This is a genomic window from Empedobacter sp. UBA5036 (genome assembly GCF_002415215.1).
Classification (GTDB): domain Bacteria; phylum Bacteroidota; class Bacteroidia; order Flavobacteriales; family Weeksellaceae; genus Empedobacter; species Empedobacter falsenii_B.
In genome coordinates this window covers 1-57,671 of record NZ_DICC01000073.1, presented here as the reverse complement: position 1 = coordinate 57,671, position 57,671 = coordinate 1, and the positions used below count along the sequence as shown (strand labels likewise).

At 31.6% G+C, this 57,671-nt stretch carries 48 protein-coding genes and 5 tRNA genes (1 of these 53 running past the window's edge); 27 read left to right on the top strand and 26 right to left on the bottom strand.

All coding sequences use genetic code 11. The features are described from left to right. Nucleotides 1-237, top strand: the 3' end of a protein-coding gene (locus tag B4J88_RS13915) for a polyprenol monophosphomannose synthase (protein ID WP_291067869.1). Its footprint begins 486 nt before the window's first position; only the last 237 of its 723 coding nucleotides appear in the window; its start codon lies off the left edge, out of view; it ends in the stop codon at nucleotides 235-237. Then, nucleotides 234-632, top strand: a complete 399-nt coding sequence (locus B4J88_RS13910; protein WP_286495291.1) for a DUF4296 domain-containing protein — start codon at nucleotides 234-236, stop codon at nucleotides 630-632. The genes B4J88_RS13915 and B4J88_RS13910 overlap by 4 nt, the downstream gene beginning before the upstream one ends. 154 nt (nucleotides 633-786) lie before the next feature. Here the strand turns inward: B4J88_RS13910 and B4J88_RS13905 are convergent, their stop codons facing one another. The 5 genes from B4J88_RS13905 to B4J88_RS13885 form a co-directional block, all read right to left on the bottom strand. After that, a complete protein-coding gene (locus tag B4J88_RS13905; RefSeq protein ID WP_286494932.1) occupies nucleotides 787-2,271 on the bottom strand; it encodes a RagB/SusD family nutrient uptake outer membrane protein in 1,485 nt (494 codons plus the stop codon). Nucleotides 2,272-2,286: 15 nt separating this feature from the next. Then, nucleotides 2,287-5,415: a SusC/RagA family TonB-linked outer membrane protein gene (locus B4J88_RS13900; protein ID WP_291047984.1), complete on the bottom strand. Its 3,129-nt coding sequence runs from the start codon at nucleotides 5,413-5,415 to the stop codon at nucleotides 2,287-2,289. Nucleotides 5,416-5,891: 476 nt separating this feature from the next. Continuing rightward, a tRNA-Cys gene (locus tag B4J88_RS13895) sits at nucleotides 5,892-5,962 on the bottom strand. Between the two features lie 52 nt (nucleotides 5,963-6,014). Further along, a complete protein-coding gene (folB, locus tag B4J88_RS13890; RefSeq protein WP_038334989.1) occupies nucleotides 6,015-6,371 on the bottom strand; it encodes a dihydroneopterin aldolase in 357 nt (118 codons plus the stop codon). 70 nt (nucleotides 6,372-6,441) lie between these two features. Next, nucleotides 6,442-7,044: a superoxide dismutase gene (locus tag B4J88_RS13885; protein WP_038334988.1), complete on the bottom strand. Its 603-nt coding sequence runs from the start codon at nucleotides 7,042-7,044 to the stop codon at nucleotides 6,442-6,444. 135 nt (nucleotides 7,045-7,179) lie between these two features. Here B4J88_RS13885 and B4J88_RS13880 point away from each other — a divergent pair, with 135 nt between their 5' ends. Both B4J88_RS13880 and B4J88_RS13875 read left to right on the top strand, forming a co-directional pair. Continuing rightward, a complete protein-coding gene (locus tag B4J88_RS13880; protein ID WP_291067868.1) occupies nucleotides 7,180-8,385 on the top strand; it encodes a serine hydrolase domain-containing protein in 1,206 nt (401 codons plus the stop codon). After that, nucleotides 8,360-9,067 (top strand): 3'-5' exonuclease, encoded by a 708-nt coding sequence (locus tag B4J88_RS13875; RefSeq protein WP_125348998.1) that lies wholly within the window; start codon nucleotides 8,360-8,362, stop codon nucleotides 9,065-9,067. Before B4J88_RS13880 ends, B4J88_RS13875 begins: the two co-directional genes overlap by 26 nt. A gap of 52 nt (nucleotides 9,068-9,119) precedes the next feature. Here B4J88_RS13875 and B4J88_RS13870 read toward each other — a convergent pair whose 3' ends face one another. Then, nucleotides 9,120-10,541 carry a hemolysin family protein gene (locus B4J88_RS13870; protein WP_280045420.1) on the bottom strand — a complete coding sequence of 474 codons (1,422 nt, stop codon included), beginning with the start codon at nucleotides 10,539-10,541 and terminating at the stop codon, nucleotides 9,120-9,122. A gap of 178 nt (nucleotides 10,542-10,719) precedes the next feature. On the opposite strand from B4J88_RS13870, the gene B4J88_RS13865 reads away from it, so the two are divergent. Next, nucleotides 10,720-12,456: an ABC transporter ATP-binding protein gene (locus B4J88_RS13865; RefSeq protein ID WP_291067931.1), complete on the top strand. Its 1,737-nt coding sequence runs from the start codon at nucleotides 10,720-10,722 to the stop codon at nucleotides 12,454-12,456. Between the two features lie 131 nt (nucleotides 12,457-12,587). Here B4J88_RS13865 and B4J88_RS13860 read toward each other — a convergent pair. From B4J88_RS13860 to B4J88_RS13840, 5 genes are all read right to left on the bottom strand, one after another. Beyond that, nucleotides 12,588-12,659, bottom strand: a tRNA-Glu gene (locus B4J88_RS13860). A 98-nt stretch (nucleotides 12,660-12,757) separates the two neighbouring features. After that, nucleotides 12,758-12,829, bottom strand: a tRNA-Glu gene (locus tag B4J88_RS13855). Between the two features lie 286 nt (nucleotides 12,830-13,115). After that, a tRNA-Glu gene (locus tag B4J88_RS13850) sits at nucleotides 13,116-13,187 on the bottom strand. Nucleotides 13,188-13,199: 12 nt separating this feature from the next. Continuing rightward, nucleotides 13,200-13,454, bottom strand: a complete 255-nt coding sequence (gene rpsT / locus B4J88_RS13845; protein ID WP_038334974.1) for a 30S ribosomal protein S20 — start codon at nucleotides 13,452-13,454, stop codon at nucleotides 13,200-13,202. Between the two features lie 94 nt (nucleotides 13,455-13,548). After that, nucleotides 13,549-13,620, bottom strand: a tRNA-Glu gene (locus B4J88_RS13840). Between the two features lie 218 nt (nucleotides 13,621-13,838). Between B4J88_RS13840 and B4J88_RS13835 the strand changes: the two genes are divergently transcribed. Further along, entirely contained in the window at nucleotides 13,839-14,471 is a 633-nt protein-coding gene (locus B4J88_RS13835) for a C40 family peptidase (protein WP_038334971.1), read from the top strand. A gap of 56 nt (nucleotides 14,472-14,527) precedes the next feature. Here the strand turns inward: B4J88_RS13835 and B4J88_RS13830 are convergent, their stop codons facing one another. The 4 genes from B4J88_RS13830 to B4J88_RS13815 all read right to left on the bottom strand — a co-directional run bounded on the left by B4J88_RS13830 (nucleotide 14,528) and on the right by B4J88_RS13815 (nucleotide 20,218). Beyond that, nucleotides 14,528-15,235 carry a rhomboid family intramembrane serine protease gene (locus B4J88_RS13830; protein WP_286494940.1) on the bottom strand — a complete coding sequence of 236 codons (708 nt, stop codon included), beginning with the start codon at nucleotides 15,233-15,235 and terminating at the stop codon, nucleotides 14,528-14,530. Then, the gene (locus B4J88_RS13825) at nucleotides 15,235-17,802 is read right to left on the bottom strand and encodes a DNA gyrase/topoisomerase IV subunit A (RefSeq protein WP_219034066.1); all 2,568 of its coding nucleotides are present in this window, start codon (nucleotides 17,800-17,802) and stop codon (nucleotides 15,235-15,237) included. Before B4J88_RS13825 ends, B4J88_RS13830 begins: the two co-directional genes overlap by 1 nt. Nucleotides 17,803-17,806: 4 nt before the next feature. Further along, the gene (locus B4J88_RS13820) at nucleotides 17,807-18,274 is read right to left on the bottom strand and encodes a hypothetical protein (RefSeq protein WP_221854409.1); all 468 of its coding nucleotides are present in this window, start codon (nucleotides 18,272-18,274) and stop codon (nucleotides 17,807-17,809) included. 93 nt (nucleotides 18,275-18,367) lie between these two features. Next, nucleotides 18,368-20,218, bottom strand: a complete 1,851-nt coding sequence (locus tag B4J88_RS13815; RefSeq protein ID WP_125348938.1) for a DNA topoisomerase IV subunit B — start codon at nucleotides 20,216-20,218, stop codon at nucleotides 18,368-18,370. Nucleotides 20,219-20,325: 107 nt separating this feature from the next. Here B4J88_RS13815 and B4J88_RS13810 point away from each other — a divergent pair, with 107 nt between their 5' ends. Further along, nucleotides 20,326-21,465, top strand: coding sequence for a methionine aminotransferase (locus B4J88_RS13810; protein ID WP_114998290.1), 1,140 nt, complete (start codon nucleotides 20,326-20,328; stop codon nucleotides 21,463-21,465). Between the two features lie 55 nt (nucleotides 21,466-21,520). Here B4J88_RS13810 and ychF read toward each other — a convergent pair whose 3' ends face one another. Both ychF and B4J88_RS13800 read right to left on the bottom strand, forming a co-directional pair. Then, nucleotides 21,521-22,612: a redox-regulated ATPase YchF gene (gene ychF / locus B4J88_RS13805; protein WP_125348936.1), complete on the bottom strand. Its 1,092-nt coding sequence runs from the start codon at nucleotides 22,610-22,612 to the stop codon at nucleotides 21,521-21,523. Between the two features lie 82 nt (nucleotides 22,613-22,694). Then, on the bottom strand, nucleotides 22,695-23,096 hold the full coding sequence (locus tag B4J88_RS13800; protein WP_219034023.1) for a hypothetical protein: 402 nt from the start codon (nucleotides 23,094-23,096) through the stop codon (nucleotides 22,695-22,697). Nucleotides 23,097-23,158: 62 nt separating this feature from the next. Here B4J88_RS13800 and B4J88_RS13795 point away from each other — a divergent pair, with 62 nt between their 5' ends. Next, nucleotides 23,159-23,671 carry a thioredoxin family protein gene (locus tag B4J88_RS13795; protein WP_219034022.1) on the top strand — a complete coding sequence of 171 codons (513 nt, stop codon included), beginning with the start codon at nucleotides 23,159-23,161 and terminating at the stop codon, nucleotides 23,669-23,671. Nucleotides 23,672-23,704: 33 nt separating this feature from the next. Here B4J88_RS13795 and B4J88_RS13790 read toward each other — a convergent pair whose 3' ends face one another. Then, nucleotides 23,705-24,400 carry an ABC transporter ATP-binding protein gene (locus B4J88_RS13790; protein ID WP_291067867.1) on the bottom strand — a complete coding sequence of 232 codons (696 nt, stop codon included), beginning with the start codon at nucleotides 24,398-24,400 and terminating at the stop codon, nucleotides 23,705-23,707. 243 nt (nucleotides 24,401-24,643) lie between these two features. On the opposite strand from B4J88_RS13790, the gene B4J88_RS13785 reads away from it, so the two are divergent. The 11 genes from B4J88_RS13785 to B4J88_RS13735 all read left to right on the top strand — a co-directional run bounded on the left by B4J88_RS13785 (nucleotide 24,644) and on the right by B4J88_RS13735 (nucleotide 36,035). After that, a complete protein-coding gene (locus tag B4J88_RS13785) occupies nucleotides 24,644-25,465 on the top strand; it encodes a prephenate dehydratase (protein ID WP_291067866.1) in 822 nt (273 codons plus the stop codon). After that, nucleotides 25,462-26,604, top strand: a complete 1,143-nt coding sequence (locus B4J88_RS13780; protein ID WP_291067865.1) for a pyridoxal phosphate-dependent aminotransferase — start codon at nucleotides 25,462-25,464, stop codon at nucleotides 26,602-26,604. The genes B4J88_RS13785 and B4J88_RS13780 overlap by 4 nt, the downstream gene beginning before the upstream one ends. After that, nucleotides 26,601-27,449 carry a prephenate dehydrogenase gene (locus B4J88_RS13775; RefSeq protein WP_291067864.1) on the top strand — a complete coding sequence of 283 codons (849 nt, stop codon included), beginning with the start codon at nucleotides 26,601-26,603 and terminating at the stop codon, nucleotides 27,447-27,449. Before B4J88_RS13780 ends, B4J88_RS13775 begins: the two co-directional genes overlap by 4 nt. 46 nt (nucleotides 27,450-27,495) lie before the next feature. Continuing rightward, entirely contained in the window at nucleotides 27,496-28,575 is a 1,080-nt protein-coding gene (locus B4J88_RS13770) for a bifunctional 3-deoxy-7-phosphoheptulonate synthase/chorismate mutase type II (RefSeq protein WP_291067863.1), read from the top strand. 6 nt (nucleotides 28,576-28,581) lie between these two features. Continuing rightward, nucleotides 28,582-29,502, top strand: a complete 921-nt coding sequence (rsgA, locus tag B4J88_RS13765; protein ID WP_291048011.1) for a ribosome small subunit-dependent GTPase A — start codon at nucleotides 28,582-28,584, stop codon at nucleotides 29,500-29,502. 103 nt (nucleotides 29,503-29,605) lie between these two features. After that, nucleotides 29,606-29,878, top strand: coding sequence for a hypothetical protein (locus B4J88_RS13760; protein ID WP_221854400.1), 273 nt, complete (start codon nucleotides 29,606-29,608; stop codon nucleotides 29,876-29,878). 134 nt (nucleotides 29,879-30,012) lie between these two features. Continuing rightward, nucleotides 30,013-30,462 carry a D-aminoacyl-tRNA deacylase gene (gene dtd / locus B4J88_RS13755; protein ID WP_115002146.1) on the top strand — a complete coding sequence of 150 codons (450 nt, stop codon included), beginning with the start codon at nucleotides 30,013-30,015 and terminating at the stop codon, nucleotides 30,460-30,462. A gap of 19 nt (nucleotides 30,463-30,481) precedes the next feature. After that, complete coding sequence (locus tag B4J88_RS13750; RefSeq protein ID WP_291048016.1) at nucleotides 30,482-32,374, top strand: DUF3857 domain-containing protein; 1,893 nt, start codon at nucleotides 30,482-30,484, stop codon at nucleotides 32,372-32,374. 7 nt (nucleotides 32,375-32,381) lie between these two features. Beyond that, nucleotides 32,382-34,388: a DUF3857 domain-containing protein gene (locus B4J88_RS13745; protein WP_291067862.1), complete on the top strand. Its 2,007-nt coding sequence runs from the start codon at nucleotides 32,382-32,384 to the stop codon at nucleotides 34,386-34,388. Between the two features lie 88 nt (nucleotides 34,389-34,476). Continuing rightward, nucleotides 34,477-34,803, top strand: coding sequence for a nucleotide pyrophosphohydrolase (locus B4J88_RS13740; protein WP_038333238.1), 327 nt, complete (start codon nucleotides 34,477-34,479; stop codon nucleotides 34,801-34,803). 2 nt (nucleotides 34,804-34,805) lie between these two features. Next, nucleotides 34,806-36,035, top strand: a complete 1,230-nt coding sequence (locus B4J88_RS13735) for a 3-phosphoshikimate 1-carboxyvinyltransferase (protein ID WP_038333240.1) — start codon at nucleotides 34,806-34,808, stop codon at nucleotides 36,033-36,035. 57 nt (nucleotides 36,036-36,092) lie between these two features. Here the strand turns inward: B4J88_RS13735 and B4J88_RS13730 are convergent, their stop codons facing one another. Both B4J88_RS13730 and B4J88_RS13725 read right to left on the bottom strand, forming a co-directional pair. Continuing rightward, nucleotides 36,093-37,925, bottom strand: a complete 1,833-nt coding sequence (locus B4J88_RS13730; protein WP_180905440.1) for an ABC transporter ATP-binding protein — start codon at nucleotides 37,923-37,925, stop codon at nucleotides 36,093-36,095. Nucleotides 37,926-38,074: 149 nt separating this feature from the next. After that, nucleotides 38,075-38,500 carry a DUF2147 domain-containing protein gene (locus tag B4J88_RS13725; RefSeq protein ID WP_038333244.1) on the bottom strand — a complete coding sequence of 142 codons (426 nt, stop codon included), beginning with the start codon at nucleotides 38,498-38,500 and terminating at the stop codon, nucleotides 38,075-38,077. Nucleotides 38,501-38,832: 332 nt separating this feature from the next. Between B4J88_RS13725 and epsC the strand changes: the two genes are divergently transcribed. The 3 genes from epsC (at nucleotide 38,833) to clpB (ending at nucleotide 43,297) form a co-directional block, all read left to right on the top strand. Next, entirely contained in the window at nucleotides 38,833-39,606 is a 774-nt protein-coding gene (gene epsC, locus B4J88_RS13720) for a serine O-acetyltransferase EpsC (protein WP_291067861.1), read from the top strand. 12 nt (nucleotides 39,607-39,618) lie between these two features. Next, nucleotides 39,619-40,527: a cysteine synthase A gene (gene cysK, locus B4J88_RS13715; RefSeq protein WP_291067860.1), complete on the top strand. Its 909-nt coding sequence runs from the start codon at nucleotides 39,619-39,621 to the stop codon at nucleotides 40,525-40,527. 157 nt (nucleotides 40,528-40,684) lie between these two features. Next, nucleotides 40,685-43,297 carry an ATP-dependent chaperone ClpB gene (gene clpB, locus B4J88_RS13710; RefSeq protein ID WP_291067859.1) on the top strand — a complete coding sequence of 871 codons (2,613 nt, stop codon included), beginning with the start codon at nucleotides 40,685-40,687 and terminating at the stop codon, nucleotides 43,295-43,297. A 55-nt stretch (nucleotides 43,298-43,352) separates the two neighbouring features. Here the strand turns inward: clpB and B4J88_RS13705 are convergent, their stop codons facing one another. Then, a complete protein-coding gene (locus tag B4J88_RS13705; RefSeq protein WP_038333255.1) occupies nucleotides 43,353-43,862 on the bottom strand; it encodes a DUF2480 family protein in 510 nt (169 codons plus the stop codon). Between the two features lie 100 nt (nucleotides 43,863-43,962). Here B4J88_RS13705 and lpxB point away from each other — a divergent pair, with 100 nt between their 5' ends. From lpxB to B4J88_RS13685, 4 genes are all read left to right on the top strand, one after another. After that, complete coding sequence (gene lpxB / locus B4J88_RS13700; protein ID WP_180905442.1) at nucleotides 43,963-45,075, top strand: lipid-A-disaccharide synthase; 1,113 nt, start codon at nucleotides 43,963-43,965, stop codon at nucleotides 45,073-45,075. A gap of 246 nt (nucleotides 45,076-45,321) precedes the next feature. Beyond that, the gene (locus B4J88_RS13695; protein ID WP_180905443.1) at nucleotides 45,322-45,762 is read left to right on the top strand and encodes a hypothetical protein; all 441 of its coding nucleotides are present in this window, start codon (nucleotides 45,322-45,324) and stop codon (nucleotides 45,760-45,762) included. Between the two features lie 13 nt (nucleotides 45,763-45,775). Next, nucleotides 45,776-46,333, top strand: a complete 558-nt coding sequence (locus B4J88_RS13690) for an RNA polymerase sigma factor (protein ID WP_038333274.1) — start codon at nucleotides 45,776-45,778, stop codon at nucleotides 46,331-46,333. After that, the gene (locus B4J88_RS13685; RefSeq protein ID WP_038333276.1) at nucleotides 46,320-47,669 is read left to right on the top strand and encodes an outer membrane beta-barrel protein; all 1,350 of its coding nucleotides are present in this window, start codon (nucleotides 46,320-46,322) and stop codon (nucleotides 47,667-47,669) included. The genes B4J88_RS13690 and B4J88_RS13685 overlap by 14 nt, the downstream gene beginning before the upstream one ends. Before the next feature lie 16 nt (nucleotides 47,670-47,685). Here B4J88_RS13685 and B4J88_RS13680 read toward each other — a convergent pair whose 3' ends face one another. Continuing rightward, on the bottom strand, nucleotides 47,686-48,123 hold the full coding sequence (locus B4J88_RS13680; protein WP_260391932.1) for a DUF2141 domain-containing protein: 438 nt from the start codon (nucleotides 48,121-48,123) through the stop codon (nucleotides 47,686-47,688). 76 nt (nucleotides 48,124-48,199) lie between these two features. Between B4J88_RS13680 and B4J88_RS13675 the strand changes: the two genes are divergently transcribed. Next, the gene (locus tag B4J88_RS13675; protein ID WP_286494961.1) at nucleotides 48,200-50,164 is read left to right on the top strand and encodes a ComEC/Rec2 family competence protein; all 1,965 of its coding nucleotides are present in this window, start codon (nucleotides 48,200-48,202) and stop codon (nucleotides 50,162-50,164) included. Here the strand turns inward: B4J88_RS13675 and B4J88_RS13670 are convergent. The 4 genes from B4J88_RS13670 to B4J88_RS13655 all read right to left on the bottom strand — a co-directional run bounded on the left by B4J88_RS13670 (nucleotide 50,154) and on the right by B4J88_RS13655 (nucleotide 56,542). Then, nucleotides 50,154-50,597, bottom strand: coding sequence for a thioredoxin family protein (locus B4J88_RS13670; protein ID WP_125348917.1), 444 nt, complete (start codon nucleotides 50,595-50,597; stop codon nucleotides 50,154-50,156). The two genes, B4J88_RS13675 and B4J88_RS13670, sit on opposite strands and share 11 nt — an antisense overlap. A gap of 15 nt (nucleotides 50,598-50,612) precedes the next feature. Beyond that, on the bottom strand, nucleotides 50,613-52,697 hold the full coding sequence (locus B4J88_RS13665) for a peptide MFS transporter (RefSeq protein WP_219034010.1): 2,085 nt from the start codon (nucleotides 52,695-52,697) through the stop codon (nucleotides 50,613-50,615). A gap of 29 nt (nucleotides 52,698-52,726) precedes the next feature. Continuing rightward, entirely contained in the window at nucleotides 52,727-54,211 is a 1,485-nt protein-coding gene (locus B4J88_RS13660) for a peptide MFS transporter (protein WP_219034009.1), read from the bottom strand. A 171-nt stretch (nucleotides 54,212-54,382) separates the two neighbouring features. Beyond that, complete coding sequence (locus tag B4J88_RS13655; protein WP_291067858.1) at nucleotides 54,383-56,542, bottom strand: S9 family peptidase; 2,160 nt, start codon at nucleotides 56,540-56,542, stop codon at nucleotides 54,383-54,385. Between the last annotated feature and the right edge of the window lie 1,129 nt (nucleotides 56,543-57,671).

Genomic DNA, 57,671 nt, shown 5'->3' with positions numbered 1-57,671 from the left:
GGTTATAGAGCAAACGTGTTGAAATCTTTGGATTTGGATAAAATACAATTCAAAGGTTATGGTTTTCAGATTGAAATGAAGTATAAAACGTGGATTAAGAAGTTTAAGCTAAAAGAAGTTCCGATTATTTTTACGGACAGAACTTTAGGCGAATCAAAAATTAGTTCTGATATTATTGGAGAAGCCGTTTTTGGTGTAATTTCGTTACGATTAAGAAAAATATTTGGCAAATTATGAAAAACTTGATCTTTTTATCACTGATTTTTTTGAGTATTTTTAGTTGCGCACCAAAAAATTACGACAAACCAAAAGATCTCATCGGTAAATCTGAAATGATTGATATTCTTACTGATTTATATATTAGTCAACAAGGATTGCAGATGTTTCCTATTCAAAATCAAGATCAAAGTATCGATTTAGCAAAAGATGCGGTAGATATTATGAAAAATTATGATATCACATTTCATCAATTTTCTGAGAGTTACAAATATTATATGATGCAACCTGAAAAATTCAAAGAAATGCTGAATGATGTGAAAATAAATCTTGAAGATAAATTATCTGACGAAGAAAAAGAGCGTCAAAAAAATCAAAAGAATAGCTTAAATAATACCATAAAAGCAGAAAAATAACAAAAACCCTCAAGTGAATCACTTGAGTTTTTTTTTGTTTACTATATTTTAGTATACATAATTTTTTTTTAAATAAAATCGAGGCTTTCCAAATGGAAAACCTCTAAAAATGTTATATTTCTCTATGAGGAGAAGATATATATAAAAAATGTTATCACGATGGATTCTGTTCACACAACGGATTCGAATTGATTTCAGCGACAGGAATTATCCATTGCCATTTTAAATCTGTTGGCTCTATTGTATAAACGTTGTTAATAACAGTTGCATTGTGATTTGCTCCTGTACGATCTAATTTTTGACCTAATCGTTTTAAATCGAAGAATCTAAATCCTTCTCCCCATAATTCGATTCGTCTATTCAGTAAAATCTGTTGATAATATGCATCCCCAGAAGTTGTAAATCCTGTGAAAGATGTATCCCTTGCTTTTTCTAAAGTTGTTAATACTGCTTTAGATTCTGTTTCTTTTCCTAATTTATATAACGCTTCTGCTTCTATCAAATACATTTCTGCCACACGCATAAACGGTACATCTCCTAAAGAACTTGATGTACTTTGTGCTAAAAATTTTTGAGATGTATATGCAAATAGTGAATAGTTAGACGGTAAATCTAAACTTGTATGCTTTCCTGTCGGATCCACAACTTGCGTACGAACATCTGTTGTTGGAAAAGCATTGTACAAATTGGTATTCATCACTTTTGGAGCAGTACGAATTTGAGATGAATTGTAATTTCGAGACATATAAGCATGGAAATTTCCGAAATAGTCGGATTGATCTTCTTGAATTGTTACGCCCCACATCCATTCTGGATTTGAATAATCATTAAACCCAGCTTTGTATTGCGTTTGTGACATTAACGAAAATTGTGATTTTACCTCGTTAGCATATTCAGCAGCTTTTGCATAATCTTGCTGAACCAAAGCAACTCTTGCCATAATACCTTTTACATTTTCGATCGAAAAATGTGAAGCATTAGACGCTTTTTTTCCTGTTAAATAAGTTTCTGCTTTGGCTAAATCATTCCAAATTTCAGTATAAACTTCTTGTACAGTTGCACGCGTTTTTGGATCAACATCTTTTGGATCATCTCTTAAAACAACTCCTAAATCAGAATTTGCGGCACCTGCTACATATCTTTTACCATACAACTGAACTAATTGAAAATATCCAAATGCACGGTAAGCATAGGCTTCTCCAATAGCTTGATCTTTTATATCCTGATCTCCCGATGCATCATCTCCGTATGTAATAATGTTATTAGCATTTTTGATCATTTCGTACCAAAATGTCCAAGGATAAGATGAAGTTGTAGAAGAATTGTTGCTTTGAGAAATCCATCTTAATTCACTTACAAACCAGCCATTTCCAGTAGAAGGAAATACAACATCTTCTCCCATTACATCTGTAATAATCAGTTGTGCTGTATAACCATTATTACCTTGAGATTCATTTTGTCTAACATACATATTTCTATGCATTCCATTTATTGCAGCCATTAAGTTATCTGCTGTAGAATAAATTGTTTGATCACTTACTGAGGATGTCGGAACAACATCTAAATAATCATCATTACATGATGATAACGAAAATGATGATAATCCAATAACTACTAGTAATAATTTTATCTTTTTCATTGTAAATTCATTTTTTTAGAAAGAAACATTTAGTCCTAAACTTACTGTTCGAGACGGAGTGTAACGATAAGTTGTTGTACCGTTGAATGACTGCGCTGGTTCTAAACCTTGTCTTGCGGTCCAAGAATATAAATTCTCACCAGAAACATAAACTCTCAAATTGCTTAAACCAATTCCTTCAATTGCTCGTTTATCGAAATTGTAACCTAATTGTACTGTTTTGATTGTTAAATAATCTGAACTAACCAACCATCTTGACGAAGCAGCAGAAGCATTTGTTGTATTCGCAGTACTCATAATTGGCACATTTGTAACATCTCCTGGACTTTTCCAAGCTGATAACATATCTGTACTAATTGCTTGTCCTTGTGGATAAGAACTCATTAATAACGCATAATTACTATCATATGTTTTTCCTCCTAATTGATAATTCAACATAATTGAAGCATCAAAATTTCCAACTCTGAAATTATTTGTAATACTACCATAAACATCTGGTAATGATGATCCTGAATAATCATACAATGCATTCGCATAATTAGTAGTTACTTTAGTTCCGTTAACTGTACGTGTATTAGAATCGTCTGCTTTTGTTGGATCTTGAACATACAAAGCTGCTCCATCCGAAGAGTCTACACCATACCATTGACGCAACCAGAAATCATACAAAGAATGACCTTCTGCAATACGTTTTGTTCCATTGATAATTGCATCATCTTTTCCATTAGCCATTTTCAACATTTCGTTTTCGTTATGAGCAGCAATCAGACCTAAATCCCATGAGAATTTATCATTTCTAACAATCCCAAAGTTTAATGAAAGCTCGATTCCTTGATTTCTCATTTTACCAATATTTTGATAAATAGAATTTCCTGGAACTCCAGCAGAATTTGGCACAGGAACAGCGAAAATCATATCTTTTACATCTTGTAAATAATATTCTAATGATCCTGAAATTCTATTTCTGAACAATGCAAAATCTAATCCTACATCAAACGAATTTTTAGATTCCCATGTTAAGTTAGAATTACCAACTTGACCAAGTAAGACTCCCGATTCTGTCCCATTGTTATATCCCAAAGAATATAAATCTAAATCGACCTCATAACCTGGTTCTTCGCCAATTCCGCCATCATTCCCAACTTGTCCATAAGAAGCACGTAATTTTAATTCATTAATAACTGATGAATCTTTTAAGAAATCTTCTTTGTGGATATTCCATCCACCACCTACAGACCAGAAAATACCTTGATTATTTTCATCCGAAAAACGAGATGACTTATCTAAACGAGCAGAAGCAGACAACAAATATTTGCTTGCATAATCATAGTTAACGCGTGCAAAATATCCTTCTTTTCTAATGATGTAATTGTACCCCGTTGCACTTGTTGTATTCAAGAAATTGACTAGTTCATAAATACCAGAAACAGTTTCTCCAGTTTTACGAATATTAGAATAATCAGTTTTTCTCTCAAAACTTTCGTGACCTAAGATTGCATCGAAGTTGTGTAAACCGAATGATTTTCTATAATTTAAGATTTGATTGAATGTTGTACCTGTATACTTATATTCCGTAATTTCTAAAGCAGCAGTACCAGACGCATCTCCAATTTCTTTATTACCATATTCTTTGTATTTGTAATTTCTTACATCATATGATAAGTTTGAAGTAAATGTTAAACCTTTTGCAAGTTTAATCTCTGCATTAAATCTTGAATTAATAGAATTAGAATCTTGATATTGATTATTCAACAAAGTTTCTTGCAACACATTTCGTCCAGAACTTGCACTAGAACCTCTACCACGAGATTCGTTTCCATCATAAACAGGATTTCCTTCTGTATCATAAACACGTTGTCCATTTGCATCATACAAATAAGGCGAATAAATTGGCCCCATTGCTCGTGTAAAATAAAATGGATTGATATAAGAAGAACCTCCACTAGAATCAGCTTGATTCGATTTAATTAAACTTCCTGATAAATTAGTTCCTAATTTTAACCAATCTGTAACTTGAGAATCTACATTTACACGTGCATTATAACGTTCGAAATCAGATTTTATCACATAACCAGATTCTTTATTATAACCAAAACCTGCAAAATATGTTGTCTTCTCATCACCACCCGAATAATCTATATCATACTTTTGAAAAGACCCTACACGAGAGATATAATCTTGCCAATCAAAATCATTGTATAAAGCATCAGATGAAGTTAAAACTCCATCTACAACAACTTGATTATCGGCAACTCCGTAAATATTATTTTTAAGATTATTTGTAATTAAATTCGTTGAAGCATAAGCATTCGCTTGTGCTAATGTTGCAGAAGAATTTGAAGCTAAATAGCCATTTCGCATAGATTCCCAAGTAGCAACATAATAATCTCCTGCTCCAACTCTCGAATATTCTGGTATAGCTCTCGTTACAACTCCTGTATTTGAAGATAATCTAAAAGATCCTTTACCTTTTTTACCTTTTTTTGTTGTCACCATAACAACTCCATTTGCAGCTGATGCTCCATATAAAGAAGTTGAAGCAGCATCTTTTAAAACGGTCAATGATTCGATATCATTTGGATTCAAATCTTGTAAACTTCCTGTGTAGATAACCCCGTCTACAACATACAATGGCGAACTAGATAAGTTATAAGAACCTACTCCTCGAACTTGCACTTCCAATCCAGAACCAGGCTGACCAGAACCAGTTGAAACTTGTACGCCAGCTACAGCACCATCTAAAGCTTTTGCCACATTAGATAAAGGTCTGTTTTCTATATCTTCAGCTTTTATAGTTCCCACAGAACCAACTACAGTTTCCTTTTTCTGTACACCAAAAGCGGTTACAACCGTTTCTGCAAGATCTACAGTAGTATTAGACTGTAATTTAATAACACCTAAATGATTGCTCGAAACAACATAATCTTTTCCATTAATGATTAAAATATCACCAATTTTAGCATCAATATCAAATTCTCCATTTTCATCTGTGTAAGCTACTTTGTCTGAACCTTTGATTCTAATTTGCACATCTGCTTCTGGAAAACCATTGCCATCATTTATAATTCCTTTCGTTTGCCCATACGAAAATGCAGCAAAACCAAGAAAAGCGAATAAGCTTAATGAAGTTAATTTTTTTCTCATGTTTAATATAAATTGATGCTACAATGATATTTGACATCTTTAACTTCGAGATTATTTTAACTTTCATTCAATTTTAATTAGAATTTACTTAACATAAATAATGAATGATTTTGTTTATTATTTAATGGAATAATTAAGTAAAATTTTAAACATGACGTTTTAACTATTTTTAACATAATAATTGTACTAAAACGCACAACCTGATTTTCAGAAGATGAAAAAAATTGTAAAAAATAAATTTTTATGCTTCTTACAAAATGACTTAATATAAAAATCAAACAGACTTCAAAACAACTAAAATCATCCTTATATATAATATTGTTGTTTTCACAATATTGCATAAGATAATAACTATCAAAAGCAGTTAATAGTTGATAGATTTAAAAGCTTTTCGATACCTATTGTGAGGTTTTTTTGTGGAAAAATAAATGGACGAAAATAAAAAAAGCACTAATCAAATTGATTAGTGCTTTTTGAGGTTCCTAGCGGATTCGAACCGCTGTGGACGGTTTTGCAGACCGCTACCTAGCCTCTCGGTCAAGGAACCATTCCCGTTGTTTTGGATTGCAAATATAGCAATAATTTCAGAAAAAAAAAGTTTAATACGATTTTTCTAAAATAACACTCACTTTTTCTACATGCCCACCAATAGGAGGATTCAGCTTAGATAATTTTACTTTTGCATATGTGACATTCGTAAGTTCTTGACCTATACGATCTAACACTCTTTTGCAAACATGTTCCAAAAGTTTTGAACGAATACCTACTTCTTCCTTCACAATTTTATTTAACGAAACATAATCCAAAGCATCAACCAATTCATCCGATTCTGTTGCTTTCGTAAAGTCTGCATGCGCTTCCAAATCAACCAAATAATCAGAACCAATACGTGCTTCTTCGTCTAAACATCCGTGATTCGAATATATTTTTATATTTTCTAAAATTATTACACCCATAGTCCAAAGATAAAAAAAGACTTGCGTATTTCTACACAAGTCTTGTATTGTTTAATTTTTTTAAACCTTATTATTTAGCAGATGCAAATCTTTCAGCAACTTTATCCCAGTTAATTACAGAGAAGAAAGCCTCGATATAATCAGGACGACGGTTTTGGTAATTTAAGTAATAAGCATGTTCCCAGACATCTAATCCTAAAACTGGAAATCCCTGAACATCAGCAACTGGCATCAAAGTAGAATCTTGATTTGGAGTTGATGTTACAACTAATTTTCCATCTTTTACGATTAACCAAGCCCATCCAGAACCAAAGCGTGTTGCAGCAGCTTTAGAAAACTCATCTTTGAAAGCTTCAAAAGATCCAAAAGCAGCGTTAATTGCATCAGCAACTTCTGCAGTTGGTTGATTAGCACCACCTGGAGTTAAAATTTCCCAGAATAAATTGTGATTATAAAAACCTCCACCATTGTTACGAACAGCTGGTTTGTCAGTTCCTTTTGCTAAAATTTCTTCGATTGTAGCGTTTGCTAAATCAGTTCCTTCAATAGCAGCATTCAAATTATTTGTGTACGCAGCATGGTGTTTATCATGGTGAATTTCCATTGTTTTTGCGTCAATATGAGGTTCTAATGCATCAAATGCATAAGGTAATTTTGCTAATTCAAAAGCCATAATATTTATTTTTTAGATTTAATTTTCTTGTATAAAGATACATAATAACTCAACAAATATGATTCCGAAATGATAGAATTTTAACATTATTTAATAGTAAAAGCTTATTTTAGTAAAAGATTCTAAATTTTTGAAATGAAAATACTTTGGAAAATAATAAAATGGTTCATCATAATCATTTGTGTATTAATCCTAATTCTTTATGCAACAGGGAATGACTACATTTTTCGTGGCGTAAAATTAACCTATATGAAAGGTGAAAGCACTGCGAATATCAACGATCACAAAGATTTTGATAACAATGTAATTTTGGCAGATGCACCGCGAGTTTGGCATCAACATTTAGATTATAATCAATTTTCGCTGTCAGCTAATTTCGAAAAGGAGATGAACGATTTCGGAACTGCTGGATTGGTTATTATAAAAGATAATCAAATTTTGAGCGAATATTATTTTAATGGATATGCGCAAAATGATATTACCAATTCTTTTTCGATGGCGAAAACATTCACAACAATGATGTTGGGAAAAGCGATTGAACAAGGTTATATCAAAGGTTTAGATCAAAAAATAACAGATTTCATTCCTGAATTTAAAGATGATAAATTTGGAGCTGAATGTACCGTTGGCGATTTATCTGCGATGACATCTGGTTATGATTGGGACGAAGATTATTATTTCCCACTCAATCCTACTGCTAAAGCGTATTATGGTGATGATATCGTTAAACAAATGTTAGATCGAAAATTTGTTTCTCAACCTGGCGGACATTTCAAATATCAATCGAGTGACACGCAATTATTAGGAATTGTGATTGAACGCGCAGTGAAAAATAAATCGTTATCGCAATATTTTCAAGAAGAATTTTGGCAACCAATGGGTATGGAATTAGATGCGCAATGGTCGAAAGATAATCCGAAAGGAATGGAGAAAACCTATTGTTGCTTCAATGCGACAGCGCGAGATTTTGCCAAACTTGGGCAATTATTATTGAATGATGGAAATTGGTACGGAAAACAAATTTTGGATTCAGCATTTGTTCAGAAAATGGTTTTACCAAACAAAAAAGCGTTTGGACCAAATGAACCACAAATTTATGGTTATTCAGTTTGGATGGATTACAATTACAAAACGCCTTTTTATGCAATGTTAGGACATTTGGGACAACGTATCATTGTAATTCCTTCAGAAAAATTAGTTGTTGTTCGAACTGGAAAAACGCATAATGATCAGCCAAATAATCGTCCAATTGCAGATGGCGATGTTTATCGATTGGTAGACGAAGCGATGCGAATTAATCAAAAAGTGAAAGAAAATGATCCAACGAATTCAATACAGTAAAATATTATTTTTAGACATCGAAACGGTTCCACAAACCGATGATTGGAATCTTTTGTCTGAAAGAACACAAGCTCTTTGGGAAAAGAAAACAGCTTATCAACGCAATAATAACGAGATTTCTCCTGAAGAATTCTACCACGAACGCGCTGGAATTATGGCTGAATTTGGGAAAATAGTTTGTATTTCGGTCGGAATTGTGGTCAAAGATTCTTTTATTCACATCAAAAGTTTTTATGAACATGATGAGAAAAAATTGTTAGAAGATTTCAATTCAATGTTGATTGAAAACTTTTTCAAGCCTGATCATATTTTATGTGCGCACAACGGAAAAGAATTTGATTTTCCGTACATCGCTCGCCGAATGATGATTAATCAAATTGAAATTCCAGCTATTTTGCAATTATTTGGTAAAAAACCATGGGAAGTTCAGCATTTGGATACAATGGAATTATGGAAATTTGGTGATTACAAGAACTTTACATCCTTAGATTTATTGGCAAATGTTTTCGAAATTCCAACTCCAAAAGATGATATCGATGGTTCACAAGTTGCGCGTGTATATTACGATGAAAACAATGTTGAACGCATCAAAGATTATTGTGAAAAAGATGTTGTAACCTTGATTAATGTTTTCAGGAAAATGCGCTACGATCAACCTTTACAACGAAAAGAAGATATATAAAAACAAAAAAATCCGCTCAATGAGCGGATTTTTTTGTTTTTATATTTAATGATTAATTTTCATCATCTTCTGCTGAATCTGGTTCATCGCGGAAGTTTTCAATCAATTCATCTTTCACTTTCAATTGTACTTGCTCAACAGAATTTCGGTACATTTTGATAATTGTTCCTGTATATTCTTCCAAATCAATCAAATCTCCTTCCGTTAATTCCTTATCAGGATAACATTCAGAAATCAATCCAGCCAGCGTATCATAATGTTCGCTTTCTTCGAATCTAAACGGTACTAAACGATTAATATCGCTTATCGCATTGTGTGCATTTATATTATAAACACCTTCAGAAACACGAGAAACAATTGGATCTTCGTTATCATATTCGTCTTGAATTTCTCCAACCAATTCCTCCAAAATATCTTCCATCGAAACAATCCCTGCAACTTCACCAACTTCATTTGTTACAATTGCAATTTGCATATGTTTTTTCTGAAATTGTTTCATTACATTTTTAATCAACGCATTTTCTGAAATAAAAATTGGCTCACGTAACAATCCTTCAATTTCAGTTTGATTTGGATTTTCTAACAATTGCTTGATTAAATCTTTTGCGTAAATGACACCTTTTATATTATCAAATTCTTCTTCGTAAACAGGATAACGCGAATAACCTTCATTAATCGCATAATCTAATGCATCTTTTACAGAAGTATTAATATTAATTGCTGAAACATTTTTACGCAACGTTTGAATATTCATCACACGACGATCATCAAACTCAAACACATTTTGAATTAAATTACGCTCAGATTCTTCAATTGCTCCACCTTCAGAACTTTCTGTAATAATCATTTTCAACTCTTCTTCTGTGTGAATTTCTCCACCATGAATAGGATGAATTCCAACCGCACGCAAAATAACAGTTGCCAAACCATTCATTAATACAATAAGTGGTTTGAAAACAAAATAAAATGCACGAAGTGGCCAAGCTACTGTAAATGTAGTTTTTGTTGGATACTGAATTGCGATAGATTTTGGTGCTAATTCACCAAAAACAATGTGCAAAATAGTAATGATAACGAAAGCTGCTGGGAACGCAACATTATGCGCAATCGCTGTCCAAGAAGGAGAAGTTAAACCAACTACTTCAAAAAGTTTTACGATTACAGGAGTTAAAGAGCTTTCTCCAACCCAACCAAGACCAAGCGAAGCTAATGTAATACCTAACTGTGTTGCGGCAAGATAAGAATCTAAATGATTAACGATTCGTTTTGCAGCATTTGAAGTTCTTTCGTTAATATCTTGATTAACTTCAATTTGTGACGAACGTACTTTTACAATTGCAAACTCGGCTGCAACGAAAAAACCATTTAATAAAACAAGGAAAATTGTAAGCAAAAGTTTTGCTACAGAAATTTCATCGGCGACATTGTGATTAGCGACTAAAAACAATGTCGAAATCTGGGAGTATGTATCCATTCTTCGAATTTAAAAAACTGACTTGTTATAAGTTTTTATAAGTCAGTAAATCAATACATCTAAATTAATAAAAAAAATTAAAAATCACAACGTTTTGATTCGTAGCAAAATTACAAAATTTATAAATACAAAATCTTAGAAATTATTGATTCGAGAAAATGATTAAAAAAATCACTAAATTTCCACTTCATTTACCAAGCAACAATTTGCCATGCAAAAGCAAGATTTACATTATATTATCGAAGTCAAAAATTTATCGATTTCTTTTGGAGATAAACAAGTTCTGAATAACATCAATTTCAAAGTAGAACAAGGCGATACATTAGGAATTGTTGGAGAATCTGGCTCTGGAAAGTCGTTAACTTCATTAGCTATTATGGGTTTATTGTCTCCTAATGCGACAATTCATCCCGAAAGTGAAATTCTTTTTCGTCAAGATGATAAAATGATAGATTTACTTAAGCTTTCGCCTAAAGAACTGGAAGAAATAAGAGGAAATGAAATTGGAATGATTTTTCAAGAACCGATGACTTCTCTAAATCCAAGTTTGCGTTGCGGAGAACAAGTGGAGGAAGCGATTCGTTTGCATCAAAATTTATCGAAAGAAGAAGCTAAAAAGAAAGTTCTTCATCTTTTTGAACAAGTTAAATTACCAAATCCCGAACGTATTTATAAAGCTTATCCACACGAATTATCTGGTGGACAAAAGCAACGTGTAATGATAGCAATGGCGATTTCTTGTGAACCCAAATTATTGATTGCCGATGAACCAACAACTGCTTTGGACGTTACAGTACAAAAAGCGACATTAGATTTGTTGAAAGAATTACAAGAAAAAAATAACATGAGCATGTTGTTTATTTCTCACGATTTGGGCGTGATTGCGAATGTTTGTGAAGAAGTTTTGGTGATGTTTCGTGGTGATGTTGTGGAACAAGGAAATGTAGAAACAATTTTTAATCATCCGAAAGAAAATTATACAAAAGGATTAATTGCTTGTCGACCTCGATTGGATGAACGCGCAAAACGTTTACCTACGGTGAAAGATTTCTTAGAAAATCCAAATTTCGAAACTGAAATCTATACAGAAGAAGAACGCGAAGCTTTTCACGAAAAAATTTATGCAAATCCTCCAATTTTAGAGGTTAAGAATTTGAAGAAATACTTCTATCCTTCGACTTTATTTGGAAATGCAACCATCCCGAATGTAAAAGCTGTCGATGATATTTCGTTCAAAGTTTATCCAGGTGAAACAATGGGCTTGGTTGGCGAATCGGGTTCTGGAAAAACAACATTGAGTAGAACTGTTTTGTTATTAGAAAAACCAACTGCTGGCGAAATTTATTATAATGGTATAGATATTACGAAACTGAAAAAAGAGGAGATTCGTAAATTAAGAAGAGAGATTCAGATTATTTTCCAAGATCCATATTCAAGTTTGAATCCCCGACAAACCGTTGCGCAAATTATTACGGAGCCAATGCAAGTGCATAAAATTGGTCAGAATAAATCGGAACGATTACAAACGGCTTCATCTCTTTTGCAAAAAGTAGGTTTATCAGATCAAGATTTGAACAAATATCCGCACGAATTTTCTGGTGGGCAACGTCAACGAATTGGGATTGCTCGTGCTTTGGCTTTAAATCCTAAATTTATCATTTGTGATGAATCTGTTTCTGCGTTGGATGTTTCTGTTCAGGCACAAGTTTTGAATTTATTAAATGATTTGAAAACAGAATTTGGATTTACCTATATATTTATCTCGCACGATTTGGCGGTTGTAAAATATATGAGCGATCAATTATTGGTGATGCAACACGGAGAAATGAAAGAATTGAACGATGCAGACAAGGTTTATGCGCATCCGACAACAAACTATACCAAAGAATTGATAGAAGCTATTCCAAAGCTATAAAAGGATCTTTTATAAAAGCAAAAAGCGTTTGAAGTTTATTTCCTCAAACGCTTTTTTATTGATCGCAATAAATCAATATAAACTAAACTATTTCAAAATAAAAAAAGCATCCAAATCTGAATGCTTTTTAGTAGTCCCTAGGGGAATCGAACCCCTCTTTCTAGAATGAAAATCTAGTGTCCTAACCGATAGACGAAGGGACCTCCTTTCGTATTATTGTGGTGCAAAAATAAACGTTTATTTTTTATTACCAAACAATTTTCGAAAAATTTATACTATTTTTTTTAATCAAGTCAAATTGTAGTCCCTAGGGGAATCGAACCCCTCTTTCTAGAATGAAAATCTAGTGTCCTAACCGATAGACGAAGGGACCACTTAATATGAATTAATTAATTCGAATATTATTTATTTTGAATGAACGTCATTTTGTGTTGGGAGTTGTAGAAAAGTCGATGTATAATTCTAATAATTTGAACCAAGTTGAATTATACAGCGACATTTTCATTCCCGATTAATCATCTAAACATTATGATTAACCTTTACAAACAAAACACAAAAAACAATTTCCTTTACACAGTATTCTACTGGTTGTTTAAAAAATCAACAACTATGAACAAGGAAAAAAAAGATTGCAATAATGCAATCCATCTATTAATTTGTAGTCCCTAGGGGAATCGAACCCCTCTTTCTAGAATGAAAATCTAGTGTCCTAACCGATAGACGAAGGGACCACTTTTATTTTATTAAGCTAATCCCGCAATATGTTTCGCTAACTTTGATTTTAAGTTTGAAGCTTTATTCTTGTGAATAATGTTTCTTTTTGCTAACTTATCAATCATTGAAGAAACTTTCGGAAAAACTGTTTCTGCTTCATTTTTATCAGACTCAGATCTTAAAGCTTTAATAGCTGTACGAGCTGATTTGTGATAATATTTATTACGATCGCGTCTTACCGCTGACTGTCTAATTCTTTTTAATGCTGACTTATGATTTGCCATAACTTAAATCTCTTTCTATTTTAGTTCGGCAAAGATATAAACAAATATTTTATCTCGCCAAATTAATTTAATAATTTTCTAAAACACTTTTATGTAGCCCATAGGAGAATCGAACTCCTGTTTCCAGGATGAAAACCTGATGTCCTAACCACTAGACGAATGGGCCGCATGACGGCTTAACCACTTGTTGTGAAAAGCGAGTGCAAATGTAGAACAATTTTTTGGACTTCCAAATATATTTAAAAGTTTTTTTGAATATGTTTTTGTTAAAAAATGTTAAGGAAGTTAATATTTTGTCAAAACAACTCTTATATATAATGAGTTATAATTTTAACAATTACTTTAGCGGTGCTATTAAAATTTATACAAACGAATACTCAATATATGAAAGCATCGATATTAGGTGTAGCTGCAGTGGTTTGCACGATGTTTATTACATCATGTTCATCTTTAACCCCAGTTAGTGAAGCTACAGAATATTCTTCGAGAAGTTTCGTACCGAAACCAAGAGCTATTGAAGCTCAAGCTAAAATAATCAATAAACATGCCAATTTAGATGTTACACCAATAGAAATTAACGATGAAGCGAAATCTATGGTTGTGTTAAACAGCGTTTTAGAAGAAACGAATGAATTGTTTGCAGGGTTTTTATTAAAAGAAGCAGAAACGTATATTGGTACACCTTACCGATACGGAGGCACAACAAGAAGTGGTATTGATTGTTCTGCCTTTGTTAGAAACGTTTTCGAAACTTTCAATAAAAATTTACCTCGTGTATCTGCAGATCAGGCAAGAGAAGGTTTTACAGTTAGTACAGACGAAGCAAAGGAAGGAGATTTAGTTTTCTTTGCAACAAGAGGTCGTGGTAGAGTTTCGCATGTAGGAATTGTTCATGGAAGAAATAAAGATGGAGTTTTAGAATTTATTCATTCATCTACTTCTCAAGGTGTTATGGTATCTTCTTTAAATGATAGATATTGGGGACCAAAATTCTTATACGTAAAAAGAATATTATAACATTATCATAAAAAAAGCATCAAGTAATTTTGATGCTTTTTTTTTGTCTTATTTTTTTATTTTCGATGTTCTCTCAAAATCATCACAAGCAATACAATTAATGGAACAATCATTCCTAAAATATAATATGTATTGATTTGTAAAATTGTTGGATAAAATAATATTGCAGATAATAATCCCACAATTGCTCCACCTAAATGCGCTGAATGCCCGATGTTCCCTAAATTAGTTTTCATTCCATAAACTGAATATCCTAAATATAAAATTCCGAAAATCCAGGCTGGAATTGGTAAAGCAAAAAATAATCTTAATTCCATTTCAGGAAAAGCTGCAATTGCAGCGAATAAAATCCCTGTGACTCCTCCAGAAGCTCCTACTGCCGAATAAAAAGTTTCTTTCTTGTGAATCAACAAAGACAAAAGATTTCCGCCAATAACCGCTGCAAAAAAAACTAAAAGAAACATTCCGTAACCTACATTTAGTTTAGCATTCGAAAAGTCTCCTAATAAAAATCCTTCTGGACTTGCAAAAAAACCGATAACAGGATTCGCAAAAAAGTAAAGAGTTAACATATTGAATAACAAATGAGTAAAATCAACATGTAAAAATCCTGAACTTAAAATTCTATAGTATTCCTTATTATATAATATCGACCCTACTTGGAATTTATATTTTTCAAAAAAAGCTAAATCGTTAAAACCTTTCCAACTTACCAAAACATTCAATCCAATAACGACTAATGCCACAATAGAGATGTCTCCCATTATTCTTCTATATTTTCTTCTTCATTATTATCCTCCTCAATCGCATCAAATAGCGTCGGCTGCGGCTCTTCTTCTGACTCCTCCTCTTCTTCTGGTTCTTCGAATGGAAGCGGTTCTAACACATTAATCTGTTTTAATTTATATGTCGTCAATTGATTTCCTTGCGCTTTAATTCCTTTAACTGTAATAAATTCTTCTAAATTTATCACTTCTGGTTCTTTTTCTAAACCTTTTACTTTCGGGAAAATCAACTCAATAACTGGTAAATAATCTGTCGAAACAACTTTTATTGATGATTTACCATCTTCTAACGTATAAAAAGTTTGTGGAGAAAATGTATCTTCTAAAAGGAAACGTTTCACAAAATAACGATCTTTTTCTGCATCATAATACACGCAAGAAATCGGTTTTGAAGGTTTCCATTTCTCGATAATTTCTAAATCTTCGTCAAAACGATTACTCAAATCAAACGAAACCAATTTTGCTTCACCTTTTTTATTAATCGTTAAAATTTTATCATCACCCTTAAAAGAACCTAATAAAATCCCCAATCCATCTGCATTTAGGCGTTTTGTATCCGTATCAAACCAAATTTGACGAGGTGCTAAAGTCGAAACTCCTTCCTCTTTCAATTCTACTTTTTTGATTGGATATTTTGTTACTAAATTTCCTTTTGATGCACGACCTTTAATCGCTAAATCAGCAAAATTAATATCAAATTTTAATTTTTTGATTCGTTGATGAGTTTTTAAAATAATTGATACAACTTCGGCTTCTCCATTTGGATTTGCTGAAAAATACAACACTTCCGAACCTTTATTACCAGCCGTTAAATCATATTCTTTATCGCGAGTAATTCCCGTTACAGCAAAACGTTTTTGATAAGCCGGACCATTTTTACCATCGCGATAAATCAAGTTATAAATGGTACGTTTATCATTTTTATGCCAAATTCCAACATGAATAATTCCTTTTCCAACAAAAGTTTTTGCATCAACTTTTGTCACAATCATCGAACCATCATGTTTGAAAACCACAATATCATCAATATCAGAACACTCGAATAAATACTCGTCTTTTTTCAATGAAGTTCCGATAAAACCTTCGTTTCTATCCACATAAAAACGTGTATTTGCAACGGCAACTTTTGTCGCATCAATCGTATCAAATGTTCTAATTTCTGTTTTACGTTCTTTTCCTTTTCCGTATTTTGTCTTTAGGTTTTTGAAATAATCGATCGCATAATCAATCAAATTTGCTAAATGATGTTTTACATTCTCGATTTTATCTTCTAATGATTCAATAAATTGTTGTGCTTTATCTAAATCAAATTTTGAAATACGTTTGATTCGAATTTCTGTTAAACGCGTAATATCTTCTTCCGTAACTGGACGAATTAAATGCGCAATATGTGGCTTCAGCCCTTTATCAATCGCAGAAATTACACCTTCCCATGTTTCTTCTTCTTCGATATCGTGATAAATTCTATTCTCGATAAAAATTCGTTCCAACGAAGAAAAATGCCATTGTTCTTGCAGTTCATCTAACTCAATTTCTAACTCTTTTTTCAACAATTCAACTGTATTGTTTGTATTGTGAATTAAAATTTCAGAAACTGTTAAAAATTCTGGTGTTTGTTCATTAATCACACACGCATTTGGCGAAATAGAAATCTCGCAATCCGTGAATGCATACAATGCATCAATTGTTTTGTCTGGACTACTTCCTGGAACAAGATGAATTAAAATCTCAACTTCAGCCGCTGTATTATCTTCAATCTTTTTGATCTTGATTTTACCTTTATCATTGGCTTTTAAAACTGAATCAATCAAAGATCCTGTCGTTGTGCCGTAAGGAATTTCCGTAATTTTTAACGTTGTTTTATCTTCTTGCAAAATCTTTGCACGAATACGCACTTTACCACCACGCAATCCATCATTATAATCGGAAACATCAACCAATCCAGAAGTTAAAAAATCTGGGAAAATTTGAAATTTCTTTCCTTTCAGATGTAAAATTGACGCATCAATTAACTCATTGAAATTGTGTGGCAAAATCTTTGTTGACAAACCAACTGCAATTCCTTCTACTCCTTGTGCCAAAAGCAAAGGAAATTTGATTGGAAGATCAATTGGTTCTTTATTTCGACCATCATAAGATGGTTGCCATTTTGTAGTTTTTGGATTATAGACAACTTCTAACGCAAATTTAGTTAATCGAGCTTCGATATAACGCGACGCAGCTGCTCGGTCACCAGTGTAAATATTTCCCCAGTTTCCTTGCATATCGATCAACAATTCTTTTTGACCAATTTGAACCATTGCATCAGAAATCGCCATATCACCATGCGGGTGATATTTCATCGTATTTCCTACAATGTTCGCAACTTTGTTATATCGTCCGTCTTCCAACTCGCGCATTGAATGTAAAATTCTACGCTGAACTGGTTTCAACCCATCATAAATAGATGGAATTGCTCGTTCTAAAATTACATAAGAGGCATAGTCAAGAAACCATTCTTGGTACATACCAGAAACCTTCTTGATGCTCTCTTGATTGTCTTGCATCATGTTAAATAGCTACTTCTACATTGTTTTTGACCATACAATTAGACTCCACAATTTTGTCTAATTCAGTCAAAATAATATTAATATTTCGGTTAGAAATGAATGCTAAACGAAATTTGACTTTTGTTAAATTGGTAGGATTCTTTTTACTGTTAATATAAAAGACAACGTTTTTTGAAAGAATTCCTTTCTGAAAATCGTATTTGATCAATTTATACTTCGGTAAATCGATTTTGTTCGTTTTTGAATCTAAGAAGGATAAAAATCCAACATTCTTCGTTTCAAAAGTTATGGTTTCACCTTTTGTGTCTATCGCAAAAAATTGATTTCCACTTTTATAGCTTACATAAATAAACAACGCTATAAAAATTGCAACAACATAAGGTGGTATTATGTGATACTTGTAAGGTAAAATACCAGCATACATAATAAGGTTTAGAATGATTAAAATAACGATGGTGAAATTTAGCATTTTAAAGAGCTGTATCACATTTTTATTATTCTTCTTCATATTTATAAAATAGGTGTTTAGGTTAGATAGAAAGTAAGTTTTTTATATAATATTCTAATTTTTAATAGCTTCTACAGCCAAATTGTTAATAATAAATTCTTGTCTTGTTGGTGTATTTTTTCCCATGTAAAATTCTAAAAGACTTTCGATGGTTTGATCTTTTCCAATCATTACTGGTTCTAAACGAATATCTTTTCCGATAAAATGTTTGAACTCATCTGGCGAAATTTCACCTAATCCTTTGAATCGTGTAATCTCTGGATTTTTAACTTCTTCCAACGCTTTTATACGTTCTGGTTCAGAATAACAATAACGTGTTTCCTTCTTGTTTCTCACACGAAAAAGTGGTGTTTGCAAAATATACAAATGTCCCTCTTTGATCAATTCTGGGAAAAATTGTAAGAAAAATGTAATAATCAACAAACGAATGTGCATTCCATCGACGTCAGCATCAGTTGCAATTACAACATTATTGTAACGTAAATCTTCTAATCCTTCTTCGATGTTTAATGCCGCTTGTAAAAGATTAAATTCTTCGTTTTCATAAACAATTTTCTTTGTCAAACCGTATGAATTCAACGGTTTTCCTCTCAAACTAAAAACCGCTTGCGTTTCTACACTTCTACTTTTGGTAATCGATCCACTTGCCGAATCTCCCTCGGTAATAAAAATAGTTGTATCTAAACGTAATTCAGCTTTCGGATCATTATAATGTTGACGACAATCGCGCAATTTCTTGTTATGTAAACTAACTTTTTTGGCGCGATCACGCGCTAATTTTCGAATTCCAGAAAGCTCTTTTCGTTCCGTTTCTGATTGTTTAATCTTGCGTTCTAATGCTTGCGCAACTTCTGTATTTTTATGTAAAAAGTTGTCAAGATTCGTTTTGATAAAATCATTTACAAACGTGCGAACCGTTGTCATTCCTGGTCCAATTTCATTCGAACCAAGTTTAGTTTTTGTTTGCGATTCAAAAACTGGCTCAATTACTTTGATCGAAATTGCTCCAATAATTGATTTTCTAATATCCGCAGGATCATAATTTTTATTATAAAATTCGCGAACAGTTTTCACAACAGCCTCTTTAAAAGCTGTTAAATGTGTTCCTCCTTGCGTTGTATTTTGACCATTCACAAAAGAATAATACGTTTCCGAATATGATTTCGAGCTGTGCGTCATCGCAATTTCGATATCTTCTCCTTTCAAATGGATGATATCATAAATTGTTTCTTCCTCGATATTATCATTCAATAAATCTTTCAATCCGTCTTTCGAAAAGAATTCTTCTCCATTGAAAATAATTTTCAATCCTGGATTTAAGTAAACATAGTTTTTCAACATTTTGTCTACATATTCTTTTCTGAATTTAAAATTCAAGAAAATCGATTTATCTGGGATAAATGTAATTTTAGTTCCTTTTCGTAAAGATGTTTCTTTTTCATCTTCTTGATTTGCTAAAATCCCTTGCTCAAACTCTGCAATACGTGTTTTTCCATCTCGAATAGATTGCACTCGAAACGATGTTGACAACGCATTTACAGCTTTTGTACCAACACCATTTAAACCAACCGATTTTTTGAAAGCTTGTGAATCATATTTACCACCTGTATTCATCTTAGAAACGGCGTCAACCATTTTTCCAAGCGGAATTCCACGTCCATAATCACGAACCGTTACCTCATCTTCGCGCAGATTAATTTCGATTGTTTTTCCTGCACCCATCACAAATTCATCGATACAGTTATCTACAATCTCCTTCAACAAAATATAAATTCCATCATCTTGAGACGAACCATCTCCCAGCTTCCCAATATACATCCCAGGTCGCATGCGAATATGTTCGCGCCAATCAAGGGTTTTGATATTGTCTTCCGTATAATTTACTTGTTGATCTAATTCTGACATTTGAGTTGTTGAGTGTTAAACGAGTTTTACAAAAATAAGAAAAAATTTCCTAAAAATATTAAGGTTCATTGTTTTGATTTTGAGCAAAAACGACCTAATTTACCAATATGATAAAATCTAAACTACCCAATGTTTCGACAACCATTTTTTCGGTAATGAGTCAATTGGCAAATGAACATCAAGCGATTAATTTAGCGCAAGGTTTTCCTGACTTTAATGCAGATTCTGAATTAATTAGTCGTTTAAATTATTATTCAACACAAAATTACAATCAGTACGCGCCAATGACTGGCGTCGAAAAATTGCGTGTATTACTTTCAGAAAAATATTCTAATCTTTATCAATCTGATTACGATTTTCAGAATGAAATTAACATTACGAGTGGTGCAAGTCAAGCGATTTTTAATGTTGTTTCTACATTAATTCATCCAAATGATGAAGTAATTATTTTTGAACCTGCTTACGATTTATATCAACCAACGGTTGAATTATTTGGAGGAAAAATTGTTCCAATTCAGCTAAAATATCCTGAATATTCTATCGATTTTGAAGAATTGAAGAAAAAAATTAATGATAAAACGAAATTGATTATCGTTAATAATCCGAATAATCCAACTGGAAAAATTTTATCCGAAAATGATTTAAAACAATTTGAACAAATCCTAAAAGATTCAAATTGTTATTTGCTTGCAGATGAAGTTTATGAGCACATTACATTTGATGGAAAATCGCATCAAAGTTTTGCAAAATTAAAATCAGTAAAAGACAAGATTTTCATCGTAGGTTCTTTCGGAAAATTATTTCACATAACTGGTTGGAAAATCGGTTATATTTTAGCCGAAAAAGAATTGATGAAAGAGTTTAGAAAATGTCACCAATTCAATACTTTTTCTACGCATACACCATCACAATATGCAATTGCAGATTATTTAGAAAAACCTGATCATTACTTGCATTTGAATGATTTTTTTCAACAAAAAAGAGATTTATTTGTTAAAGGTTTAGCTTCAACAAATTTTGAAGTTTTGCCTTGCGAAGGAACTTATTTTGTAAGTGCAAATTATGCTAAAATAAGTGATTTATCTGATGATGAGTTTGCAAAACAGTTAACCATCAAAAATAAAGTTGCGACAATACCAATTTCAGCATTTTACCATGATAAAACAGATAACAAAGTAATCCGATTTTGTTTTGCTAAAAAGGATGAAACACTTTTAATGGCTTTAGAAAATTTGAAAAGTTTGTAGAAAAATAAAAGCTCAATCTTTCGATTGAGCTTTTTATATAGATATAATTTAAATCTTAAACATTAAACAAGAAATGCATAATATCACCATCTTGTACGATGTACGCTTTTCCTTCTACGTTTAATTTTCCTGCTTCACGACATTTAGATTCTGATCCGTATGTAATAAAATCCTCAAATTTGATTACCTCTGCACGAATAAATCCTTTCTCGAAATCGGTATGAATAACTCCAGCCGCTTGTGGTCCTGTAGAACCTTTTTTGATTGTCCAAGCACGAACTTCTTTTACACCTGCTGTGAAATATGTCTCTAAATCTAACAATGTATAAGCAGAACGAATCAAACGATTAACTCCTGGCTCTTCTAATCCTAATTCTTCCAAGAAAATTTGACGCTCATCAAACGTTTCTAACTCGTTGATATCAGCTTCTATTTGTGCCGCTAAAATTAACACTTCTGCGTGTTCATCTTTTACAGCTTCTTTCACTTTTTCTACCCATTCGTTTCCGTCTTTTGCAGCAGACTCGTCTACATTACATAAGTACAAAACTGGTTTAGAAGTAATCAATTGTAACGAATCTACAATTTCTTGCTCTTTTTCGTCCAAATCCATTTCACGAACATTTTTCAACTCTTCTAAATGAGCGATTACAGCTGTTAAAACTTCTACAACTTTTTGTTCGTCTTTATTTCCTGCTTTTGCTGCTTTTTTAGATTTATCGATACGTTTTGTAACTGTATCCAAATCTTTCAATTGCAACTCAATATCAATTGTTTCTTTATCACGCAATGGATTAATAGAACCATCAACATGTGTAATATTTTCGTTTTCGAAACAACGTAAAACGTGAATAATTGCATTACACTCGCGGATATTTCCTAAAAATTGATTTCCTAAACCTTCTCCCTTACTTGCTCCTTTTACTAAACCAGCAATATCTACAATTTCTACAACCGCAGGCACAACGCGCTCTGGATTTACAATTGCTTCTAACTGATTTAGACGAGTATCTGGTACAGAAACTGTTCCTACATTTGGTTCAATTGTACAGAAAGGATAATTCGCCGATTGCGCTTTTGCATTCGACAAACAGTTAAATAAAGTAGATTTACCAACATTAGGCAATCCAACAATTCCACATTTCATATATGTTGTCTCTTTTTTTAATGATTGAATATTAGAACGATGTTCTAATAATTTTGTGCAAAGATAATGATTTCCATTAAATTTATTTAACCGAAGAAACTCTGTTCAATTTTATATTTAATACATTTCCAGAATATGATTTCATTTCACCATAAAAACAATCGCAAGTCGCATTATAAGTTAAATCATAATAATTAGAAGTTTTATCAAGATTTATTTTTCTGAATTTGAGTTGAGGAAAATTAAACACAACAGAATCTGTCACATCTTTTTCATAACCATCTTGAAAATCAAATTCTATTTTTAATTTTGATTTATTTCTTGAAACATCCATAACCGCATCACTCTTTGTCAAAGGAACTTCTACCACTTTCGATTTATAATCCAAAAAATCTTGTTTCCATTTTCCTTCAATTGTTTTTATATTATTGGATGCGCAACTCACAAGAAATAGCAAAAAGATAAATCCTAAAAAATGTTTCATAAGTGTTAATTTTTTATTGAAAATACAATTATTTATTTACATTTACTTAAATACTTATTACAATGAAATTAAAAGCCTTAATCGTAAGTTTTATGATTGCTTTCGCAGGAATCGTAAACGCGCAAACAGCAACAGAAATATTAACAAAAGCTCAAAACCAAGCGAAGGTTGAAAATAAAAATGTCTTTTTAATTTTTCATGCTTCTTGGTGCGGATGGTGTAAAAAGATGGAAAAAAATATGGACGATCCAGCTGTGAAACCATATTTTGATGCGAATTATGTCAAAACATTTATTACTGTACAAGAACGTGCAGAGAAGAAAAATTTAGAAACTCCTGATGGAGATGCTGTCAATGAGAAATTAGGTGGTAAAAATCAAGGTTTACCTTTTTGGGTAATTTTAGATTCGACTGGAAAAGTTTTAGAGGATTCTCGCGTAAATGGAGAAAATCTTGGTGGTCCTGCTTCTGAAGAAGAAGTAAATCACTTGATTGCAAAACTTGAAAAAACAACGAAAAACGATAAAGTTGATCCAGAAAAAATCAAAGAAGTTTTTATATTGAAAAAGAAATAATTCACAAAAAAATCCGCTAATGAGCGGATTTTTTTATTGTGTTAAAACATGAAAAGCTTCTTCCAAGTTTTTATATTGTCCTTTAAATTCTTCTATCGGTTGATCGGCTACAATTTTTCCTTTATTCAAGAGGATTACACGCGAACAAAGCGCTTCTACTTCTTGCATAATATGTGTCGAAAGTATCACCGTTTTTTCTTTTCCAATTTCTTTAATTACCTCTCTAATTTCAATAATTTGATTTGGATCCAAACCATTTGTAGGCTCATCCAAAATCAAAATTTCTGGGCGAGAAATAATCGCTTGCGCCAATCCAACACGCTGTTTATATCCTTTAGATAATTGATGAATTTTCTTATGTTTTTCTGGTGATAAACCTACTTTTTCAATGACTTCATCAATTTTTGATTTAGGCACATTTCGAATATTTGTTACAAATTCCAAATACTCTCTTACATACATATCCATGTACAATGGATTATTTTCTTGCAAAAATCCAATCAACTTTTTCGATTCAATTGGTTGCGTCGAAACATTAAAATCATTCACAGAAATTTCACCAGAATCTGCATTTATTGCATTGGTAATACTTTTCATCAATGTCGATTTTCCTGCTCCATTTGGTCCAAGTAAACCAACAACTTCGCCATTATTTATAGAAAACGAAACTTTGTCTAAAGCCATCTGTTCACCGTATTTTTTTACTAAATCTGTAATGATTATTCCCATTTGATGAAAAATTTTCGATAAAATTAGCAAAAAAGATTTGGATAACTGAAAAATTATTTTTTAGATTTGTAGAACAATTAGAAAAACGAAATGGCAACATTCAATTATTTTAACGCATTCTTTTTTTACTTTTTTGGATATTATCCAGGAGAGCAGGGACTGCGTTGTCAAAATTGATTGTTAACATTCATAATAAGATAATATAAAGTCCCGCAATTTGTGGGACTTTTTTTGTGGAAAAAAATGAAAGAAAGAGTTGCAATACAAGGTTACATTGGTTCATATCATCACGAAGCTGCCAATAATTATTTAGGAAATGACATCGAAATTGTAGAATGCGACACATTCAAAACTTTAGCAAAGTCACTTGCAAAGGGAAAAGTTGACAAAGCAATCATGGCAATTGAAAACACAATTGCTGGAGCAATTTTACCAAACTATGCGTTGCTAACGAAATACAATCTGAAAGTTGTTGGAGAAATTTATTTATCAATCCAACATCAATTGATGGTCAAAAAAGGAAAAACTTTAGACGATGTAAAAGAAGTTCGTTCGCACCAAATGGCATTGTTACAATGTGATAAGTTCCTTGAAAAACATCCAACATGGCGAGTTGTAAATGATATCGACACCGCATTAACAGCCAAAGATATTGTAGAACAAGATTTGAATGATGTTGCAGCAATTGCGTCGAGAAAAGCGGCAGAAGTATATGAATTAGACATTTTAGCTTCGAGTATTCAGACGTTTCAAGATAATTTTACTCGCTTTTTTGTATTGCAACGCGAGCATAACGATTACGAAGATTTCAACAAAGTTTCGATGCGTTTTTCTGTTCCACACCAGTCTGGTGCTTTGGTTGACGTGTTAAATCAAATTGCAGAATGTGGAATAAATATGGACAAAATACAATCTGTTCCGATTATTGAAAAACCTTGGGAATACTCTTTCCACATTGATATTACGTTCGAGCAAAAAGAACAATATTATGAATTGCATGGAAAAATTGCACGAAAATTAACTGATTTAGAAATATTAGGCGAATATAAACTGGGGAAAAAATGATAGCAGAAGCCCAACGATTACAAAGTGTTCAGGAATATTATTTCTCGAAAAAATTACAAGAAATAACGAACATGAAAACCGACATTCCAATTATTTCATTAGGAATTGGAAGTCCAGATTTACAACCTCATCTAGATGTGATCGAGGAATTAATCAAAAGCTCACAAAGCGGAATCAATGGCTATCAGAGTTATCGTGGAGTTCCAGAAATGCGCGAAGCTATGGCAAGTTTTTACAAAAACAAATTTGATGTAGACGCCAATCCTTCAACAGAAATTTTGCCACTTATGGGCTCTAAAGAAGGAATTATGCACATTTCGATGGCATTTTTGAATGAAGGTGATAAAGTTTTAATTCCAAATCCTGGATATCCAACTTATTCATCTGTTACAGAATTAGTGCAAGCAGAACCTTTATTCTACGATTTGAAAAATGAAAATGATTGGCTTCCAGATTTTGATCAGTTAGAAAAATTAGCCGAGCAAAAACCAAAAATTATGTGGCTCAATTATCCACATATGCCAACCGGAGCCAAAGCCCCAAAAGACGTTCTTAGAAAATTAGTAGAGTTTGCAACTCGTCACAATATCTTAATCGTAAATGATAATCCGTATAGTTTTATTTTGAACGATGAACCGACAAGCATCTTAGGAATTGAAGGTGCAAAAGATGTTTGTATCGAACTGAATTCATTAAGCAAAACCTTTAACATTGCAGGTTGGCGAGTAGGAATGGTGATTGGAAAAGAAAGTTTTATTAATTCTATTCTAAAAGTAAAGTCAAATATGGATTCGGGAATGAATTTTGCGATACAAAAAGCCGCGACAAAAGCTCTTTTAGTTGATGATTCTTGGTACGATGAATTAACAAAAATTTACGCAGAAAGACGAAGAATCATTTGGGAAATCGCTGATATTTTAAATGTAAAATATAATCCCAATGCAGCAGGAATGTTTATTTGGGCGAAGCTTCCAGAAGGAAAAGATGATAAAAAATTTATTGATGAAATTTTATACAATAAAAAAGTATTTATTACACCAGGAAGTATTTTCGGAAGCAATGGTGAAGGATTTATAAGATTTTCACTTTGCGCACCTGTCGAGAAGTTGATTGAAGTAAAGAGAAGATTAGAAGCATGAAAATAATTTCAGTAATCGGTTTAGGATTAATCGGAGGTTCTTTTGCTTTAGCGTTAAAAAAAGTTGGTGTTGCCGAAAAAATAATCGGTGTTGATCAAAATATTGAACATCAAATACAAGCTTTAGAATTAGGAATTGTAGATGAAATTGCTCCTTTGAATGAAGCGCTTTCTCAATCAGATTTAGTGGTAATTGCAGTTCCAATTAATTCAATTCAAAATGTTTTACCAGAAATTTTAGATCAAATTAATGATAAAACAATTGTAATGGACATGGGATCGACAAAAGCTGGAATTTGTAAAAAAGTAGCAAATCACCTCAAAAGAAAACAATTTGTTGCTACACATCCAATCGCAGGAACGGAAAATTCTGGGCCAAAAGCAGCTTTTCCTGAATTGTTTTTAAACAAAGTTGCGATTTTGTGTGATGTTGAACAAAGCGAAAAAGAAGCAGTAAAAAAAGTGAGAAAAATTTATCAATCGCTTTGGATGAATGTCAAAACAATGACTTCGGATGCGCATGATGCGCACATTGCGTACGTTTCTCATCTTTCACATATTACATCTTTCGCTTTAGGACAAACAGTTTTGGAAGAAGAAAAGAATGAAGATGCAATTTTTGATATGGCTGGATCTGGTTTCGAATCTACAGTTCGTTTGGCAAAAAGTTCACCAGATATGTGGACGCCAATTTTGATTCAGAATCGAGAAAATTTACTCAATGCTATTGATGCTTATCAAACACAAATTTCTAAAATCAGAAAAATGATCGAAGAAAAAGATGCAGAAGATATTCATCAATATTTAAAAAACACAAACGACATACGTCGAATATTAAATAAATAATTACTCTCAAATAAAATAAATATTAAACCTTAAATTTGTAAATGTTATGGAAAACAATAACTGGATAAAAGAATACGACAAACCAATGATCATCGCTGGACCTTGTAGTGCAGAAAGTGAAAAACAAATGATGACAATCGCCGAAGATTTGGACAAAGATTATGTGCAAGTTTTCCGTGCGGGAATTTGGAAACCTCGTACTAAACCAAACTGTTTTGAAGGAGTTGGAGCAATCGGGTTAAACTGGTTGAAAAAAGTAAAAGACGAATTCGGAATGAAAATCGCAACTGAAATCGCCAATGCAAATCACGCAAAATTAGCGTTAGAATATGATGTTGACGTTTTATGGATTGGAGCTCGTTCTACAGTAAACCCTTTTACTGTACAAGAAATTGCAGAAGCTTTACGTGATACAGATAAAACTGTTTTGGTTAAAAATCCTGTAAATCCAGATTTAGATTTATGGATTGGTGCTTTGGAGCGTTTAGAAGGTCAAGGAATCAAAAACTTAGGTGCTATTCACCGTGGTTTCTCAACGTACAAAAAGACGAAATACCGTAACGACCCACAATGGCAAATTGCATTAGATTTCAAAAATAAATTGCCAAATGTGCCAATTATTTGTGATCCATCACATATTTGCGGAAACAGAACAGGATTGTTCGATGTTGCGCAACAAGCCTTCAACTTCGAATACAATGGATTGATGATCGAAACGCATAACAATCCTGATGAAGCTTGGTCTGATGCAGCGCAACAAGTAACACCAGCTCGTTTATTAGAAATCTTAAAAGATTTAGAAATTCGTGTTTCTGATGATCCAGATGCAATTTACAAAACTGGAATTCAAAATTTACGTCATCAAATTGATGAATTAGATAACTCTATTTTAGATGCAATTGCTCAACGTATGAAAGTTGCAAACTCTATCGGAGAATTGAAAAAAGAACATAATGTGGCAGTTTTTCAGCCAGATCGTTGGAAACAAATCAAAGATAATTCTGTAAAAGCAGGAGTTTCTTTAGGTTTATCTGAAGATTTTGTTGACAAATTATTGCAAGCAATTCACCAAGAATCTGTTGCGCAACAAAACCAAATTATGGTAAAAAAAGAAGAAAAAATTTAAACAATATTGAAAGGAATTGTCATAAAATCTACTGGTAGTTGGTATCATCTTTTAACCGAAGATGGTGCAACCTATCAGGCAAGAATTAGGGGAAAATTTAGAATAGCCAATATCAAACATACCAATCCAATTGCTGTTGGAGATGAGGTTGAGTTTGAGATTGACAAAGATGATATTGCAGTCATTACAAAAATTCATGATCGCAAAAATTACATCATACGAAAATCTGTTAATCTATCCAAAAAAACGCATATTATTGCCTCTAACATTGATGTTGCTTTTTTGGTTGTAACGCTTTCTAATCCCAAAACTTCGTTTGGTTTTATTGACCGTTTTTTGATTACTGCCGAAGCTTATCATATTCCTGTTGTAATTTTATTCAACAAAATGGATTCATACACGGAAGATGAAATGGCTGAGTTAGAAATTTATAAATCAATTTACAATTCTATCGGTTACGAAAGTCTTGATATTTCTGCTGAAACTGGTCTAAATTTAGATCTTGTAAAAAATCGAATGAAAGATAAAGTGAGTTTGGTTTCGGGACATTCTGGCGTTGGAAAATCAACGTTGTTGAATACTTTAAACCCTGATTTGAACCTAAAAACGCACGAAGTTTCTGATTTTAATAGCAAAGGACAACATACCACAACTTTTGCACAGATGTACGAATGGCCTTTTGGAGGTTTCATTATCGATACGCCTGGAATTAAGGAATTTGGTTTGGTTCATATCGACAAAACCGAATTACAAGGTTATTTTCCTGAAATTTTAGAACTGAAACACAATTGTAAATTTGATAATTGTATTCACGTTAACGAGCCAAAATGTGCTGTACGTTATGCAGTAGAAATTGGTGAAATCGCAGTTTCTCGCTACGAAAATTATCTCACTTTTTTAGAAGAAGATATTTATACCGAAAAATAATAAAAAAGCCGTTTCTTATGAAATGGCTTTTTTATTTTCTCAAATTACGGTTTCACGTAAAAATAATTCAATTTCTCATTTTATTTTTGTTAAAATTAATTGAATGAGCAATTTATCCGTAAAAATCGCTTTAGATTTTGAGGAATGTACAAAGGAACAAAAAGAAAGATTTTTATTGCATTTAGAAGATTTAAATTGGAAACCATTAAATCCAAATAAATTGTGGATTGCTGAATTTGATAATTCTGAAAATAAAGAAAACAGAATAAAAAATATAGAACAAGAAATCATCAATGCAAAAAAAATGTCAAAGCTCTATGAGTTATATTATGCGATAATTGCAGATGAGGAAATCTATTTTAACCAACTAACTTAAACCTATAGCGATTGCTTTCTAAACTTAAATTACAACAAACGTTATAACACATTTAAAAGATGAGTTGTAACGTTTTTTTATTTGTTAATAATTTCTTAAATTCAAATCGATTTTAAATCAATAAAACTAGAATTATGCGAGTGATTTTACAGCGTGTGCAACATGCTTCTGTAATGGTAGATGGAGAAATAACAGGAAAAATTGAAAGCGGAATTTTGGCCTTGGTTGGTTTTGAACCTGATGATACGAAGGAAGATTTTGAATGGATTTCGAAAAAAATAATTAAACTCCGAATTTTCAATGATGAAAATGATGTGATGAATTTGGATGTACAGCAAACAAATGGAGATATTTTGGTTGTGTCTCAATTTACGTTGCATGCGTCTACGAAAAAAGGAAATCGTCCGTCATATATCAAAGCGTCAAAACCGGACATAGCAAACGTACAATATGAAACATTTTTGAACGTTTTAGAATCAAATTTCAAGCCTGTACAAAGAGGAATTTTTGGTGCAGATATGAAAGTCGAATTATTGAATGATGGTCCTGTAACCATTTTTATCGATTCAAAAAATAAAGAATAACTTGATTAACAGATATTGAATGAAACAAACTCTACTTTTTTCAACTTTTTTGATTAGTTCATTTTCTTTTGCGCAAAACTATGCAGTCGATCAAATTCCAGCCGATTTGATAAAAGATGCTTATGCTGTTGTACGAAAAAATGAAGAAAAAATAGAACTTCTAAAAGTTGATGAATTAAAATATACGGAAGACGTTGTCGTAACAGTTTTGAGTAAAGCAGGCGATAATTATGTTGGTGCGCAAGCGAATTATGATGCAAATACGAAAATTGACTTATTCGAGGCAACTTTGTATGATGCAAATGGAAAAGAAATTAAAAAATTCAAGACCAAAGATTTTGGTGACCAAAGTTATGTTACAGGTGGACAAATGTACACGGATGATCGCATAAAATATTTGAATTATACTCCAACAAATTATCCTTACACGATACATTATAAAATTGTTACAACGAACAAAAATACACTTTGGATTCCGCGTTGGTCACCTATACGAGCAGCAAATTTATCAATCGAAAAATCGTCTTATCAATTTGTAAATAAAACATCTTCAACTATTCGATTGAAAGAAGATAATTTTAAAGATTTTGACATTGCAAAAACAGGAGATAACAATAATTTGAGCTATTCATTAAACAATGTTTTGGCATTTAATGAAGAAGATCAAATGGTTGGAAGTCAAAAAATATTTCCTCGCGCTATTTTAGCTTCAAATCAGATCAATATCGATGGTGTTAAAGGAAATTTTGACAATTGGAATGATTACGGAAAATGGACTTTTGATAATTTAATTCGTACAAAATTAGATTTTACTCCAGCTCAAAAATCAACTTTTCAAAACATGGTAAAAGATGCAAAGTCGGATGAAGAAAAAGTTCAGATTTTGTACAAACATTTGCAAAATAAAGTTCGATATATTGGTGTACAACTGGGAATTGGAGGACTTTCGCCTTTTCCGAATTCTTATGTTGAGAGCAAAAGTTATGGCGATTGCAAAGCCTTATCTAATTATATGATTGGAATGTTAGATGCAGTGAATATCAAATCGTATCACACCATATTATTTGCTGGAAATCCAATTGATATTGATGAACAAATGATGTATCAACAAGGGAATCACATGATTGTTTATATACCTCTAAATGGAAAAGATATTTGGTTAGAAGCAACAAGTCAAACAGCTCCTTATAATTATTTAGGTGATTTTGCAGGAAATAGAAAAGTATTAATTGTTGATGAAAAAGGCGGAAAAATTATTCCTTCGCAACAATTCAATACAGAAGATAATCAATTATTCGTCAATGGAAATGCAACACTTTTAGCAGATGGAACATTAAATTTTGATTTTTCTGAAACTTCCAAAGGTTTGATTTATGAGAATTTTGCAAGATTTAATCAATTAAGCGAGAAAGATCTTGATGTTCGTTTAAAAAATCGATTTTCTTACTTACAAGGAATATCATTCAAAAAGAAAGAATTTAATAATGATTGGAAAAATGCTGTTTTTACTTCAAATTTCGAGTTTTCAGCACCAAATTATGCTAAAATTCAAGGAAATAACATCATTCTGAATATTATTCCAGTGAATAAAGAAGAGACTTCTGTCAAAAAAATGAAAGATAGAAAGTTTGATTTCAACATCGAGACAGGATATGTTGACGAAGTTTCGTATACATTGACACTTCCTTCTGGTTATAAATTACCACAAAAATTTGATGCTATAACTGTGAAATCTGCTTTTGGAGAATATCAATTAGAAATCAATCCAAAAGAAAATAATGCATTCGAAATAAAACGTATTTACAAACAATTTTCTGGAACTTTTTCGAAAGAAAAATACAACGAATATGTAGAATTTAGAAGACAAATTTCGGGTTACGACAACACAAAACTACTTTTAGAAAAATTATAACACTAATATGAAAACAATATTTACGATTGTTGCGACAGTTGCAACTGTTTCGAGTTTTGCACAAGATGTAAAATTTGGAAAACTATCTAAACAAGATTTCGAGAAAACAAAAAGTACAATTCAAGCTGACGCTCCTGCAGAAGTTTTATATGCTGACGGAAATTATAAAGTTAGTTTTAATACCAATCAAGGAGGTGTTGAGCAAACAAAAAAAGTTTTTTATAGAGTAATTGTTTTTGATAAGGATAAAACACCTGATGATGTTTTGAAAATAGAAATTCCTCTTTACAAAAGCTCAGGATCAGATCAAGATAAATTGATTACTTTAAAAGCGGTTACCTATAACCTTGAAAATGGAAAAATTGTTGAACAAAAAGTTGAGAAAAAAGATATTTTCTTAGATAAAGTCCATCGTTTTATGGATAAACAAACGTTTACATTTCCTAATGTAAAAAATGGATCAATCTTAGAATATACATACGAAATTATTTCCCCTTTCTATGGAAATACTGATACGTGGTATTTTCAACAATCGATTCCTGTGGTTGCAAGTAATTTCACGATGCAAAATCAAGAATATTTTAATTATCAACAAGATTTGAGAGGCGGTTTCGCTCCAAAAATTTCTACAAATTCTAAAGAAGATAATTATACAATTCACAATAAAAGAGAAAGTGATATCTACGGAAGGACAACTCAAAATTCAAGTATTGATAATGCTAAAATGAAAATCAATACACAAACTTATTCATTAGTTAATTTACCTTCTTATTCTCGCGAAGCTTATGTGCTTAATCCGAGAAATATGTTAGCAAGTATTCAGTTTGAGTTAGCTTCTTTTGTTGCTCCAGGTAGAACTTCAGAAAGTTTCTCTACAACTTGGGAACGTATTGGAAAAGATTTGATGGATCACGAAGAATTTGGTCGACAATTAAATGGGAATAATTTTTTAGATGAAACTGTAAACGCTACAATTGTTGGAAAATCTACAAATATTGAAAAAGCTCAAGCAATTTACAATTATGTAAAAAACAACATGGCTTGGAATGATTATTTAGGTCAATATACAGATAAAGGAATCCGAAAAGCATTTAACGAAAAATCTGGAAATTCAGCGGATATCAATCTTATGTTAACAGCTATGTTGCGTAAAGCCGGATTAGACGCAAATCCAATTGTTTTGAGTACGTTGCAAAATGGTTTAATCAATTATTCGTTTCCTTCACGTAGCAAATTGAATTATGTAATTGTTGGAGCAACAATAGATAATGAATTTTATTTAATGGATGCAACTGATAAAAATGCTCAAATTAATTTATTACCAATTCGAGCAATTAACGATCGTGGATTTATGGTAAATGACAAAGGAATAAAAGAAGTTCCTCTTCGTAATTCGGTTATGACCAATGATAAAATATCAATTACGGCAGATTTAAAAGCAGACGGAACATTAACTGGAATTTTTTCGAATGTTCGCGATAATTATTTTTATATGTTTGATAAAAGTGAAATCGCAGATGATCCAAAAGCGTTCGAAAAAGAATTTGTAGAAGATTATAATTTTGAAATTTCAGAATTTAAAACACAAGATAACAAACAAAATGTAATTCGTCATCAATTCAAATTTGATGATGTAAAAGTAGATGTGGCTGGAAATAAAATATTATTCAATCCATTTTTATTTGTTGCGAATACAAAACATAATTTAAATCTAGATCAACGTAATTACAATATTGAGTTTGGTGCACCAACTACGAATACAAATACAGTTAAAATTAAAATTCCAGAAGGTTACAAAGTCGAATCTTTACCAACTGAAAAGCAATTTACAATGCCCGATCAAGCTGGTGGATATGCATATAAAGTAATTGAAAAAGATGGTTTTATTATCGCTCAAGCCCAAAAAGTTATTCCATACAGTATTTTACCTGCACAATACTATAAACCATTGAAAGAATTTTTAACAAATATTATTAATGCAGAAAGTCAGCAAGTGATTTTGGTAAAACAATAAAAAATATTCTAAACATCGAATAAAGCCAACTCCAAATACGAGTTGGCTTTTTATTTTTGTACCTTTAACTTTTAAAATTTAAAATAAGATGAGCCTTAAACAAGCACAAACAGACGTTGATAATTGGATAAAAGAACATGGTGTTCGTTATTTTAACGAATTAACAAATATGGCACAATTAACTGAAGAGGTAGGAGAAGTTGCACGTATTATTGCGCGTCGTTACGGTGAACAATCGGAGAAAGAATCTGATAAAAACAAAGATCTTGGCGAAGAATTGGCAGATGTTATTTTTGTAGCGCTTTGTTTGGCAAATCAAACAGGTGTTGATTTAGAATCAGCTTTTTACAAAAAATTAGATTATAAAACAAAACGTGACCACGATCGTCATCAAAATAATGATAAATTAAAATAAATATGATTGAAATTTCTGCTCTAAAATCTCCGATAAACAATCAATTAGCCATCACAGGTTCTAAAAGCGAAAGCAATCGTTTGTTGTTATTAAGTCAATTATTTGAGAATGTTTTGACATTAGAAAATGTTTCAAATTCAGAAGATTCTCAATTAATGCAAAAAGCGTTAGCGAACAAAAGTGATTTAGTTGATATTCACCACGCGGGAACTGCCATGCGATTTTTAACGGCTTATTTTTCTATTCAAGATGGACGAAAAATAACGTTGACAGGTTCTGAAAGAATGAAACAACGTCCAATAAAAGTTTTGGTTGATGCCTTGAATGAGCTGGGTGCAGAAATTTCGTATCAAGAAAACGAAGGTTATCCACCTTTATCGATTGTTGGAAAAAAAATAACGAAAGATTCTATTACAATCCCTTCTAACATTAGTTCTCAATATATCTCTGCTTTATGTTTGATTGGAACGAAATTAGAAAATGGATTAACGATTAATTTGGATGGAAAAATTATTTCTATTCCTTATATTCAAATGACAATTCAATTATTGAATAAAGTTGGAATTAATGCAATTTTCGAAGGAAATACAATCAAAATTCCTTTTACTGAAAACATCAAAGCTAAAACTTTACAAGTAGAATCTGATTGGAGTTCAGCTTCATATTATTATAGTTTGATTGCTTTATCGCAGAATTCTGAAATTAAAATCTCAACTTATTTCGAAGATTCTTTACAAGGAGATTCAGCTTTGCAACATATTTATGCAGAAAATTTTGGTGTAATTTCAACTTTTGAAAATGGAGTTTTAACATTGAAAAATGAAGATAATTTCATACCAAAATCTATCATCGAATTAAATTTAATCAATACTCCAGATATTGCACAGACAATTGCTGCAACTTGTGTGGGATTGAAAACAAAATGTCATTTAACTGGTTTAGAAACACTAAAAATCAAGGAAACCGACCGTTTAATCGCACTTAAAAATGAGTTGGAAAAATTTGGAGCAATTATAACAATTACAAACGATTCATTAACGATAGAAGGTTATAATAATTTTGAAAAAACGCCTACTTTAGCAACATATAACGACCACAGAATGGCAATGTGTATGGCGCCTTTGTCGCAAATTTACCCAATTCGAATTGAGAATGAAATGGTCGTAGAAAAATCTTATCCAACATTTTGGGAAGACTGGAAACAATTAGGTTTTGAAATTAAATCGATTTAAAATATAACAAAAAAATCCGCTTAAAAGCGGATTTTTTTTAGTTTGTATATACTTCATTTATTCAAAATTCTGCATATTTACCAAATTGGCATAAACACCTTTTTTCTCAATAAGTGAATGATGATTTCCTTGTTCAATAATTTTACCTGCTTCCATTACTACAATTTTATCCGCATTCTGAATTGTTGATAAACGGTGCGCAATAACCAAAGAAGTACGATTTTGCATCATATTATTCAAGGCAACTTGTACCAATTTTTCAGATTTCGTATCCAAAGCAGAAGTTGCTTCATCCAAAACCATAATCGGTGGATTTTTATAAACCGCACGCGCAATACTTAAACGTTGTTTTTGTCCACCAGAAAGCTTGCTACCTCCCTCTCCTACTGACTCTTGATATTTTTCTGGCATTTTTACAATAAACTCTTCCGCATTTGCAATTTGCGCAGCATATTCTACTTTTTCCAAATTTGGAGATTTATCACCTAATGAAATATTATTAAAAATTGTATCATTAAACAAAATAGAATCTTGCGTAACCAAACCAAATAACAAGCGATAATCATTTAATTTTATATGTTTGATATCAATTCCATCAATCAAAATTTGACCTGATTTCACATCCCAAAAACGAGTAATTAAATTCGCCAAAGTCGATTTTCCAGAACCAGATTGCCCAACTAAAGCAACGGTTTCTCCTTTATTAATTGTTAAATTAAAATTCTCGATCACATTATGTTTTCCATAAGCAAATGTGACATTTCTAAACTCAATTTTATCTTCAAACGCATCAATTCCTTTAGCATCTGGAACATCTTTTATCGAAACATCAGCATCCAAAACTTCAAAAATTCTCTTTGCAGAAACTTCTCCTTTTTGTACATCTGATAATGCTTTCGAAAAACGTTTAATCGGATCTAATAATGTATAAAATGTTGCGATATAAAAAATAAATTGTGACCCTGTTAAACCATTTCCTTCTAACGATAATTTACCACCAAAAAAAACAATTAATCCAATTGTAACAGCACCTAAAAATTCACTTGTTGGTGAAGCCAAAGCACGTTTTTTCATTACTTTTTGAAGATATTTACGATAACGATTAATCGATTCATCAAAACGACCTTTTACTTGATCTTCTGCGTTAAAAATTTTGATAATCTTAAGCGAAGAAAGTGTCTCGTCTACATAAGTAATAATGTTAGATAATTCGTCTTGCGCATGAGCAGCAGCTTTTTTCAGACTTTTTCCAATCAACGAAATAATTGTTCCCATAATCGGAAAAACCAAAATAGCGAAAATTGTTAATTGATAGCTAACTGTAAATAATACTACAACGAAAACAATAATCATAATTGGCGAACGAACAATCTCTACAATTGAATTTAAGATGTTAGATTCTACTTCGTTTACATCGCTTGAAATACGATTAATCATATCTCCTTTTCGTTTTTCAGTAAAATAAGCAACTGGCAAATCAATAATTTTGTTATGAATATCAACACGTAAATCACGTGTCACACCCGAACGTAAGTCTACCAAACAAGTTTCTGAAAGAAAACTGAAAATATTTCGAAATAAAAATGCAATAATAAATATCACACACGAAATCGCTAACACATAAACTGGTCCTTGAGTTTGAGAAAGCTCATTCATATAATAAGCTGAATAATCTGAAAAAAATTGTTTCAGATTACCCAAATCACCAGAATAAATAGGTTTTGCGATAACTCCAGGTGATTTTTCACCAAACAAAACACTCAAAATTGGCATCATAAAAGCCAATGCAATTACATTGAAAAGTGCATAGAGTAAATTGAATATAATCGCTGTAACAAACGAAGTTCTATATGGTTTTGCGTACGAGAACGCTCTTTTAGTTAAACTCATTGATGTATTTTAGAAAATCAAAACCTTAGTTTTGAAGTTACAAATTTACGTAAAAAAAATAATGACTATTCTTTTAGAAATAGTCATTATAGAGTAAAATTTTGTGGGTTTGATTACTCAGAGTAACCTTTTCGTTTTTGTTTTGATTTTTATTTAACTCGTTGCCAAGTTTGCGTTCTTCCTACAAGAGAAATCCCGATAAAACCTCTTACGTCTAATTTATCATTTCCGTTAAGAGACATTTTTGCTTTGTATTCCTTTCCACTATTAGGATCAATGATTTTTCCACCATTCCATTCTTTTCCATCTTTTTTAAGACCAGAAAGAATTTGCATTCCTAAAATTGGTTTATTTTTTAATGCGCCTGAACAATCTGTACATTTTGCATCTTCTTTTCCTTTTGTTAAAATCTTAGTGACTTTACCATAAAGTTTTCCATCTTTCTCGAAAATCTCTACGTAAGACTTCGCCTGTTTTGTCTCATCATCAATTGTTTTCCAAGTTCCTATTGGTGATTGCGCATACATTAAAGATGTCAACATAAAGAATAATCCGAATAAAATTGATTTTTTCATATTTTTATCCTTTAAAATTTATTTCACTAAAATAACTATTTTTTAGTGTAAATAAAACACTATGCTTTATTTTTTATAAAAATAATCTTTTTTAAACACATAAACCCTTTTATAATATTGATTACTAGTTATTTAATTTGATAAATAATTTTAAATAAATAAAAATAGATTTTATTCATAAAAGTCAAAACAGTGTATTATTATGCTTACATAGCAATAATAAAAGAGAAAGCATTTTTATGGGTTTTGTCATTTTTTCGACAATTTCTTCTTCAAGAATAAAAAAATGAATACATTTGTCTACTATTTTTATAGAGTTTATAGATTGAAGAATGAATCAGCTTACGAAATACAGTTTACCATTTAGAAAACAAGAAGTAGAACCGTTGATAGAATCCATTATTTATGATGAGATTTTTCAACAACCAAATCCTTTGTACAAGAAAGAAGATTTACTCAATCAATTCAATTCTATTTTGTTAAAAATTGTTCCTGAGGAGAAGTCGAATCAAATTAGTTTATATTTTTTTGAACAATTTGCACAACTTAGACAAGAATTAGAAGAACTGATTTTTGTTTTTTATGCAAATGATCCTGCATCTAAATCAGAAATTGAAATCATTTTAGCTTATCCAGGTTTTTTTGCGATTGCAATTCACCGTTTAGCACATATTCTCTATAAATTAAATACGCCAATTCTTCCCCGTTTTTTTTCTGAATATGCACATTCTAAAACTGGAATTGATATTCATCCTGGTGCTACAATTGGAAAAAATTTTTATATCGATCATGGTACAGGAATTGTGATTGGAGAAACAACATTGATTGGTGATCATGTAAAAATTTACCAAGGCGTAACATTAGGAGCGTTTTATGTTTCGAAGAATTTGGCTGATAAAAAACGTCATCCAACAATAGAAAACAATGTCACGATTTATGCTGGAGCCACTATTTTGGGAGGAACAACTGTAATTGGAGAAAATTCTGTAATCGGTGGAAATGTTTGGATTACAGAAAGTATAGAAGAAGATTCTGTTGTCTATCAAGAGAATCAACCGCAAATAAAAAAACAAAAAAAAGAACAACATATCAATTATATCATCTAAAACCTTACAACAATGATTTACAATAACGTATTAGAAACTATTGGAAATACACCAATTATTAAACTGAATAAATTATTTCCCAACCATAATGTTTATATTAAAGTAGAAAAACAAAATCCAGGTGGATCAATTAAAGATCGTATTGCTTTAGCAATGATTGAAGATGCGGAAAAAGCTGGAATTTTAAAACCTGGAGGAACAATTATAGAACCTACTTCGGGTAATACAGGAATTGGCTTATCATTTGTTGCAGCTGTAAAAGGTTACAAAATGATTATCACAATGCCAGAATCAATGTCAATTGAGCGTCGAAAAATTATGGAAGCTTATGGTGCTGAATTTGTTTTAACTCCAAAAGAATTAGGAATGAAAGGCGCTATTGCAAAAGCACAAGAATTAGCCGAAACAATAGAAGGCGCTTGGGTTCCGCAACAATTTGAGAATAATTCGAATCCGACAGTCCATTACAATACAACAGCAAAAGAAATCCTTGAAGATTTTCCACAAGGAGTTGATTATTTAATCACAGGAGTTGGAACAGGTGGACATCTTTCTGGAATTGGAAAAGCATTGAAAGAAATTAATTCTTCAACAAAAGTTATCGCTGTAGAACCAACCGATTCTCCTGTCATTTCAGGAGGAAATCCTGGTCCACACGCGATTCAAGGAATTGGAGCAGGCTTTATTCCAACTAATTTAGATACTTCAATTGTTGATTCTTCTATTCAAATTACAAAAGAAGAAGCATTTGAATTTGCAAAAAAAGTGGCTAAAGTAGAAGGTTTATTTGTCGGAATTTCGACAGGAGCTTCGCTGGCTGCAGTTGCTAAAACATTGAATGAAGTAGACCAAAATGCGAAAATATTAACTGTCAACTACGATACTGGCGAACGCTATTTATCAGTAGAAGGTTTATTTTAAATACTATAAAAATTTTTAAACGAGAGGAGATGTTGTCAAAATGTCTCCTTTTTTTATTCAATATAGTCAAAAAGTCAGTTTTTAGGTTTTATTTCTACTTTGGAATTTTTTTTGATGAAGTACAACAAACAAAACCAATATAAAAAACTAAAAACCAATGGATTTTAATCAATTTACAATAAAGGGTCGTGAGGCGATTCAAGCAGCGCAGCAAATTGCAGTTGCTAAAAAAAATCAAGCAATAGAACCAGCTCATATTTTAGGCGGAATGATAGATGTTGATGAAAACGTATTATCATTAATCTTAGAAAAACAAGGTGTAAAAATGGATATGTTGAAACCAGAGCTGGATTTAGAAATCAATAAATATCCAAAAATTGAAGGTCAACAAGGAAATCATCTTTCCAATTCATCTAACCAAATTTTGCAATCTGCACAAGAAATTGCAAAAGAGATGAACGATGATTTTATCACATTAGAGCATTTATTATTAGGTATAATCAAGAATGTATCACCTGTAAGTCAGTTATTAAAAAATAGAGGTGTTACATTCGACAACACAAAAAAATTAGTAACAGAATTGAGAAACGGAGAAAGAGTAACTTCTGAAAACGCAGAAGGAACATATAATTCATTAAATAAATACGCTAAAAATTTAACAGATTTAGCAAAAGAAGGAAAATTAGATCCTGTAATTGGACGTGACGAAGAAATTCGTCGTGTTTTACAAATTCTATCTCGTCGTACAAAAAATAACCCAATCCTTATTGGTGAACCAGGTGTTGGTAAAACTGCTATAGCAGAAGGTTTAGCTCATCGTATCATCAATGGAGATGTTCCTGAAAATCTTTTGAATAAACAAATTTTTTCATTGGATATGGGAGCTTTGGTTGCGGGTGCAAAATACAAAGGTGAGTTCGAAGAGCGTTTGAAAGCCGTTGTAAAAGAGGTAACTGCTTCGAATGGAGAAATTATTTTATTCATCGATGAGATTCACACGCTTGTTGGTGCTGGCGGTGGCGGAGAAGGCGCAATGGATGCAGCAAACATCCTAAAACCTGCTTTGGCTCGTGGCGAATTACGTTCGATTGGTGCTACAACTTTGAATGAATATCAAAAATATTTTGAAAAAGATAAAGCTTTAGAGCGTCGTTTCCAGAAAGTAATGGTTGAAGAGCCAGATGAAGAATCTGCAATTTCTATTCTGCGTGGAATCAAAGATAAATATGAGCAACACCATAAAATTGGAATCAAAGACGAAGCAATTATTGCGGCTGTAAAATTATCAACACGTTATATTACAGATCGTTTTTTACCAGATAAGGCCATCGATTTGATGGACGAAGCGGCTTCTAAGTTGAGAATGGAAATGAATTCTAAACCAGAAGATTTAGATAAATTAGATCGTAGAATTATTCAGTTGGAAATAGAAATTGAAGCGATAAAACGTGAAAATGATGAGAAAAAATTGAATCTTTTGAAAGAAGAATTATCTAATCTTCAAGACGAAAGAAATCAATTGAATTCAAAATGGGAAGCGGAAAGAAATCGTGCCGATGAAGTTCAAGATTTAAGAAAATCTATCGAAAATATCAAATTCGAAATTGAGCGTGCAAAACGTGATTATGATTATGCAAAAGCCTCAAAATTAGAGTTTGAAGATTTAGTAAATGCAAAAAATAATTTAGAAGAAGCTGAACATAATCTTGAACAGAATAAACAAAACAAACTAGTAAAAGAGTTTGTTGATGCAGATGATATTGCAGAAGTTGTATCAAAATGGACTGGAGTTCCAGCTCAGAAAATGATGCAATCTGACCGCGAAAAATTATTGAATTTAGAAAACGAATTACACAAACGTGTACTTGGACAAGAAGAAGCAATTACGGCTGTTTCTGATGCAATTCGTCGTTCTCGCGCAGGTCTTAGTGACGAAGGAAAACCAATTGGTTCGTTCTTATTCTTAGGTTCGACTGGTGTTGGGAAAACTGAGTTAGCAAAAGCTTTGGCTGAATTTTTATTCGATGATGAAAATGCAATGACTCGTATCGACATGTCCGAATATCAGGAGCGACATGCAGTTTCTCGCTTGGTTGGGGCACCTCCGGGTTACGTTGGTTACGACGAAGGTGGTCAGTTAACAGAAGCAGTTCGTCGTCGTCCTTATTCAGTTATTTTGTTGGACGAAATTGAGAAAGCGCATCCAGATGTTTTCAATATTTTGTTACAAGTTTTGGATGACGGACGTTTGACAGACAACAAAGGTCGTGTGGTTAACTTTAAAAATACGATTATCATTATGACATCGAATTTTGGTTCTCATACGATTTTGGATAAATTCTCGAATATTGACGAAAATAATGTGGCGCAAGTTTATGATGAAACAAAAGATGTCGTTTTTGAGGAATTGAAACAAAACTTTAGACCAGAATTTTTGAATCGTATTGATGAAATTATTTTGTTCCGTCCATTGAGTGAAAATCAAATTTCTGGAATCGTGAATATCTATTTAAGCGGAGTTGCTAAGAAATTAGCACAACGTGATATTACATTAGATATTACGCCAGAAGCTGTCGATTATTTAGCAAGAAAAGGCTACGATCCACAATTCGGAGCACGACCATTGAAACGAGTTATTCAACAAGATGTATTAAATGAACTTTCGAAAGAAATTTTGAAAGGAACAATAAATGATAATGATGCGGTTTTAATCGATTATTTCGAAGAAAAATCTGGAGATAATAAATTAGTTTTCAGAACTAATCAATAAGTATTTTACGATTTTATTCATGTGTAAAAAATCCGCTCGTTGAGCGGATTTTTTTTTATTTCTTCTTTTTATAAAGCGGAACAGTGCTACATGCTTCACCAAACATCAACGAACTTACAATTGGTTGTAAACGTTCAATTAATTGAATATAAGCCGAATCGGGAACTGGCTTGTGCGAGCAACCTTTCACAATTATTTTTCCATCAACATAATCTTCATAAGGCAAATGATCTACAATTTCGGTGTACAAAATCGTATCCAAATCTTGTAAACTTCCATGTACAATTCGTTTCGCGATTGGCGACAAATAGGTTGCGACCAACAAATAAGCCCAAGACGGAACAATCGCATCCGCAGTACACGTTAACGCTACATATTTATCTTGATATTGTGTCCAATCATGATTTTTCAGATTTTCTCTAAAATCCTTTTCTCTAAGAATCAATTCTTCATATAACCAATCTTTCAAGTCAAAAACAACACGATCTCCATCAGGATAATAATCTTGTAAATCAATTGTTACTAAACTACTATTGGCAACTTTATTTATAATTTCGTCTGACATTTTTCTTTGTTTGAAAGAGTAAATTTACGCAATAAAAAACATTGAAATCTACTCCACTTATAGATTTCTCCTATCTTTGTAAGAAGAAAAATGATTTCCATTGAAATACTATATCATTGCAGGTGAAGCTTCGGGCGATTTGCACGCATCGAACTTAATGAAAGAATTAAAATTAAAAGATCCACAAGCTAAATTCAGATTTTGGGGAGGAGATTTGATGCAAACGCAAGGCGGAACTTTAGTCAAACATTACAGAGATTTGGCGTTTATGGGTTTTGCTGAAGTTGTAATGAATTTGAGAACGATTTTAGGAAATATTTCGGTTGCTAAAAAAGACATCGAAACTTATCAGCCAGATGCAGTTATTTTAGTTGATTATCCTGGTTTTAATCTCAGAATTGCTGAATTTGTAAAAAGTCTTGGAATTAAAGTTTACTATTATATTTCGCCACAAATTTGGGCTTGGAAAACTGGTCGAGTTCATAAAATCAAAAAAGTTGTCGACAAAATGTTTGTGATTCTTCCGTTCGAAGAAGAATTTTATCAACGTTACGATTACAAAGTAAATTTTGTTGGAAATCCATTATTAGATTCGTTGAATAATCTTCCGCCAATTGATGAACAACAATTTAGAAAAGATCATAATTTAGACGAAAGACCAATTATTGCTTTACTTCCTGGAAGCCGAACTCAAGAAATTAAAGTCAAATTACCTTTGATGCTTTCAGTGGAAAAAGATTTTCCCGATTATCAATTTGTTGTGGCTGGTGCACCATCTCAACCAATCGAAAATTATAAAAAAATTGCAGGCAACAACTTGAAAATTGTTGAGAATAGAACCTATGATTTATTACGAGTTTCTCATGCAGCCTTGGTTACATCAGGAACAGCAACATTAGAAACTGCTTTACTGAAAGTTCCAGAAGTTGTTTGTTACAAAGGAAATGCTATTTCGTACGAAATCGGAAAACGTGTTGTAAAAAACATTCGTTTTATTTCGTTGGTAAACTTGATTATGGACGAAGAAGTAGTGAAAGAGTTAATTCAATATGATTTAACTTACGAAAATATCAAACGAGAATTAGATTTAATTTTAAATTCTCCTAAACGTGAAAAAATCATGAAAAGCTACGAAGAATTGTATCATAAACTTGGTGGAATTGGCGCTTCAGAAAGAACCGCTTCACTAATTACTGAGGACTTAAAAAAATAATTAAAAAAAAGTAAAAGTTTGACGCAACCTTTTATTGTTTTTTTAATCTTGTAAGCTATAGATGTCATTCAGATCTAATTATTAAAATGTTTCAGGATTGACTTAATTAAAGTTTACACCTATTCTAACAAAGTAATCCTCTTGATTTTCAAGGGGTTTTCTTATTCTATATATTAATTTCTTATTCTTTCACGCAACCTTTTCTAAAATCTATATCTTATTTTTATAACGATTAAAACTCATACAATGAAATTAATGAAAAGATTAAGCATGTTTGCTTTGGTAGGTATTTTAGGTTTATCAACATTTAGTTGTTTAAATAATGATGACTCAGATTATATGAATTATGGTTTTTTAGCAACAACGGCAATTAATGTTCATGAAGACTCTATTCAGCCAGTAGGAAAAACTACAAATATTCGAGTAACGTACGAAAAAACAAATTCTTGTCAAAATTTTATTCAATTTAGCTCTTTACAAGGAAGTACAACTTTTAAACACAACATTGGTGTTTATGCAAGTCAAAGTAATGGAAACTGCACGCAAAATACTTCGTACGAAACAAAAACTTTGAAGTTTACACCTAAAGAAGCTGGTGAGTACACATTAAGATTTTGGACGGGAAATAAACCAAATTCAACTGAACCAATTTATGACTCAATTGTGTTAAATATCAAAGAAAAATAAAGTCCAATAAGTTTTGAATAGTGACTCTCTTGAAATTTTAATCAAGCAATGTCAAGAACAAAATAGAAAAGCTCAAGAAGAAATTTATGTTGAGTTTTCACCTGTTTTGTTCTCGATCTGTCTTCGTTATGCCGAAAATTATGAAGATGCGCAAGATATTTTTCAAGAGGGTTTTATTCATATCTTCAATAAAATAAATCAATTCAAATTCGAAGGATCTTTTGAAGGTTGGATGAAACGGATAATGGTAAATCTTAATTTAGAAAAACTAAAAAAGAAGAATAATTTACCTTTTGAAGATTTCGAAAATCTCATTATCACACAGGAAGATGACGACGAAGTTGAAGAAGATTTTGATTATCAACAGTTGTTAGAAGCCGTTCATAATCTTCCACCACAATATAGGCAAGTTTTTAACCTCTACGTTTTTGAAGAATATTCGCACCAAGAAATTGCAGAAATGCTGACCATTTCGGTTGGAACTTCAAAATCAAACTTATCAAGAGCACGAAATTTATTAAAACAAAAACTCAATCAATTAAAAACTGTCACAGAAGATGAACAAATTTGATCAACATATTAAAGATAAACTCTCGCAACCACAACTTCCTCCTTTGGATGCTTGGAAAAATATTCAGGAGAAATTAGACGAGAAAGAAAAGAAAAAACGAATCATTCCTTTATTTTATTGGATTGGTTCTACTGCGGCATGTTTAGTTGTGGGAATTTCTATCTATTATTTTAATCAAAATGATACAATTAACGTTAATCATATGCCGACTAATGAAGTTGTAAAAACAAAATCGACTTCTAAAGAATCTATCAAAAAAGATTGGAATAATATTGAACATACAAATGAAAAGTCTTTTGATAATAAGATTGTTTCTTCTGTAAAAAAATCTTCTAAATCAAATCAAAAAACAATTCAAAGTTCAAGTTCATATTTTGAAAATATAATTGGAGAATCAACTTTATTTTCGAATACAATTCCAAATCAAAAAGAAGATAAAACACTAGAATTATCTCAAAAGAATTCAACTCAAAAAGATAATTTTGTACAAAATAATTCTTCAATCAATCCAAAAAATGAAGTTTCTGAAAAAGAAACTAATCCTAAAATTTTAGAAGAAAAACCATTAGAATTAGTTCTTCAAGAAGAGGAAAAAAAGAAAGAGAAAGTAGAAATCAAACAGAAATCTCCACTTCTGACGATTTCTTCGTACATCAATCCAACAAAAGTGTTAGAATCAAAATCTATTTTAGCAAATGAATTTAATGATTACAACATCAAAAATAACATTACAGTTGCTTATGGCGCAAAAGTTTCTGTTCGATTAAATGATAAGATAAATGTTCGTTCGGGAATTGCAAAAGTTGAGTTGGAACAAAATACAACCAATATAAATTCGGGAATCAATACAGGTGTTTATGCACTTTCTGCAAGCATGCCAAAATCATCTAACAATATCACATATCATTCGAATATTCGAGTTGTAGGTGATAATATATCACATACAACAATGACCATGTTGTCTTCTGAAACCAATACTATGGAACAAAAAGTTCATTACATCGAAGTTCCATTAGAAGTTGAATATAAATTGGCAAGTTTTGATAAATTCAATATTATAGCAATAGCGGGAGGAAGTTATTTTGCTGTAACGAAAAATTCTATTTCATTAGCTGATACTAATACAAGATCAAATTATAAATTAGGCGAAGCAAATAACTTAAATAATTCGAGTTATAGCGCTAACGCTGGAGTTAAGTTAGAGTATAATTTATCAAATAAATCAAGTATAAATTTGGAACCAAATTATAGATATATGCTAAATCCATTGAAAAATGTAGATGCTAAAAATCCTTCTTTATTAGGATTGAATATAGGTTTTTCAATTAAATTTTAACAAAAAAAGACGAAGATTATTCTTCGCCTTTGTTATTGTTTAATTTGATTACAATTGTATTATTTTCTTCAGTCATATCCACTTTGGCTTCCTCAAAAGTTGGCTCACGCAAAATAGGATCTAAATTCTTAGAAAAACCATACGGTTCTTTACGCACACCCAAAAAACTTTTATCAAGCTGTTTATTATTGTTCGTATCCAAATACACTTTTACCGCATAAAATGTTGGCTCAATATCTTTAAAAACCGTTTCATACTTGTCTATATCAGCAACTGGAACGTACAATTTTTTGAATGCATTTTGACCTTTTGTATAATTTTCTACATTTCTATAAAACTCTATAGCCAAATTTCCTTTCATTTTCTTAAGGTTTGTGATTGATAGTTTTACATCAATTTGAGCCATTGCCATTTGAGTAAAAAATAACACAATTAATATAAGAATCTTCTTCATTTTTTTATTTTTTTAATCAATTCATTTACAAATAATTAAAACCTACTATTTGTAAAAAAATTTATAAATTATTAGGATGAAAAAGTATCTCTTTTTTACCCTAACAATTTGTTTCTCAATCGGAATAATTTTATCCGAATTATTAATTCCTGCTACAAATTTACGAATTATATTTTTTTCATTAATTATTCTACTTTTTATCTCTTTGTTAAAAAATAATAATCGTCAAAATATAATCACTTTTTTAGGCATTTCGATGATTTTAGGCTATTATATTCATCAAAATTATAATAGACATTCAAAAATTGATTTCGAATCTGTTTCGAGAATTCATTTACTAAAAGTCGTTTATAGTTCTAATTCTACCGAAAAATATACCAATTACGTTGTAAAAGATATTGAAACGAATGAGCAAATTTTACTTCATATCAAACCTCAACAACAAATTTTATATCCCAATGATGAAATCATAATTTTAGGAGAAAAAAGAGAAATCCAAGAACCGTTAAATCCATATCAATTTGATTATAAACGTTTCTTAAACAGAAAACGAATTTATTCTCAAATCTTTACAAATGAAATTATTTCTATTCACAAAGAAGGAAATGGATTTCGAAATTGGGTTGCCAAATCGAAAGTCAAGATTCGAAAAGAACTAACAGAACAAGGTTATTCCCTTGAAAGTAGAGCGATTATTTCGTCTATGCTTTTGGGTGATAGAACAGAGCTTTCGCAAGAACTCAATCAAAGTTATGTAGCAACAGGAGTTGTGCATATTTTATCCATTTCTGGTTTACATGTGATGATGATTTACATGATTTTACAATTCGTTTTACAACCATTATTAAAGCTAAAACAAGGTCGAAAAATTAGAATAATTATTAGCTTAATATTTATCTGGATCTTTGCTTTTTATGTCGAATTACAACCGCCAGTTTTTCGTTCTGCGTTGATGATTACCATTTATTATATTAGCGAATTACTCAACCGACCAAAAAATATTTTTCACACACTTTCACTTTCTGCTTTTATCATTCTAGTTTTTCAACCTAATTATTTGTTTGATGTTGGCTTTCAATTGAGTTTTTCAGCGGTCTTTTTCATTGTTTGGCTCAATCCAATTTTTGAGTATTATTGGAAAGTTAAAAATAGTTTCCTGAAGAAAATCAAGATTATGATTGAAACAAGTTTATCTGCTCAATTAGGAACTTTACCAATTTCGGTCTTGTATTTTAATCAATTTTCAGGATTGTTTTTATTTGGAAATTTAGTCTTGATTCCTGCTTCCTTTTTTATGATTTGTGGCGGAATAATTAGTATTCTTCTCATCATTTTCGATCTTAATATTCCAATCTATACATGGATTTTCAATCATTTTATCTATTACTCAAATCAATATATTTATTGGTTAGCGAACTTCAAGTTTATTGCAAAAGATGTTTACATCAGTTTATTTACCGCAATTTTGATTGGCGTTATTTTATATGCATCAAAACCATTGTTCCTAAAAAAATCTAAACTAGCATTATTTGTTTGTTTAATTTCTTTATTTCTAATTCAAGTGGAACGATTTCACCAAATTAATCAACTCAATCATTCGAATGAATTAATCGTTTTTAATCAATACAAGAATAGTATTATCGGCATAAGAAATCAACGAAGTTTAAGCATTTTAAGTGAAAATCCTTTAGATGAAAAAACATATAATTTTACGATTAAACCATATAAAATCCACGAAAGAATAAAAGATGTTAGTTTCTACTCTTATGATTCAGACTTTAAACATCAACATTTTATCAAACATCCAAATTCTATTGAAACGAAGTCATTTAAGCTCTTATTAAATGAAGAACATTCTGATATTCCTTTTTATGTGTTAATTCATCAATCAAATCTTTATCCTTTCGAAAATAATGAAAATTTAAAAAGGGTAATTGCTGATGCCAGCAACTACCCTTCTATTGTTACAGAACTCGAAAAAACTTCTGATTCTGTTTTATGGAAAACCTCTCAACAAGGTTATTTCTCGATTAAATTTTAATATCGTTTATGAAATCTGTTGAACTACGATAACCCAAAACGACTTTGTTGATATCTCCTTTTCCGTTCATCAAAACAGTTGCAGGATAACTCAATTGTCCGTTTGTAAAGGCATATGCCATATAATTCGCTTTAGCAGGCGCAATATATGTGTACTGAATTCCCATAAATTTTACCATATCCTTTGTTTCTGCATCAAATTTTACCGCAATGTAATTTTTGTTTACATAATCTGCGACTTTATTATCTGTAAAAGTTTCTTTGTCCAAACGCTTACAGAATCCACACCAAGTTGTATAAAAATTAATCAATACAGGTTTTTCTGGATGTGCTTTTATTTCCTTTGTTGCTTCGTCTAATGATAACCATTTAATTTCTTGTCCGAAAAGAAATGATGATAAAATTAGGGCAGCGATTGCTAAGCTTGATTTCATAAATTTCAATCTTTATTATTTAACTCCGTGCATCAATTTCTTCATAACTGGATTTAATGCGATAACGATTAAACCTGCTACAATTGGTACAATTGTAAAAATTAAGAAGAAAGTTGATAACGAATATTCTTTTGTAATATTTTCGATTTGACCTCCTAAAATGGCTGCCAATTTGTTACCAATTGCAATTGCAAGGTACCACATTCCGAACATAAATGCAATCATACGTGCTGGAACTAATTTTGATACGTACGAAAGTCCAACTGGAGATAAACAGAGCTCGCCCAATGTATGGAACAAATAAGCTAATACTAACCAGATGATAGAAACGCGAACGCCTTCTGAAATTCCGTAAGAACCGAAAGCTAAGAATCCGAATCCGATTGCCATAATGATTAATCCTAAACCATATTTTACAGAAGCTGATGGGTTGTATTTAGAATCCCAAACACGAGAAACTAATGAAGCTAATGCAATGATGAAGAAAGAGTTTAATGTAGAGAACCAAGAAACGGTAATTTCTACTTGAGAATCTTTAATCTCTGCTACTTTCGCAGGAACAACTTCAGATGGTTTGTTTTGATTTTTATATTCAGTATCTAATTTCACTAAACTTTCTGGAGAAACTAATACAAATTTATCTCCTTCTTTGTGAATGCTAATATCTGAACCTTTTGTTAAAGCGTCTTGAGAAGCTAAATTAATTGTTTCAGTAACAATTTTATCTGTAGAATTTGCAACATAAGAAGCCGTAACTGGTGTTTTATCAAAAACAGGTTGACCTTCTTCGTTCATCACTTGTTTACCAGAGTCGTCTAATTTAGCCGTTTCAATTGCTTGGTAAGAAACATCGTAAGAGTGAGAAGTCCAGTTATAGTTTAACATCCAAATTGCAGCAGCCCAAATTCCTAAGAAAGTAAACGCTAAAACAACATTAGATAAAGCCGCTTTTTTAAATGTTTGTTTTGCTAATAAAATCAATACATACGAGATGAACAATAATGGAACAACTGTTAATAATGTATTGAAAACGTTGAATGCCATTGCAGCACCTCCAATTAAGTTACGTTCTGTATTATCACGCGCAAAGATTACTAATGATGTAGCTCCTTGTTCGAAAGACATCCAGAAGAAGATAACGAAGAAAGCAAAAATAATTACCGCAATCATACGATCACGAACCACTTTTGTATAATTTGCCAAACGACGAATTACCACAAAGAAGAACAAGAATAATGCTACTAAAATAACGACATTTTGTCCTGATAATCCTCCGATAGAGAATGGGAATAAGTTAATTCCACCAATTGCATTTAACGGATCATTGAACGCATATCCTAATCCTAAAAGCGTCATAATAACGATCAATACTTGATCTAATACTGTAAAAGGATTTGGTTTTTCTCCTGGTTCGTATTTTGGTGTATCATCATCAGCAGTAATTTGATTTCCTGTTTTTGAAGGAACTTCACCAATATGCCCAAATAATGGTTTTGCTAACCAGAACTGTAATGTTCCTAATAACATGAAGATTCCAGCTAAACCGAATCCCCAGTGCCATCCTACTTTTTCTGCTAAGAATCCACATAACATCATTCCGAAGAATGCACCAGCGTTAACTCCCATGTAGAAAATTGTATAAGCACCATCCTTTTTCTCAGGAAAGTCTTTGTACATTTCTGATAAGATAGATGTCATATTTGGTTTAAAGAATCCTGTTCCGATAACCAAACACGCCAATCCTAAATATAAAAAGATAGGTGTATCAAAAGCCATGAATGCGTGACCAAGAGTCATAATAATCGCACCAATTACTACTGCCCAACGATAACCTATGTATTTGTCGGCAATAATCCCTCCAAAGATGGGCGTAATGTAAAGTAACATTGCGTATGTTCCATATAAAGCGGTTGCTTTTTCTATAGACCATTCCCAACCTGGATTTAACCCAATAACTGCAGCTGTTAAAAACTGAATTAATAAAACGCGCATTCCGTAGAATGAAAAACGCTCCCACATCTCTGTAAAGAAAAGCACGAACAATCCCGACGGGTGTCCTAATACTTTTGAATCAAAGAAATTTTCCGATTTTGAACTCATGTTTGTTTGTTAAAAGTATATCTTAAAAGTTATTTTACGTCTTGCATTAATTTACGAATAAATGGAGACAATACGATGACAATAACACCTGCAACTAAAGAATAAATTGCCAATTGTTGATAACCATCTGTGTAAGCCATTAATTTATCTGTTAAAGATGCAGTTGGACTTGGATCTGACATTCCAGCTCCTAAGATTCCTGCTAAATATTGCCCGTAAGCAGATGCTAAGAACCATAATCCCATCATCATTCCTCCTAAGTGTTTTGGAGATAATTTTGTTACCATTGATAATCCAATTGGTGATAAACACAACTCTGCAATTGTAACTGCAAAATATGCTAATGCAAATATTTCTAATGATGATAATCCATTTTCGTCAGCAAAAAATCTTAATGAATAGAAGATATAATAAGCCCCTGCTAACATCAAGAAGGCTAAACCAAATTTTACAACTGTGTTTGGCTCAATTTTCTTTTTCGCCATCCATAACCAAACTAATCCTAATAAAGGTGAGAAAATAATAACATACAATGAATTTGCACTATTATTTACAATGTTTGGATCTAATGGAACGCTAAATAAAGTTGAATGTAAGTTTTTGTTAGCAAACAAAGCTAAAGAACCTCCTGCTTGCTCAAAAATTGCAAAGAATAAAATAGAGAACGTAATCATGATAAAAGCAGCGATAAACTTACTTTTTTCTTTAGAACTTGGTATTTTATATAATTGAATTAAATAATAAATAATTGCCAATGGTCCTACAATAAACATAAACATATCTGTGTATGCTGTATTATGAATCATGATAAAAATTAAAGGAATACAAACCAATGCTCCTACATATACGGCTACTTCTCTAATTAATCTTTTCTTAGGATCCATTTTTTCAAGTGGAGAATCTCCAATTGGTCCCAGCTCGTTACGGATAAATAAGAATAAAACAACTCCAATTATCATTACGATACCAGCCGCTAAGAAAGCATAATTCCAACCAACTTGTTTACCTAAATAAACACAAACTATACCTCCTAAAAATGCACCTATATTAATCCCTGAATAAAATAAACCGAATCCGGCATCACGTCTTGGATCATCTGCTTTGTACAGTTCTCCAACCATCGAAGAAATATTTGGTTTGAAAAAACCTGTTCCAATAATACTTAATGTAATTCCGTAATAGAAAAATTGATGAGGATCTGTTGCAATTAATAAGTTTCCTGCAACCATTACCAACCCTCCGAAGATTAATGATTTTTTGAATCCTAAGATTCTATCTGCAAAAATACCTCCAATAAAAGTAAATGCATAAACAAAAGCTTGGATTGCTCCATATTTTAAATTTGATTCTGCATCCGTTAATCCCAACATATCTACCATAAAAATGGCAAGAACTCCTCTCATTCCATAGAAGCAGAAACGCTCCCACATTTCTACCATAAACAAATGCCAAAGCTGTTTTGGGTATTTCCCTTCAAAGTTTTGAATTTGCTCTAAAGTTAATTTTTGACTCATAATTTCTTTAACTAAGCGCTAATATATCATTTAGATTTTATTAGCAATCAACGAAAATAAAAAAAACCTCCGACAATGCAGAGGTTTTTTTTGTTTAATGTATGATTTTTGTCAATTTGAATAATGTTTCATCTTATTCATTGGCGTATTCTAATAAATACAGCTTTTTTCTTACAAATTCTTCTTGATAAAATTTGTCATTTTACGATATAACTGAATTCTTGTGTTTCCACCATAAATCCCGTGATCTTTATCGGTATAGATTGCCATATCAAAATCTTTGTTCGCTTGTACCAACGCTTCCGACAATTCGAATGTGTTTTGTGGATGTACATTATCATCAGCAGAACCAGAAATTAATAAGAAATTACCTTTCAAGTCGTTTGCATAATTAATCGGTGAATTATCGTCATAACCAGCAGCATTCTCTTCTGGTGTACGCATAAAACGCTCTGTATAAACAGAATCATAATAACGCCAATTCGTTACAGGAGCAACTGCAATTGCCGCTTTGAACACATCATTCCCTTTGAATAATACATTCGAAGCCATGAATCCTCCATAAGACCAACCCCAAATTCCGATACGAGATTTGTCCACATAAGGTAAATTACCAATCTCTTTTGCTGCTGCAATTTGATCTTCTACCTCATATTTCCCTAATTGCAAATACGTTTGTTTCTTGAAAGCTTCTCCTTTATATCCCGTTCCTCGACCGTCAACACAGAAAACGATGTAACCTTCTTGTGCCAACATCATGTGCCAATAATCATTCGAGTTGAAATACGCATTGTTTACATTCTGAGAACCCGGTCCAGAATATTGATACATCAAAACTGGGTATTTTTTAGTTGGATCAAAGTTCTTTGGTTTGATTACATAAGCATTCAACTCATTTCCAGCCGCAGTTTTCAACACAAATAATTCTTTTGTTCCAATATTATCTGTATTCAATTTATCTTTTAAAGAAGTATTGTCAACGATAACACCCAAATCTTTACCAGATTTAGATTCTACTAAACTAATTGTTTTTGGAGTCGTTGTATTCGAAAAAGTATTAATGAAATAAGTAAAATTCTTACTGAAAGCAGCCGAATTTGTTCCATTATTTTTCGTCAACATTGTAGTTTTCTTACCATCTAAACTAACCGAAGAAATTTGTCTTTCTGTCGAAATACGTTTTCCATTATTCGAGTTAGATTGATAATAAAGTGTTTTATTACCAGGATTATACCCATAGTAATTCGTTACCTCCCAATCTCCTTTCGTCACTTGGTTAATTAGCTTTCCGTTATCTGCATAATGGTAAATATGGTTATTTCCATCGCGCTCAGAAGTCCATAAGAACGAATTATCTGCTAAAAACTCTAACGTTAAATTATCCGTTTCTATCCACGCTTTATTTGTTTCAGTAAATAATTTATTTACTTTTTTCGTGTTGATATCATAAAACGAAACATCTACATTATTTTGATGACGGTTAGACGTTACAACCGTTAATAAATTCGCTTTTGTAGAGAACTTAATTTTAGGAATATAATAATTCTGAACTCCGCCTAAATTAACATTTGCAGTTGAGTTATTCTTCGTATCAAAAACATGTAACGAAACTTCCGAATTATCTTGCCCTGCCTTTGGATATTTGTAACGTAATTCTTGTGGATAAAGATTGTTGTGGTAAATCGGAATATTAATTTCTTTCACTTTCGATTCGTCAAAACGAACATAAGCCAAAGATGTTCCATCAGCATTCCAATCAAAATTTCTTACGAAACCAAATTCTTCTTCATAAACCCAATCATTAATCCCGTTGATAATATTATTCTTTTTACCATCAGTCGTAACTTGCGTTACCTTGTTCGATTTTAAGTCTTGAATGTATAAATTATTCTCAAAAGCAAAAGCTACCTTAGAAGCATCTGGCGAAAACAAAGGCTCTTGAATTCCTTTTCCATCAAATAACAATACTTTCGATTTTGTTTGCGTATCATACACCTCAAACTTTGCTGTAAACGAATGACGATAAATTTGGTGCGGATTAGTTTGCAATAAAACGTAACGCTCATCAGAACTAAATTCATAACCTTCAAACTTTCCTGGAACGACAACAATATCAGAAGTCTGACCTTTTTTCAATGTCGATTCGTACGAACGTTTTACCAATCCGTCTTTTGTCAGAATAGTATAATTTTCTCCATCGTTCAATGAGTTCACACCGTACAATGAATTTTCGCGGTATTTTCCGCCATATATCCCTTCAATGGTTATTTGTTGTGCATAAGAATAAGCGCCCATCGCAAGGACAGCCAAACTTAAAATAAATTTTTTCATATTAATTTTCTAATCATGTGAGTTCAAACAATCAAATATAAACAATTCTATTTTCTCAAATAACACATTTCCTCGAATAATCCATTATAATCGTTCATATAAACGAAAAACTCTTCACTATTTTATATTTTAAACAATTTACAGATAATCGTATTTCATCATTCTTATCAAAAATATTTTTTATTCAAAAAAAAAATACTTAAATTAATCAAATATTTGTAATTTAATCATTTAAACAATACAAATTACATTTTTTACAAAAAGTGACCACAAATGTCCGGTTTTGTCCACTTCTGTCCTCCAGTATTTTTATCAACAATATGTTTTAGTTAATTGAAACTCCTATACAAACCTCTGTATATCTATGTTTCACATCATCTCGAAAAATAGCTCATTTTACTCTTGTTCGACCATCGTTCGACAAACTTGCGGAAAAATGCACCTTTGCGAGGACAATGGTCGAAGAACGGTCGAAGAAAACACGAATAAACTCTGTAGAGATTTATAAAAAAAAATAATAATGTTGCAGTAAAAAATTAGTACGAAAGAAAAATAATTTTGTCTGATATGAATACCTTCACTCAACGATAAAATGCGTCTTTCAGAGCATTTTAAATTACAAATTTGTTTATTCAAAACTGCACTCTCACGCAATCAGTGTTTTAACCTAAAAATCTTTGGTGTATAATAATGATTATGTTTAATAGACCTTAATAATGTAAATATTGTTTATTTTCTATTTGAAAAATGATTTCTTATTCCTTTCATCATGTTAAGATAAATAAGTCTTATACCTTTTCTTATACTGTATTTTTTTTAGGATTTCCAAATCAAGATGAAACAAATGATGGAAGAAGAATGAATTGACAAACGAACACAGTTGCCAATACTTTTATTCAACACGTAATAGGGTCGATTAATAAACTAATTTTATCAATTTGATAGATATAAAAAAAGGATTTTTAAAACAAAATCCTTTTTATAGGCAATATCCAAAAAACTGTTTAAACATAAATTAAGGTGGGTTTAGAAAATCACCTTATTTATTTTATTAAATTTTTAAAACACAGTTTATTATGAAAAATTCTGTAGCCAAATTAACCCAAGATCAAGGTCATTTAATATCGGA

Bases quoted from the DNA above. Each gene is read 5' to 3' on its own strand.
- B4J88_RS13910 (WP_286495291.1), top strand. From the start codon at position 234: ATGAAAAACTTGATCTTTTTATCACTGATTTTTTTGAGTATTTTTAGT.
- B4J88_RS13905 (WP_286494932.1), bottom strand. From the start codon at position 2,271: ATGAAAAAGATAAAATTATTACTAGTAGTTATTGGATTATCATCATTT.
- B4J88_RS13900 (WP_291047984.1), bottom strand. From the start codon at position 5,415: ATGAGAAAAAAATTAACTTCATTAAGCTTATTCGCTTTTCTTGGTTTT.
- folB (WP_038334989.1), bottom strand. From the start codon at position 6,371: ATGGGTGTAATAATTTTAGAAAATATAAAAATATATTCGAATCACGGA.
- B4J88_RS13885 (WP_038334988.1), bottom strand. From the start codon at position 7,044: ATGGCTTTTGAATTAGCAAAATTACCTTATGCATTTGATGCATTAGAA.
- B4J88_RS13880 (WP_291067868.1), top strand. From the start codon at position 7,180: ATGAAAATACTTTGGAAAATAATAAAATGGTTCATCATAATCATTTGT.
- B4J88_RS13875 (WP_125348998.1), top strand. From the start codon at position 8,360: ATGATCCAACGAATTCAATACAGTAAAATATTATTTTTAGACATCGAA.
- B4J88_RS13870 (WP_280045420.1), bottom strand. From the start codon at position 10,541: ATGGATACATACTCCCAGATTTCGACATTGTTTTTAGTCGCTAATCAC.
- rpsT (WP_038334974.1), bottom strand. From the start codon at position 13,454: ATGGCAAATCATAAGTCAGCATTAAAAAGAATTAGACAGTCAGCGGTA.
- B4J88_RS13835 (WP_038334971.1), top strand. From the start codon at position 13,839: ATGAAAGCATCGATATTAGGTGTAGCTGCAGTGGTTTGCACGATGTTT.
- B4J88_RS13830 (WP_286494940.1), bottom strand. From the start codon at position 15,235: ATGGGAGACATCTCTATTGTGGCATTAGTCGTTATTGGATTGAATGTT.
- B4J88_RS13825 (WP_219034066.1), bottom strand. From the start codon at position 17,802: ATGCAAGACAATCAAGAGAGCATCAAGAAGGTTTCTGGTATGTACCAA.
- B4J88_RS13820 (WP_221854409.1), bottom strand. From the start codon at position 18,274: ATGCTAAATTTCACCATCGTTATTTTAATCATTCTAAACCTTATTATG.
- B4J88_RS13815 (WP_125348938.1), bottom strand. From the start codon at position 20,218: ATGTCAGAATTAGATCAACAAGTAAATTATACGGAAGACAATATCAAA.
- B4J88_RS13810 (WP_114998290.1), top strand. From the start codon at position 20,326: ATGATAAAATCTAAACTACCCAATGTTTCGACAACCATTTTTTCGGTA.
- ychF (WP_125348936.1), bottom strand. From the start codon at position 22,612: ATGAAATGTGGAATTGTTGGATTGCCTAATGTTGGTAAATCTACTTTA.
- B4J88_RS13800 (WP_219034023.1), bottom strand. From the start codon at position 23,096: ATGAAACATTTTTTAGGATTTATCTTTTTGCTATTTCTTGTGAGTTGC.
- B4J88_RS13795 (WP_219034022.1), top strand. From the start codon at position 23,159: ATGAAATTAAAAGCCTTAATCGTAAGTTTTATGATTGCTTTCGCAGGA.
- B4J88_RS13790 (WP_291067867.1), bottom strand. From the start codon at position 24,400: ATGGGAATAATCATTACAGATTTAGTAAAAAAATACGGTGAACAGATG.
- B4J88_RS13785 (WP_291067866.1), top strand. From the start codon at position 24,644: ATGAAAGAAAGAGTTGCAATACAAGGTTACATTGGTTCATATCATCAC.
- B4J88_RS13780 (WP_291067865.1), top strand. From the start codon at position 25,462: ATGATAGCAGAAGCCCAACGATTACAAAGTGTTCAGGAATATTATTTC.
- B4J88_RS13775 (WP_291067864.1), top strand. From the start codon at position 26,601: ATGAAAATAATTTCAGTAATCGGTTTAGGATTAATCGGAGGTTCTTTT.
- B4J88_RS13770 (WP_291067863.1), top strand. From the start codon at position 27,496: ATGGAAAACAATAACTGGATAAAAGAATACGACAAACCAATGATCATC.
- B4J88_RS13760 (WP_221854400.1), top strand. From the start codon at position 29,606: ATGAGCAATTTATCCGTAAAAATCGCTTTAGATTTTGAGGAATGTACA.
- dtd (WP_115002146.1), top strand. From the start codon at position 30,013: ATGCGAGTGATTTTACAGCGTGTGCAACATGCTTCTGTAATGGTAGAT.
- B4J88_RS13750 (WP_291048016.1), top strand. From the start codon at position 30,482: ATGAAACAAACTCTACTTTTTTCAACTTTTTTGATTAGTTCATTTTCT.
- B4J88_RS13745 (WP_291067862.1), top strand. From the start codon at position 32,382: ATGAAAACAATATTTACGATTGTTGCGACAGTTGCAACTGTTTCGAGT.
- B4J88_RS13740 (WP_038333238.1), top strand. From the start codon at position 34,477: ATGAGCCTTAAACAAGCACAAACAGACGTTGATAATTGGATAAAAGAA.
- B4J88_RS13735 (WP_038333240.1), top strand. From the start codon at position 34,806: ATGATTGAAATTTCTGCTCTAAAATCTCCGATAAACAATCAATTAGCC.
- B4J88_RS13730 (WP_180905440.1), bottom strand. From the start codon at position 37,925: ATGAGTTTAACTAAAAGAGCGTTCTCGTACGCAAAACCATATAGAACT.
- B4J88_RS13725 (WP_038333244.1), bottom strand. From the start codon at position 38,500: ATGAAAAAATCAATTTTATTCGGATTATTCTTTATGTTGACATCTTTA.
- epsC (WP_291067861.1), top strand. From the start codon at position 38,833: ATGAATCAGCTTACGAAATACAGTTTACCATTTAGAAAACAAGAAGTA.
- cysK (WP_291067860.1), top strand. From the start codon at position 39,619: ATGATTTACAATAACGTATTAGAAACTATTGGAAATACACCAATTATT.
- clpB (WP_291067859.1), top strand. From the start codon at position 40,685: ATGGATTTTAATCAATTTACAATAAAGGGTCGTGAGGCGATTCAAGCA.
- B4J88_RS13705 (WP_038333255.1), bottom strand. From the start codon at position 43,862: ATGTCAGACGAAATTATAAATAAAGTTGCCAATAGTAGTTTAGTAACA.
- B4J88_RS13695 (WP_180905443.1), top strand. From the start codon at position 45,322: ATGAAATTAATGAAAAGATTAAGCATGTTTGCTTTGGTAGGTATTTTA.
- B4J88_RS13685 (WP_038333276.1), top strand. From the start codon at position 46,320: ATGAACAAATTTGATCAACATATTAAAGATAAACTCTCGCAACCACAA.
- B4J88_RS13680 (WP_260391932.1), bottom strand. From the start codon at position 48,123: ATGAAGAAGATTCTTATATTAATTGTGTTATTTTTTACTCAAATGGCA.
- B4J88_RS13675 (WP_286494961.1), top strand. From the start codon at position 48,200: ATGAAAAAGTATCTCTTTTTTACCCTAACAATTTGTTTCTCAATCGGA.
- B4J88_RS13670 (WP_125348917.1), bottom strand. From the start codon at position 50,597: ATGAAATCAAGCTTAGCAATCGCTGCCCTAATTTTATCATCATTTCTT.
- B4J88_RS13665 (WP_219034010.1), bottom strand. From the start codon at position 52,697: ATGAGTTCAAAATCGGAAAATTTCTTTGATTCAAAAGTATTAGGACAC.
- B4J88_RS13660 (WP_219034009.1), bottom strand. From the start codon at position 54,211: ATGAGTCAAAAATTAACTTTAGAGCAAATTCAAAACTTTGAAGGGAAA.
- B4J88_RS13655 (WP_291067858.1), bottom strand. From the start codon at position 56,542: ATGAAAAAATTTATTTTAAGTTTGGCTGTCCTTGCGATGGGCGCTTAT.